The organism is Aliidiomarina sedimenti (assembly GCF_003986955.1).
Classification (GTDB): domain Bacteria; phylum Pseudomonadota; class Gammaproteobacteria; order Enterobacterales; family Alteromonadaceae; genus Aliidiomarina; species Aliidiomarina sedimenti.
Genome location: NZ_PIPN01000005.1, coordinates 228,936 through 286,606 on the forward strand (window position 1 = coordinate 228,936; position 57,671 = coordinate 286,606).

Here is a 57,671-nt window from a genome sequence, read left to right on the forward strand (position 1 = left end):
CATCTTAAACAGGGTCGACTTACCGGCCCCGTTCGGGCCGATGATGCCAACAATAGCGCCCTTCGGCATGCTAAAGGTCAGGTCATCAATCAGCACGCGATCTCCAAACGACTTGCGCAGGTTAGTCACTTCAAGCACTTTGTCGCCCAAACGCGGGCCAGGTGGAATGTAGAGTTCGTTGGTTTCGTTGCGGCGCTGGTAGTCACCACTTTGCAGCTCTTCAAAACGAGACATCCGCGCTTTAGACTTGCTGCCGCGGCCTTTTGGATTCTGCCGAACCCACTCCAGCTCGCGCTTAATGGATTTCTGACGTGCGCTTTCGCTCTTCTCTTCCTGTTGTAAGCGGGTCTCTTTCTGTTCCAGCCAGCTTGAGTAATTGCCTTCCCACGGAATACCATAACCACGGTCAAGCTCAAGGATCCAACCCGCCACGTTATCAAGGAAATAGCGATCGTGGGTAATAGCTACCACGGTACCTTCGTAGTCATGCAGGAAACGCTCAAGCCATGCCACCGATTCAGCATCAAGGTGGTTGGTCGGCTCATCGAGTAACAACATATCTGGCTTATCTAACAACAGACGACAAATAGCGACCCGACGTCGCTCACCACCAGACAGAACTTTTATCTTTGCATCCCATGGCGGCAGACGAAGCGCATCGGCTGCTTTTTCCAGGGCATGGTCCAGGTTATGGCCGTCTTTTGCCTGCAACAAGGCTTCCAGCTGCCCCTGCTCTTTTGACAAGGCATCGAAGTCAGCGCCTTCTTCAGCGTAGGCTGCATAGATCTCATCCAGCCTGCTCAACGCATCTTTAACATCCGCCAAAGCTTCTTCAACGGTTTCGCGAACGGTTTTATTCTCATCCAGTACTGGTTCCTGCGGCAGGTAACCAATCTTGGTTCCGCTCAACGCCCGTGCTTCCCCTTCAAACTCAGTGTCAACGCCGGCCATAATACGTAGCAGGGTCGATTTACCGGAACCGTTCAGACCCAGCACACCAATCTTTGCGCCAGGAAAAAAGCTCAATGAAATGTCTTTTAAAATAGTACGCTTAGGCGGTACCACTTTGCTGACTCGCAGCATGCTGTAAATATATTGCGCCATAATGTGGCTGGTCCTCATCTTGTACCACCCGGTGCCCAGCACTGAGTGGATCCAGTAGCAATGAATTCAATGATTGTAAGCGGCGGATTCTAGCAGATTATCCTCTAATACCGAACACCTTGTACAAGGTCTCAGGCTGCAACACCTGGTCCGGTTTGCCGACGCTGACTACATGCGCCGACGGCTCACGCCCGAGTAAAACCACCTGGTCACAAAACTGGCGGGCCAGGGCTATGTCATGCATCACAGCTATCACCAGTGCCCCCTGCTCTGCCTGAGCTTTTAATAACTGCATCACCGATTGCTGATGGCGAGGGTCAAGCCCGGCAGTTGGCTCATCGACCAATAACACCCGAGGTGTCGCTGCCAGTACCCGGGCCAGCAGCACGCGTTGTTGCTCGCCCGCCGATAACTCTAAAACAGGCCGCTCTGCAATAGACTGACACTGGCACTGTCGCAGCGCCAGCTCGATGGCGTTTTCAGCTTCCTCTGGTGACCAGTCACGCCGGGCATCGGCCCCCAGGGCAACAATATCGCGCACCGGTAATGACCAGAAAGGCCGCGCCTGCTGTTCGAGGTATCCCTGCCAGCGGGCGCGCTCGCGCATTGGCCGCTGCCGATGCAGCGATGCTAATAGCGTCGTGGCGTCAGCTGCTGCGTCATTTGCGTGCTGCAAATGGACCTCACCTGCCAATGGCCTGAGTAAGCCAGCCACAGTTTTCAGTAAGCAGCTTTTACCCGCGCCGTTTTCCCCCATCAGGGCGTACAGAACGCCGCTGTGGAAGTTAATATCGACGTCTTTTAACAGCTCGGCATGGCGCCGATACCCCGTACTAAGGCCGTTACAAACAAGCTTCATAGGCTTCGCCAGCGACGCTGAGTGGTTAATAAGAGCAAAAAGAAAGGGCCGCCAATCAGGCTCATGAGCACCCCAAGTTTGAGTTCGGTGGCCGGGCTTACTACCTGCACCAGTACATCAACCAATAGCAGCATGGCAGCTCCTAACCAGGCTGACCACCACAGCACTCGGCGTGGATCTTCCCCGCCGATAAAACGGACCATATGCGGTACCATTAAGCCGACAAAGCCAACCACACCAGCCACAGCGACCGCCGCCCCGGTTAACAAGGCCACGCCCAGTAATACCAGCGCGCGCTGCTTGGTCAAATGATAACCCATTGATGCTGCCGTGGTTTCACCAAGGGTCAGCGCGCGTAAAAATCGACCACTAATAACAAGTAACAGTGCGCCCGTTAACATAAACGGCAACACCATCCCGACCTGGGCCAGATCACGATGTGCCACCGACCCCATCAGCCAGAAGCTGATTTCCTGCAGCGCAAAAGGGTTGGGGGCAAAGTTGAGCGCCAGCGCGATGCCCCCACCCAGCATCGCAGACACCGCAACCCCGGCCAGAATCAGAGTTGTCACTGCAGGAGAGCGTCCGGCCAGACTAAGTACCAGCAGGAGTGCAACACAGCTGCCAAGCACTGCACTGAGCGGCAATAACGCCGAATGCCAGCTCACCAGACCAAAATAGAGTACTAATACAGCAGCCAGCGCGGCCCCGGATGAGACCCCGACGATACCAGGCTCAGCCAGGGGGTTGCGCAGCAAAGCCTGCATCGCTGCACCGGCCATCGCTAAGGCCGCGCCCACCAGGGACGCCAGCAACACCCGCGGTAAGCGAATATCACGCAAAATATGCCAGTCTAATTGCGCGGTCGCATCGAGCGCTTCGCCGCGCATCGACATCAGCAAAAGTGACAACGAATCGATCGGGACCGGGCCCGTGTTCAATGCCACTGAGACAATCAGCAGGTAGAGCAATGTTGCCAATGGAACAAAATAAACTGCGCGCATCCGTGGTGTGCTGCTCATAGTGCATCAACCTGAGTACGCAATGCTTCGACGACCGCAGGCAGTTGCTGCGCCATACAGCCGAATAACTCAGCGGGTAAGGTTAACTGAGGCTCTGTCAGCAAAGGGGTTAGCGCACCATGCAACAGATTTCTCGACGCCAGGGCAAACCCCTCGCCCTGTACCACCACCAGGTAATCCGGATCCAGCCGCACTATCTGTTCCGGTAGCAATGTCACCAGCCCGGATCCGGGCGCTGCGTTTACCGCCCCAAGCCGGGTAAGCAATTGGTCCCACAAGGTGTCGGCGGCAAAGCTGTAATGGTTGGCTTGCAACAGCAACACCCGTTTACGCTCGGCTTCAGGTAGAAACAGAGGCTGCGCCCATTCCATCGTTACGTCAATGTGCTGAGCATAGCCTGTCGCCTCAGAATAGCGTTGATAAAACTCGACCAGCTGCGACCAACTGTCGGGTTCGGGAAGTGTAGTAACTGTCACCGAATGTCGACGCAATGCGTCTAACAGAAAGGGATTGCTAAACGGATTCGCCAGCACCAGATCAGGCTGCCAGCGCAGAATCCGTTCCAGATTGCCGGCATGCTGATCGGTTCGCAGTACATGCTCAGCGGCGTCCGGCACCGTGTCTTCAAGCAGCTGGTCAAAGCACATATTGAGCGACACAATTCGCTGGCCCGCATGAGCCGTTGCTGTCTGCAGCAGGATAAAGAAAACGCCCAGGCAAAGCCCCGCGCTCCGCGTCTTCAGGCGACTAGAGTTGGGCGAGGAAGTCATCCAGACGTTGCGCCTGTTCGTCACGCTGTTGTTTGCTTAAAGGAAGACGGTTCATTAGCTCAGTCGTACAGTCAATCACATCGACCAGGCCAACCACACTCCAAAGGTCTTTCTCGAGCTGTTGAGCCTTATGCGCAGCGTATAAGTTGATGTACTTAAACTCTTTGGAAATAAACGCAATATCCGGTTTGCCGGTGCGATTGATCTCCATCCGCAGTAACATCAGACTGCCACTGGCGAGGGCATTTTCAATGAAGGCTTTTTCGATTTCTGCCGACTTAAACTGCGACTTATAGCGCCGCTCAACCTGCACCACGCCGCGCCGGTAACGAAGAAACACATACATTTCCAGCAATTGTGGGCGCGAGTTCTGTTCCAGTTTATTCCAGCGCATTTTCAACTGGCTGCCCATTTGCTCTTTATCCAGGAACGGGCGCAGGCTGGCCTGCTCTGGTCCTTGCGCTAAACCCAGCGAAAGCTCTTTCATAGGCTGGCGCAACGGCGTCACACCCAGCATATCAATACCAAATTCGCCCTTGCTTTCCCGGTGCAGATAAATTGGCAGCGTCATCAGGGCGTGGCTATACAAATTGCGCAAGCACAGCTGCAAGCCATGCAGACTTCCCGACTGGCGGGTATTCAGCACTTCATCCTGATTATTCTTAATCATCTCTTTGATGTATTCACGACCATCATGGGTTTCGCTTTTTACATCCGCGCGCAGGTGCAACGTGGTTTTATCTTTAGCCAGATGCATTACCTCATAACGCAAATGGCCTAAATTAAAACCCTGTGCCCGTTTCGCCAGCTGGATCATATCAATTTCAACGTAGTCACCGGCTTTCACGTCCAGCGCTTCCTCAACATCGACCTGCATGCCCATGGTCGAAATATCGCGCGTTGTGCCTAACAGGGTCCGCTCGCCACCACGCACGCGAACGCGGGTACGATAGCCAAAGCGACTTTCCGATCTAAAATTGACAAAGCTGTAGGCAACCCGCTGCAGTTCCAGTGGAACCTTTCTTGAAACGACAAAGCTTTTCAGCCCAACTAGTTCTTCTTTCTTGCAATGGTAATGTTCGTAACGTGCCGGGTCAGGGGTAATGTCATTGAGCAGGCCGACATGGGTGAGGCCATTAATCTGACGCATCACATCCGGCGCTGGCGGGCGCTGCAGATGCTTCTCCCGTTGCAGAATTTCCTGCGGTAAGGTCACCGGTGACCATGCCTTACCCAGGTCGAGACGGGCAAAACTGAAACTGTAGACTTTAAAGCTATTGGTGCGGCTTGCGTAGGCAAGAAAAATTCGTTTTAACTTCTCGTTCTGGTTCAGTTCAAAGTCAGTTGCCGCGTAAAAATACACGTTCCCCTGGCGTAGCATCTGGAAGGTATAAAAAACCGTGTGCGCATAAGTGCCCGGGTGGTCTTTAAGGTGACGTAGAAAATGACTTAGTCGCTTGCCGGTAAACAAGCCCGGCAACTGGTTCTTATTCTCTTCATTTAACCAGTCATCCAGCACTCCTGCATTGTTCTCAGTTTCGAGCGCCATGGCACTGAACATGCGGTTTTCCTGGCGACGGAAATAAAGCGGCACGCCACTCATTCGCGGAAAATAGAACTGCTCATGTCCTTTCGCGACCACTGCACTATAGGTATTGTCGACGTTGACTTTGTAGCGCCGTTTATAGCCGTTAATAAAGCGTACCAAAAACTCGTCAAATTCTTTGGATTCAAAATCGACATCACGAACCAGACGCAGGTAAAGGAAGTCTTTGCGGCTCTCGATCCCGACCACCTGATAGGGCACCACAAAATTAGGGTCGAAGGTAAATTCCTGCGCTAAGCCGGTAAAGCGAACGCCTAAGGTACTGCCTTCGGTGACATCTAACTCGGGGGTGATTTTGATTTGCATACCACTGACTGAAATATTGGTGGTAATGGCTTCAATATCATCGCCTAAGCCGGTTTTTATCATCACCTGAACGGCGAAGTTCATCCGTTCTTCTTTACGGTGATGGTAGGTACCAAAAGTAAAGTAAGGCGCTTCCAGCGCTTTATCAACCGCCACGGTGACTTCTGCAGTGGTTTTTTCACCGGCTGAGGCTTCACCTGGAATTAGCGGGGTTTCCTCCGCGATGGCGCGTCGTTTAGCCGCCGCGAGCGCTCGTGCTCGCTCCCGTTTTGCGATAATGCGGAAATTATTCTCAGCGTTATGGACCTGCTCATAGGTATCTTCGGTGTAGACACCGCGGTAATGGGATAAACCGGATTCAAAGATACTAATTGCGACATCGTCCATATAATGGACGAACCCCTTGTGTTTATAAGGGCGGCAGTGGCCATCAACACGCTTACGCAGATCAATTGCTTTGCGACACGGCCGCGCAAGCCGACGTAATTCGGCCTTCAGCTTGAAGCGCTCAGGGCCTGACAGGTCAGTGGTTAGGGCTGAAAAGATCGAGTCAAACTCCGGTTCGTTGACAACCGGTTTGAGTTGTTCGATTAATTGTTGCTTGGCAACAGTATCCATTTTTGCGCTATCCTGCGTGTCTCTTTTGATTTGTTATCACGGGAAGTATTGTCGCCATTATGAAAAGACTTGCGTGGAATGTCGATACTTTAACGCAGATCTGACACTAATTGCCAATTCGTCGCTAGTTATAAGGTACCTCAACCCGCATGGCCAAGAGTAAACAAAAAACCGCTTACATATGCACCGACTGTGGCGCTGACTATCCCCGCTGGATGGGACAGTGCAGTGAATGCAAAGCCTGGAATACCATTTCCGAAGTCCGCCTGGGGGCCGCTCAGAGCACGCGCACCCCGGCCGGAAGAGCCGGTTTTACAGGTCTGGTCGACGCTAAGGTGCAAACCCTCAGTGAAGTGGACTTGCAGCAGGTCCCACGATTCAGTTCTGGTTTTGCTGAACTGGACCGGGTGTTGGGTGGTGGCGTCGTGCCAGGCTCGGCCATTCTGATTGGTGGGTCCCCCGGTGCCGGTAAAAGCACCTTGTTATTACAGACCATGTGCCTCCTTGGCGAGCGAATGAACGCGTTGTATGTAACCGGCGAGGAATCCTTGCAACAGGTTGCCATGCGCGCCCAGCGCCTGCAATTACCGACCAACAAATTGCGCATGCTGGCAGAAACATCGATTGAAACCATCTGTCAGTTGGCTGATCAGGAAAAACCAGCGGTCATGGTTATCGACTCGATCCAGGTCATGCACCTGAGCGATATCCAGTCGGCGCCCGGCAGTGTCTCGCAGGTGCGCGAAACAGCTGCTTACCTGACCCGTTACGCCAAACAAAATAACGTGGCCATTATTATGGTCGGGCACGTGACCAAAGACGGTTCGCTGGCAGGTCCAAAAGTCCTTGAGCACTGCATTGACTGCTCAATCATCCTCGATGGTGATGGCGACTCGCGTTACCGCACCTTACGCGGCACCAAAAACCGCTTTGGGGCAGTCAACGAACTGGGTGTGTTTGCGATGACCGGCGCTGGGCTGAAAGAAGTCAAAAACCCCTCCGCTATTTTCCTCTCACGGGCCGATGAACATGGTAGCGGCTCCGTGGTCATGGTGATCTGGGAAGGAACGCGACCACTGCTGGTGGAAATTCAGGCGCTGGTGGACCATTCACAGTTGGCCAATCCTCGCCGGGTCGCGGTCGGCACCGAGCAAAATCGGCTGGCCCTGTTACTGGCAGTGCTCCATCGCCATGGTGGCCTCGCCCTGGGTGATCAGGACGTATTCGTGAACGTGGTGGGTGGTGTTCGTGTGGCCGAAACTGGCTCTGATCTGGCGTTATTGCTGGCCATTGTATCCAGTTTTAAGAACAGAGAACTGCCGCGTGATCTGATTGTGTTTGGCGAAGTCGGTCTGGCAGGTGAAATACGCCCGGTTACCAATGGCAGTGAACGTTTAAATGAAGCTGCAAAACACGGCTTTAAACGAGCGATTGTTCCGGTTGCCAACGCGCCTAAACAGCCTCCGGCAGGCATGCAGATCATCACCGTGAAAACGGTGGCTGACGCGTTAGAGCAAATCTGATTCAGCGATGAGGGCAGACCTTTAGCAATTGAGGTTAAACAGCCGGCGTGAGTTCTGCCATAGCGCCTCGCGCAAGACCTCAGGGGGCTCAGAGCGAAGGCTGCACAATGCATCAAATACCCGGGTGATATAAGCCGGTTCGTTGCGCTGCCCTTGTTTGCCACAGGTCGGCATATCCGGACTGTCCGTTTCCAGCAGTAAAGCATGTAATGGCAACGCGCCGATAGCCGCACGGGTCTTGCGGGCGCGGGTATAGGTAATGACGCCGCCGACCCCAAGCGAGAAGCCCTGCTCAACCCACGCCTCAGCCTGTTGCTGGCTGCCACTGAATGCGTGTACCACCCCTCGGGTAAGACCGCTGTCACGTACCATTTTTAAAATTTCATCAAGGGTTTTGCGGTGATGCAAAATAACTGGCAAGTCAAACTCCACGGCTATTTGCAGTTGCGCCTGCAATAACTGCCGTTGTTTATCCATTGCCTCACAGGTGGCATCCAGACCTATCTCACCGACTGCCACCGCCCCCCCTTTACCAAGCTCGATGCTAAGCTGCTCAAGGTCTGACTGCTGGTGTTCTGCAATAAAGTAAGGGTGCAAACCAAAGGCGTTGTGCCAGTTCTGATAGTGTCTCGCGAAATTGCGTTGTTGAGCCCAGCTAGCTTTGCTAACGCCGGGCACCACCAGATGCGTCACCCCAACCTGATGCGCGCGCATCAGCATCTCCGCGCGGTCATCATCAAATTCAGTGAAGTTTAAATGGCAATGGGTGTCTATTAGTGCAGCCATGGGACTACTCTACAGGCGGAACCTGACGGGGACGTCGTTTTAGCAGCGCGGCGGCAAACAGCATACCGGCAACCACAGCGAGGAAAAGCATGAAGCCGGTCTTTTGCTGATAGTCGCGCTGATAAATGCGTGAGTCAGACATGATCCGATTGTAGTCAAAGGTAATGCGCATAAAGCCAATTGCATCGCCTTCTTCTTCAATTGGTTGCACCATGGGCACCGCCCACATTGGGGCTGGCAGGCTGTTGAGAAAAGTCTGCACGGGCAGGTCGTGACCCGCCCGGATCAATGATTGACCCTGCGCATCCTGGATCGACACTTCAAGAATAGCCTCCTGACGCCGCAAATGTTCAGCCAAGCCCTGCAGCGCATCCACATTGTCGTCCGAAATCCAGACCCGGGCTTCATGCGAAGCCTGAGCAAGAATCACTCGCGCCAATTGTTCGGTATGCAGGATACGCACATCCTCGCCGCGTTGCTCAGCTCCAAACCAGGTTAGCGCAATCCAAAGGATAAGCGCTAAGGCGACCAGCAGCTGCAGAATGCGTCGATATAGATGTTCACCGGTCACAAACCAGTGCTTGGTCCAATCAATCAAGGTCTCTTTCATGCTGGTCATACTATAATAAAGCGTGCCGACACGCTAGCTTTTGACAGATTGATAGCTGGTTTACCCCGCCACCCCGTAAGTAGTTCATTTAGCGTCGTTATTCTTTGCTAAAATTGGTACTTAGCGCTTTAATAAAGCGACCGTTCCCTGAGAGCCAAGACACAACAAAAATAAGGATTCGTCGTGAGTACTCAAGCAGCAGGCCGCCCCCGGCCAGCCCCCATATTGGCCGAACGCGGCATGGCTGTGTTCGATATGGACTCCACCTTAATTGACATGGAATGCATTGATGCAATCGCGGCGGCAGCAGGCTGCGGTGAAAAGGTAGCGGCTATTACTGAACGCGCGATGCGCGGTGAAATTGATTTTGTGGCAAGTTTAACTGAACGCGTGGCCGCGCTTAAAGGAGTCCACCTTGAAGTCCTCGATACCATTCGCGACGAGCTGCCGGTGATGCCGGGGGTAGCGGAGTTATTAACGACACTACGTGAACGACGCTGGCGCACGGTGCTGGTGTCCGGTGGCTTTACCTGGTTTGCGGATGAACTGGCGCGACGCTTTAATTTTGACGTGGTGGTCAGCAACTACCTGGAGATTGATGACAACGACTGCCTCACGGGTACGCTCGGTGGCCGGATCGTCGATGCAGAGGTAAAAGCGGACACCCTGGTACAATTGACGAATCAATATGGCTTACCGCGTTCGCAGGTGCTTGCGGTCGGCGACGGCGCGAACGACCTGCCCATGTTACAGGCCGCCGGTTTTGGCATCGCGTTTATGGCCAAACCAATACTGCGCGACGTTGCCGATTACTGCCTCGACGAGAAAGATCTGTCGCGCATCCTCACCCTCTTACGTTAGCCTGCACGGCCACTCAGAGAACATATCGCGCGCAGCAGATCAGTGCTCGCGCGTATGCTCAAATTCAATATCCGGATAGCGTTCCTGAGTTAAGCTCAGGTTGGCCATGGTGGGTGCGATATAGGTCAGATTGTCGCCCCCATCCAACGCCAGGTTATGCTCGGCTTTGCGACGGAACTCATCAAGCTTCTTCGAATCGTTCGAATACACCCAGCGTGCGGTCGCTACCTGAATATTCTCGTAAATGGCATCGACGTTGTATTCAGATTTAAGGCGATGTACCACAACGTCAAACTGCAGTACCCCGACCGCACCAACAATCAAGTCGTTGCTGATTAACGGACGAAAAACCTGCACTGCGCCTTCTTCTGACAACTGCACCAGCCCTTTTAATAACTGCTTCTGTTTGAGTGGATCTTTTAACCGGATACGACGGAAAAGTTCCGGCGCGAAGTTTGGAATGCCAGCAAATTTAAAGTCATCGCCAGCAGTGAAGGTATCGCCAATCTGGATCGTGCCGTGGTTATGCAAACCGATAATATCACCGGGAAAAGCTTCGTCCACGTGGGCCCGGTCACCGGCGAGAAAGGTCAGCGCATCCGCAATACGTACATCTTTACCAAGACGTACGTGCTTCATTTTCATGCCCTTTTCGTATTTGCCCGAGACAATGCGCATGAACGCAACGCGGTCACGGTGTTTCGGGTCCATATTGGCCTGGATTTTAAACACGAACCCGGAAAAATCGGGCGAATCCGCAGACACCGTCTGTGCTTTATCCGTTTCCCGGCCCAGCGGGGTCGGCGCCCAATCAACCAGGCCATCCAGCATATGGTCGACACCAAAGTTGCCCAACGCGGTACCGAAAAACACCGGGGTTAACTCACCTGCCATGAACATTTCCTGATCGAACTCATTCGAGGCACCGCGAACCAGATCAATCTGTTCACGCAACTCTTCGGCCCACACTCCAATGCGCTTATCCAGCTCAGGATTATCCAGCCCTTTAATGATATCGACTTCCTGAATACGATGACCCTGGCCGCTCTTATAGAAAATGGTTTCGTCGCGGATCAGGTGGTAAACGCCTTTAAAGTTTTTCCCTGACCCAATCGGCCAGGTAATCGGCGCACACATGATTTTCAGAACATTCTCTACTTCATCCAGCAGTTCAAACGGGTCGCGTGTATCCCGATCCACCTTGTTCATAAAGGTCAGAATCGGCGTGTCGCGCAGCCGTGTAACGTCCATCAGTTTGATGGTTCTGGTCTCTACACCTTTAGCACTGTCAATTACCATCAGGCAGGAATCGACCGCAGTGAGTGTACGGTAGGTATCTTCAGAGAAATCTTCATGGCCCGGCGTGTCTAACAAGTTGACCAGCTCGTCATGATAGGGAAACTGCATCACCGAGGTGGTCACTGAGATACCCCGTTCCTTCTCCATCTCCATCCAGTCTGACTTGGCGTGTTGTCCCGATTTTTTACCTTTAACGGTACCCGCCTTTTGCAGCTTCTGGCCATGCAAAAGTACTTTCTCGGTGATCGTGGTTTTACCCGCATCAGGGTGCGAAATAATCGCAAAAGTACGCCGTTTAGCTACTTCAGCAGCCACTTCCTTCGCCAACTCAGACATGCACTCACTCTATTTACTAGTTACCCAATTATAGGCACGAATTCTACACCATCCCGCCGCTTCATGAAACGAGCACGGGGCCTGAATATTGAATCCCTGCGCTACATCGAAGCCGCGCCCGCCACATTTGGTCAGAATCGTCTGAACCGCTATGCCACCGGCCAACACAAGCGGACCTGCAAGCCCGGGTTGGCCGCCTCGATGACTAGCTGTCCATTGGAACCTGCACAAATCTGCTCGACAATAGCCAGTCCTAGTCCACTTCCCTGCTGAGTGTGGTTTGCCCGCCAGAAACGTTCTGTTGCCTGAGCCATATCCCGAGCCTTCATCCCTGGCCCATAATCCCGCACTACCAGGCAATGGCAATCTCCACACTCGATAGCACGCACTTCAACCGGGCTTGAAACCTGCTCATTAACAGCGTAACTGAGCGCATTGTCGATAAGGTTACGCAGTGCCATTGCGGCGGTTGCACTATCTAATGGAAAGCGCAGACTCAGGTCTCCAGCAATTTCCAGCCGGGATAGATCGTCAATATCAGCGATTGCCAACTCGATAACCTCTCCGGCACTGCTCGATGTCTGGTTAAAAGCCATTTCATCGGCATCCAACCGCGCCAACACTAGCAGCTGGTCGATGACTTGCTGCATACGTTCGACGGCTGCATTGGCTTCTAGTAAAACCTCGTTGCGTTCAGCCTGCGGTAAGCGGGTCGCCAATTGCAGGTTGGTTTTTATGGCGGTCAGCGGCGTGCGTAACTCATGCGCAGCATCAGCTGTAAAACGCTGCTCACGCCGGACTAAGGTCGCAACCCGTTCCAGCAATTGATTAAGACTGCTTAGTACAGGTTCGATTTCTTGCGGCAGCGCTAATTGAATCGGTTCTAACGCCTCCGGACGTCGCTGCTTAAGAGCCTGCCCCATACTAAGCAGGGGTTTCAGGCCCCGTTTGATGCCCCACCAAGTCGCCAGCAACATACCTATCAGAGCAATCAGTACGGGCCCTGCCACTACAATTAAAACACCCTGGTACAAAGCATCCCGCTCACTCATACGATCCGCTGTGGTAATCACCATACCGCGATGCTCAAGGGTAAAAAGGCGCCATTGCGTGCCTTCAAAGTTGCGCTGCGAAAATCCACTTTGCGGAGTATCCAGTAAGCTGGCCATATCATCGGCAGTTCGTAATACCAATTCGCCGGATTGCCAGCGCACCTGACAGGCCACCCCATCCAAGGGTGAAGTTAAGTAGTTGGTGGTCAGCTGACTATCGTTCAGCGCCCCTTCCGGCAATTGGTCCAAAACCCCCGCTACCACCCGGGCTGTCGCTGCAAGCCTCTGATCCAGCGTGTGTCTCATTTGGGTCTGCAAATCGAGTAGCAACCACACTGAGACCACTGACCACACCAGCACGAACGAGCCAAGCAGACTAATTAGCAACCGACCTTGAATACTTAATGGGCGTCTTTTCATCATGTGTTGTACCTTTTGCTGCTGCGCCCTACTCTGCTTTGCCAAGTCGAAAACCAAGCCCGCGAATCGTTTCTATGACGTTTTTGCCAAGCTTTTTGCGCAAGTGATAAATGTGGACATTCAGCGCATTCGAGTCCGGTTCCTCGCCGTACCCATAAAGACTGTCATTTAATTGATCAGCGCTAAGTACCCGACGCCCGGCGTACAAGAACTTCTCCATCAGTAATAACTCACGTCGCGGCAAGCAAACCACTTCTCCATGGTAACGCAACTCGCGCAAGCCTGGTTCAAACTCCAATGCCCCATGCCGGATCATCGGCGATGCGCGCCCCGAACTGCGCCGTAATAGCGCATGAATGCGGGCAATTAGCTCGTCTAGTTCAAACGGCTTGGTGACATAGTCATCGGCACCGGCCTGCAGACCGGCAACGCGATCTGCTAACGCATCCCGTGCGGTTAGTATTATCACTGGGATCTGCTGCTGCTCGGCTCGCCACTGAGCTAACAGGGTCATGCCATTGCCGTCACGCAGGCCAAGATCGAGTACCACTAAATCACTGGAAAAGTGTTGTAACGCCGCCCGCGCCTGTGCCAGCCCGGTAACCTGGTCAACAGCAAAGTCATGCAGTTCGAGGCCCCGGCGTATGGCGTTTGCCACCTGTTGGTCGTCTTCTACTAATAAAATATGCATGGTCGTATGGTACCCGGGTCAGATGAGCTAAACATTAATGTTCAATTCATATTGGTTTGGCATGCTCCCCGGCATCAATAACCGAGCCGATAAGGTCACTATGCGTTTCCGCTTCCTGCACATCATTATCCTGGTGCTCTCGCTACTCGCCACTCAAAGTGCTTACTCCAGCAGCTTTAATCCTTCTACAGGACTGAGTTTCGGGCAAAGTCGCACCTCCGAAGGCAACGGTCAGGACTTTCTTTCCCCACAACAGGCCTTTCAATACCAGCTGGAGCACACTGACGATGGTGATGTTCTGATCCACTGGCAAATCGAGCCGGGCTACTACCTGTACCGGAAGCGTCTGAACACCGGCGACGCTGAATCTGAATTGCCCGATGGTACCACCATTGAAGATGAATTCTTTGGTCTATCAGAAGTGTACAAAGACGATTTTAGCATGCTGGTGCGCAGCGGCGGCTCGCCCTTCACACTTACCTGGCAAGGTTGTGCTGAAGCTGGTCTGTGTTACCCACCGGTGAGCGACGCGATTGAGTCCGATCCAGCGGCTTCAGCACTGGACCGTGACACCCCATCTGTCGCGGCTGATTTAAGTATTAGTCAACGCCTGGCCTCCTCGCCGCTTGGTTGGACTCTCGCTGGTTTTTTCCTGATGGGATTATTACTTACCTTTACTCCGTGTGTGCTGCCTATGATCCCGATTATTAGCAGTATTGTGGTAGGCAGTGGTGTTAGAGGTAAAAAAGCCTTACTGCTTTCGCTTGCTTATGTGGTGCCAATGGCTCTTACCTACGCGTTGCTGGGTATTGTTGCGGCGAGCGCTGGAGCTAGTATACAGGTGCTGATGCAGTCGCCCTGGGTCCTGGGTAGCTTTGCCATTTTCTTTGTGTTGTTCGCCCTTGCGATGTTTGGCGCCTTTGAGATGCAGCTACCGAACTCGTTGCGACAGCGCCTGGATGCCTTAAACCAGAAACAGAACGGAGGTCATCTGCGCGGTGCGGCTATACTTGGCGTGCTATCAGCTATCCTTGTCGGGCCCTGTATGACAGCTCCATTAGCAGGCGCCCTGCTCTATATTGGTCAAAGTGGCGACATCATCAGTGGAGGCCTGGCACTATTCAGTTTAGGCATGGGAATGGGCGTCCCATTAGTGATTGTCGGTACCTTAGGTGGGCAACTTTTACCTAAACCCGGAACCTGGATGAACAGGGTCAAAGCCCTGTTTGGCTTTATTTTGCTTGGCACTGCCATTTGGTTTTTGCAGCGAGTTCTGCCTGTCTACGCCGGGCAAATTCTGTGGGCGTCGCTGGCGCTTGGGTTCACCATGAGTATCTACCTGTCGACACGCAGCAACTGGGTAAAAACAATCAGCAGTGTTCTGAGCGTTTGGGCTGTGCTGGCGATGGCCGTGGTATTTTTTAATTCCTATGCTGAATATGCTTTTTTCGACCGATCCGCAACCTCGGCCTCAACGACATCCACTCAGTCAGCCGCTGTCGGCCAGCAAAGCTTTCAGCCGCTGGAAAGCGTGCAACAACTAAATGAATATATCAGTCAGGCCAAAGAGGAAGAGCGTTACATTTTTATCGACTTCTACGCCGACTGGTGTGTCTCCTGTATTGCCATGGAACGCAACGTCTTTAGCCGAGCCGACGTTCAGCAAACGCTGAGCCCCATGGTCCGATTAAAGCCTGACGTCACAGCGAACAATGCAGAGGATCGCGAACTGATGCGGCACCTGTCTGTAATGGGACCACCGACCATGATTATTATTGATCCCGATGGAGTTGAACGCCGTAATCATCGAATCATTGGCGAGGTGAATGCGACCGAGCTAATGCAAACCCTTGATTCACTGACCGAACCGCTGCTAAGCGAGCAACGGCTTTGAATCTGGAATCCAATAAGGCTGCTATCTATGCAGCGACTAGCACGTTAGAATGGCGCCAGATACTGGATACATTCTATCAGGGCCACGAGCGACTCAACGTTATGGACAATTCAGCTTTACTCGCATACCAGCCTATTTATGACCGTCAGTTGGACATTGTTGGCGGTGAACTATTGTATCGCAATGACAACGGACTGAGCGTACTCGATGTTGGTGAAGAATATGCCACCAGTGAACTTATTTTTCAGTTGTGCACCGGCATCACTGAGCAGTTTGAAGGCTTTAATCACCCGCTGTATATTAACGTCTCGAAAGACTTTGTACTGTCTGATGCGTTTTTACCGCTGGAGCCTTCTCGCGTCATTGTTGAGCTGGTCGAGCGTATTGAGCCCACCCCTGAACTGATTGAGGCCATCGCGCGATGGCATAAGAAGGGATTCCGCTTTGCGCTGGATGATTTCGAGCTTTCTCCGGCCTGGCAGCCGCTGTTTAAATATTGCGACGTAGTCAAGATTGATATCGAGCAGACTTCGCCAGAGCAGTTGCAGAAAATCCGCAATGCACTCAGTCATAAGCCGATGAAATGGCTGGCTGAACGGGTAGAAACGCATGCTCAGTTAGAATACTACCAAGAGTTAGGCTTCGATTATTTTCAGGGCTACTTTTTGAGTCGGCCGGTCACAATCACCGGCCAGAAAATTAACCCGGCAGGGGTCAATCTGGGGCAAATCATTCAACTGCTTTACAGTGCAGAAGTCGATATCCAGAAGCTTACTGAAGCCGTTTCACGCGAACCAACCATGTCGCTGAAGCTACTGAAAATTGCCAATAGTCCGTTTTACCGCGGTCAGTCAGAAATATCGTCACTGCAACAAGCACTGATGCGTATTGGTTTAGAACAGCTGAAGCGTTGGGTGGTGTTGATTGCCTCCCTCGAAGGCGGTTCAACCGCCTCAGTCCATCATGTACTGACGCGTGCTATGGCCTGTGCGGAACTTGCACGTAATAACCAGGCCTTACAAGGCAAGGCGGAACAGGCATTTCTTGCCGCCCTGTTGTCTGGCGTGGATATTTTGATCGGCGTGGACAAAGAGGCGTTTATTAGTCAACTGACGGTCAGCGACGAGATCCAGCAAGCCGCACTTAAACAACGTGGCGTGTTAGGTGGCCTGGTGAGTATGGTTATTAATGTCGAGCACGCTGCTCATGGCCATGGCGGCAAAGTAAACCCGCGTGTGTTGAGCATCTATAACGAGCAAAACTTGCGCACCCGTGAGTTACTCAATACGCTCGCCTGAATAAGGTCAATGACTCAATTACTTAACTTCAACCTATGATATATCAGCAAAGGAGCCCTAAATGGCTGTAAACCATCCCCGAATTATACTAACACTGGCTGCCAGCCTGCTAATCAGTGCCTGTGGTGCAAATGCCAGTGATGAGCTGCCTCCACCAATACAGAACGTCGCCAATCAGGGTGTCGAGATCAAAGGCAGCTTCGAAGGACCAGATGGGATGACCGGCTATGTCGGAGAATTTCAGGGCCAGGGTCTGGCAATTTACGCCACCGCTGACGGTCAGAATGCCTTTGTTGGCACCTGGATAGACAGTGACGGCCGCGATATGGGCGCGGCTCATATACGCCGCCTGATCGACGAGCCTCGTTACGCTGATGCCTGGGTCGAGTTAGAGCAGGCAAACTGGATTCAGGAAGGCAGTGACGATGCGGAGCATACCCTGTATACCTTTACCGACCCATTCTGTCCCTACTGCCGACAGATGCATGAAAGCATGAAGCCCTATATAGAGTCTGGTCAGGTTCAGTTACGCCATATTATGGTAGGCATCATTCGCGAAGCGAGCCCCTCGATTGCGGCAACTATTCTGGGTTCCGATGATCCTGCAGCAGCACTTAGCGAACATATGTCGACCTTTGATGATGGCGGGATCCTGATGCAAGGCAGTGCGCTTCGTCAAGGTAACCCGATTCTGCAGCAGAACCACTCACTCATGCGCAGCCTGAACCTAAGCTCAACACCAGCCACCTTCTTTAAAGATCAAAATGATGTAGTTCAGATGGTACAGGGTGCACCGAACGAGCAGGCTATCGAGGCCATGCTCCACCAGCGCTAAATTTGGTCAGACCAATTCAACGTTCAAGCCCCGCGCTTGAATGTTGAATTTATCCGTCTTTACAGAGTCTAGGCTAGCGAGCTAGATTAATTGGATAGTCGATAAAGGAAGCTGAGTATGGATATAGATATTCTTGGTTGTAGTGGTGGGATCAGTGGAAACGTTCGCAATATGGGCACCACCTGTCTGCGCCTCGGCGAGCATTTACTCATCGACGCTGGCTCAGGCTTAAGTAAACTGACGCTTGATGAGCAGCGTAAAATTGAAGATGTCCTGCTAACCCATTCACATATGGACCATATCAGTGATCTACCCGGCTTTCTGGCCAACCTTTTCGACCACACTGACAAGCCTGTGCGTGTCCACGCATTACCGGAAACCATTGAGATACTGAAAGACTGCGTTTTCAATTATCAGGTCTGGCCGGACTTTACTCAGTTGCCGACCCCGCAAGCCCCGATTCTTGAGTTTGTCGCCATTCAGCCCTGGCGTAGTTTTAAGCTTCAAGGGTATGAAATCACTCCGTTCTTCGTCGAACATTCGGTTCCCACCGTGGGCTTCAGTATTAAAGACAGCAAGAGCCATTTCGTTTTCAGTGCCGATACCACGGTCAGCGAAACACTAATCGACGAGCTAAACCGGCTTGGTCACATTGATACCCTGATGATCGAGTGTGCCTTTCCTGACAACAAGCTTGATATTGCACGCCAGTCAAAACACATGACGCCAGCTCTGGTGCTGGAAACCCTGGACGGGCTGGCTGAACAACCGAAAAAAATCTGGATCACCCATCTCAAGCCGGCCTACGACAAACAGATCCGCCACGATATTCGTCACAACCCGGACTGTCATCACTGGCGGGTACTTCCTTAGTCGGTTTACTGAGTTAGTCGCCTCAAGCATCAACCGGACAATTAAAAAAGCCACCTCAGGTTTCTGCCCTGAAGTGGCTTTTTTCAGTCTTATAGCAATCAGCTAACGATTAAAAGTCGTCCTCGTCATGCAGATACAGGCTCTCTGAACCAGACTCCAGTGCTCCCACCAGACCGTCAATACGAGGCAATAACTTAGCAAAGTAAAAACGTGCTGTCTTAACCTTGGCTGTATAGAAGGAATCAGTGCTGTCACTCGCTTCCGCCACTAACGCCATGCGCAGCCACAGATAGGCGTAAGCCACGTAACCAACTAACTGCAAGTATTCCACGGCCAGGCTATTGATGATGTTTTCATCAGTAGGTACCTGTTTCAGAATACCTTCAGTAACACTCACCAGAGCCTCAGTCGCTGCACGCAGTTGCGCCGCTTCTTTGCTCCAGTTGTCGCCCGCCTCGTTTAAGGTCTTTTCGATATCCGCGAGCAAAGGTTTCAGCAGCTCGCCGCGTGAACCTGCCACTTTACGTCCCAGCAAATCAAGCGCCTGGATCCCGTTCGTACCTTCGTAAATTTGCGCAATACGACAGTCACGTACCCACTGCTCCTGACCCCATTCACGCACATACCCATGGCCACCGAGGATCTGCTGACCATGAATGGTCGCTTCTAATCCGGTATCCGTCATAAAGGCTTTGGCCACAGGAGTCAGCAACGCAACCAGCTTATCCGCTGCTTCACGCTCTTCGGCATGTGGTGCATATTTGGCCCGATCTAACTGTTGCCCGACATAGCTTGAGAACGCCCGACCACCTTCAATGAAAGCTTTCATCGTCAATAGCATACGGCGGATATCGCCATGTACAAGCAAGGTATCAGCACTGGCTGAGGTGTCCTGGGTCGCCTTCGCCCCACGGCCCTGACGGCGGTCTTTGGCATAGTCGAGTGCGGTGCCATAGGAACGCGCTGCTGCGCCAAGTCCCTGAATACCGACACCCAGCCGCTCATAGTTCATCATCGTGAACATCGCAGCCAGACCTCGGTTGGGTTCACCGACCAGCCAGCCTTTAGCGCCGTCAAAGTTCATCACACAGGTTGCTGAACCGTGGATACCCATTTTATGTTCCACTGAACCCGCAGCGACTGCATTGCGCTCACCCAGTGAACCATCCTCATTGACCAGGAACTTAGGCACGATAAAGAGTGAAATACCTTTAGAGCCAGCTGGTGCATCCGGCAACTTAGCCAGCACCAGGTGAATGATATTGTCAGTTAAGTCGTGCTCACCACCGGTGATAAAGATCTTTGTTCCGCTCAGGGCAAAGCTGCCATCAGCCTGAGGCTCCGCTTTGGTCCGAATAATACCCAAATCGGTTCCGGCGTGAGGTTCGGTCAGGCACATGGTCCCCGTCCATTCACCTGCCGCCATGCGCGGAATATAGGTTTGCTTAATCTCGTCACTGGCATGGGAATCGAGTGCAATAATGGCACCCGCGGTCAGCCCTGAATAAAGCGAAAAGGAAATATCCGCCGCACACATCATTTCTTCATACTGTGCGGAAATAACTTTCGGCAGACCCATGCCGCCCAGCTCAGGGTTTGCCGTCACCCCAACCCAGCCACCTTCGGCCAACTGTCTGAACGCTTCTTTGTAGCCGTCTGGGGTGGTGACCGTAGCATCACGGTAGCTGACACCCTGTTCATCGGCATTGCGTGCATTGGGTGCTATCAGCCCTTCGGTGACCTTAGCGGCCTCTTCGAGAATGGCGGTTGCCGTGTCGGCGTCCATCATCTCCTGCAATTCAGGCATAACAGCCCAATCGTCTGCTACCCCAAATACTTCGTGCAGTACGAAATTCATATCCTGTAACGATGCTTTATAGTCGCTCACAACTACCTCCTGACCAGCTGACACCCCTTACCGACTGATCAGCAAGGCGTTAGGAAAACACTAGTTTCAAACGTGTGTTTGATTCAGGCGTATCATTACAAAGCTATTCGCTGCTTGCAACTTCAAAATGCTGCGATTAAGGTGCTTGCTTAGGATCGACCCGTTGCGAAATATTGACACTTGGAGAATTTGTCTTGGAAATCTACCTGGTCGGCGGCGCTGTCCGCGATGAGTTGCTTGGCCTTGATGTGCACGAACGAGACTATGTGGTGGTTGGTGCGACCCCCGACGAGATGCTGACGCAGGGCTTTACTCAGGTAGGCAAAGACTTCCCCGTCTTCCTCCATCCTGATTCAAAGGAAGAATACGCACTGGCTCGCACTGAGCGTAAATCAGGCAAAGGCTATACCGGGTTTGATTGCTATGCAGCGCCTGATGTCACGCTTGAGGATGACCTGCAACGTCGCGATCTGACCATCAACGCCATTGCCAAAGCTGCCGACGGCACGCTGATTGACCCTTATCAGGGGCAACTCGATATCCAGCGCCGCACCTTACGCCATGTCTCGGCCGCTTTTAGCGAAGATCCATTGCGTATTCTGCGGCTAGCAAGGTTTGCCGCCCGTTTCGAACCACTGGGGTTCAGTATTGCTGACGAAACCTGGCAACTGATGCTCAATATGGTGGAGGCGGAGGAACTGGGCCACCTGGCTAAAGAGCGTATTTGGCAGGAATTGAATCGCAGCCTGCTGGGCCCGTCCCCGGATGTGTTCTGCCGTATTCTGGATGATCTCAATGCCTGGCCTCAGCTGCTTGGTGTTAATCACTGGCAGCCGGTGAGCTGGACGTCACTCCAGGTTCTGCGCCATTCGTTGCAAAGCGAACCGGACTACACATTGAACATTGCCTACACTATTTTTGCTCAGGCCGTACTCCACGAAGCGGTGATAAGCGACGACCGGGAGCTTGCCGCAACCCTGCGTGTTCCTAATGAATGTGCTGAACTAAGCGCACTGGCGACCTTGCTAAAGCAAGAACTGGAGCCGACCAGTCTCAGTACAGACTGTGCAAATGCAGTAACCAAAGTCATTCAGCGAGCCGACCCCATTCGGCGCCCCGAACGCTGGCAGGATCTGTTAACGACACTGGCTCTGCTCGATTGGGGTAGCGCAGACGTCAGGCAGCGACTTAGCGAGGCCGCTGTTGCCTATCAGACAGTTAACCCACAAACCCTGATGGAGTTGGGTTTACAGGGGGCTGATCTGGGGCAGGCACTTAAGGAAAAACGCCATGAAGCGGTGTGCCGGGCTCTGCAATAAAGACATTGGCCAGGGGGTGCAGCAAACCGGAATTCAGCTCCGCTGACTCCAGTCAAAATGAACAGGCCACAAAACCTGAGCGCTGGAGTCGCGCAATGACTGCCATAAACTGAGGTAACTAAGCTGGTTTACCGGGTGGCGGTAGTGGGGCACCAGCTCTGCCAGAGGTAACAACACAAAACTATTAAAAAGAATTTCCCCACGCGGTAGTTCCGGCTGCTCACTGCCCTTAGCGGGTTGCACGCAGTCATCATACAGCAGCAAGTCGAGATCCAGCGTCCGTGCGGTGTATTTTTCCGCGTTCAGCGCCCGCCCGTGCTCAACCTCTATATCCTTGAAGAGCTGCTGCAATTGACTGATAGCGAGGTCAGTACGCGCCTGCACAACCAGGTTGAGGAAGTTATCGCCATCAAAACCAACCGCTTCACTTTCGTACACCGAAGACAATCGTAAAGAAGAAAAATACTGATTCAGGCGACGGACGCCAGCACGGATATTCCGCTGCGGGTCAATATTACTGCCGAGCCCAATAAATATCTCAGTCACGCGTTCCCCGTTCTATCTGCACCGCAACCGACACTGCATTTTTAAGTGCTGTCGGTTTGCTTACTTTAAGCCGCAGCCAGGTCACTGCAAAGGTGGACATCACCATGGATGCCGCTTCTTCGGCGACACGTTCAATCAGTTCATAGGGTTTGCGCTGCACCAGGGCGGTGAGTTCGTTACTCACAGCTTCATAGTCGAGTGCATCCTGGATGTCATCGCTGAGCCCCGGGCGTCGATTGTCCCAGGCCATTTCAATATCCAGCAACAGCGGCTGACGAACTTTCTTTTCCCAATCGTAAATACCTATCGTGGCATCTATTCGTAAACCTTCAATCAGCACCCGGTCGGTCATCGTTGTCGTCTCTATGTTGTTCTATTTGCCATCACTGGCAATGAAAATTACAAAATCAGGTAAAGACAGCTGGTCGGATAGCATTTTTCTAACAAACCTTTTATTCTTAGCCCCTTAAAACTGAGCCTCTTAAAAAACGAGCAGCCCGAAACCGCCAAATACTACCCTAACTGAAAGGCAAAACCCAAATGTCCGCGCTTGCACTCCTTATGATTCTTTCAGCCTATCTACTAGGTTCAATCAGTAGCGCGGTTATTATCTGTCGGCTTTTCGAACTCGACGACCCTCGTTTACGCGGGTCTGGCAACCCCGGCACGACCAATGTCTACCGTCTTGGCGGCTGGACACCGGCGCTGCTGACATTGCTGATGGACGTTTTGAAAGGCATGCTACCCGTTTGGCTGGCTTATTATTTCGGTCTGGATCCGTTTATTTTAGCCTGGGTCGCTATTGCTGCCTGTCTCGGCCACATCTACCCATTGTATTTCGATTTCAAAGGCGGCAAAGCGGTTGCAACAGCGCTTGGCGCGATGTTTCCAATTGCCTGGGAAATGGCGCTGCTACTTATCGCAACCTGGCTGTTAATGTTTGGCATGACCCGGGTCTCGTCATTGGCCGCTTTAATAACCGTTAGCCTGGCGCCAGTCTATGCTTTCATTATTAAACCACAATACACGGTACCGGCGATTATGCTGGCAGCGCTGATTATCTGGCGCCATCGCCATAATATCGTCCGGCTTTGCCGCGGTGAAGAAGTTGGCTTCAGGAAGCGTTAACGGCAGGTAAGTCCTGCAACGGCCAGCGCGGCCGGGTGACTACAGCAAGATCTTCAGACTGCCCCGCCTGCAGACGCTGAGCGCCAGCAAACGCAATCATCGCGCCATTGTCAGTGCAGAATTCTGCGCGCGGATAAAATACCTCGCCACCAAGTTGGGTGGTTAAATCCGCCAGTTGTCGGCGCAACTCAAGATTGGCACTGACCCCACCAGCTACTACCAAACGTTTCAAACCTGATTGCTGCAACGCCCGTTTGCATTTAATAGCTAAGGTATCGACCACGGCCTGCTGGAATGCCAGCGCGATGTCCGCCCTGCTCTGCTCAGTGCCATCACTTTTTTTAATCGCATTGGCGGCAGCAGTTTTCAGTCCGCTGAACGAAAAGTCCAGACCCGGGCGATCTGTCATCGGACGAGGAAAGACAAACTCCGGGTTAACCTGGCCCTGTTCAGCCAGTTTAGCCAGCCGCGGCCCGCCCGGATAATCCAGCCCCATTAGTTTAGCCGTTTTATCGAACGCTTCGCCTGCAGCATCGTCGATAGACTCACCCAATAGCTGATACTGGCCAATGCCATCCACACGAACCAGCATGGTATGCCCACCAGACACCAGCAATGCGACAAAGGGGAAGGCTGGCTGGTCTACTTCCAGCATCGGGGCAAGCAAGTGCCCTTCCATATGGTGAACCGCTAACGCCGGCACTCCCCAACCGTAAGCCAGACTTCGTCCAATGCAGGCACCAACCATTAATGCCCCAACCAGCCCTGGGCCAGCCGTATACGCAACTCCATCAATGTCCTGCGCCTGCAGACCCGCTTTTGCCAGCGCCCGTTTAATTAACGGCAAGGTCTTGCGAACATGGTCACGCGAGGCCAGTTCCGGTACCACGCCACCATAGTCGGCATGCAGCTTAACCTGACTGTACAGTTGGTGCGCCAACAGGCCCCGCTCGGTGTCGTACACCGCAATTCCGGTTTCATCACAGGATGTTTCAATACCCAGCACTCGCATTCGCGGCTACCTCTGTATGGTTGGATCAGCGCAGGCTGTCATTTGCGCTCTTTCAATAGGCCGCTAGTTTACCGTTTAGCGCCGCCCACTGCCAGAGTATCCAGCGATGTCACGGTCGAGCATCTGCTGAACCAGTGCCTCAGCCACTTCACCGCGCTGCTGCAAACTGATTAGCGCCTGGGGCATGGTTTGCATACCGCTCGCCGCCCCAGTCTGCATAGCGGAAGCGATCTGACCGATGCGGTCCTCGCGGATCAAGTTTCTGATCGCAGGGGTTACCCGCATAATCTCATAGGCCGCCACCCGCCCACCGTCGACCCGTTTCACTAGCAACTGGGAAATAACCGCACGCAGCGATTCGGATAACATGGTCCGCACCATGCCCTTTTCATCCCCCGGAAACACGTCCACAATGCGGTCGATGGTCTTCGGCGCCGACGTCGTATGCAAGGTTGCGAATACCAAATGGCCAGTCTCTGCAGCCGTCAGCGCCAGGCGTATGGTCTCCAGATCGCGCAGCTCACCGACCAGAATGACGTCGGGGTCTTCACGTAATGCGGCCCGCAACGCCACAGCGAAGCTGCTGGTATCACGGTGAACTTCGCGCTGATTAACCAGGCTGAGCTTATTCTGGTGCACCAACTCAACCGGGTCTTCAATGGTCAGAATATGCTGTGGGTAGTGGGCGTTGATATAATCAATCATCGCTGCCAGCGTCGTCGACTTGCCCGAGCCAGTAGGGCCTGTCACCAGCACCAAACCGCGTTGCAGTTGCGCTATCTCCTTTAGCACAGCCGGCGCCTGCAACTGATCAAGACTTTTAACGCCCCCCGGGATGGCTCGCAAGACGGCCGCTGGGCCCCGTTGCTGACAGAACGCATTGACCCGAAAGCGTGCTCCGTTTGCTAACTCATAAGCGAAATCGAGCTCCTGGTCGCGCTTATACTGGGCACGCTGCGCGGCGGTCATTAACTGAGTAAAGGCTAACTCCAGATCGTTGCGCTCAAGCCCCTCGCCGCCTGCGCTGAGCATGTCGCCATCGACCCGCAACATCGCCTTCGCGCCGACCGACAAGTGCAGATCTGAGGCGCCCTTTGTCAGCGTCTGCGCCAGTAATCGATGAATATCCATATTCGTCGTCTCTTGGTTGTTGAAGTGGTTGTTGGTTACGCCTGTATGGGTGGAGTCTTCGGCGCAGTAAAGGGCATTCAGAGCCTACATTGCGGTTCAAAAATGAGCCTGAGAAATCGCCGCGTTAATGTTATTATCCTAGTGGAAAGCAATTGATTCGCTAGAGGAAAACCGATGACAATGGCTGATTCAGAGGCGATTGCCACAGCGTTAGCAGAGCAGCAGCGACGAGTTCAGACGGCTTGTGAACAGGCCTGCAGAGCGCCGCAGTCAGTGCGTATTCTGGCGGTGAGTAAAACCAAACCAGCCTCGGCAGTTCGTGCCGCCTATCAGGCGGGGCAGCGGGACTTTGGCGAAAACTATGTCCAGGAAGGGGTCGATAAAATAGCTGAACTTGCTGACTTATCGGATATCGTCTGGCATTTCATCGGTCCGCTGCAGTCCAATAAAACCAAGCTGGTAGCTGACAATTTTGCCTGGATGCAAAGCCTCGACCGTCTCAAAATTGCACGCCGGTTAAACGACCAGCGCAGCGATGGCCAAGCACCCTTGCAGGTTCTGATTCAGGTTAATATCGATAATGAAGCAAGCAAAGCCGGGATTGCCATCGACGACATCGCCGATTTTGCCGCTCAGCTAGCACAGCTTCCCCGGCTCCGGCTGCGGGGTCTGATGGCTATTCCTGCAGCCGATGCCAGCAACGCACAACAACAGCAAAGCTTCAACGCTCTGGCCAACGCATTCAAACAGTTACAAACCCACTATCCTCAGGTCGATACGCTATCATTAGGCATGAGCAATGATCTTGAGCCAGCTATTGAGCACGGCTCAACAATGGTTCGTATTGGCACTTCTATTTTCGGTAAACGACAAGCATAAGGATTTTTCATGGCTAACACCCGTACTATTGCATTTATTGGCGCAGGTAACATGCCACAAAGTATCATTGGCGGTATGGTCCGCGGCGGCTATCCGGCCAGCTCTATTTTCGCCAGCAACCCGAGCCGTCCAAAGCTCGACATCCTGGAAGAAAAACACGGTATTCAGACCTCCCAGGATAATATTGAGGTTGCCAGTAAAGCGGACGTCATCGTGTTGTCAGTTAAACCTCAGTTGATGGCTGATGTTTGCGCTCACTTACGCGAGAACTTGCCCAATCTGGCAGAGAAACTGGTGATTACTATTGCGGCTGGTATTCGTATCGAAAAGTACCATCAATATTTGGGCGACGATGTTCGTATGATCCGGGTGATGCCAAATACGCCGTCCCTGGTCGGTGAAGGCGTGTCCGGATTAGCAGCCGACAGCCAGGTCACTGAGAGTGACAAAGACTTCGTCACCGAAGTCTTCGACTACGTCGGCAAAACCATCTGGGTTTCAGACGAAGATGGTATTGACGTGCTGGGCGCGGTCGCCGGCAGCGGTCCTGCGTATTTCTTTGAATTTATGGCAGGCTTGCAACAGGTGGCCGAAGAACTTGGTTTCTCTACCGAGGATGCCCGGGCAATGGTTCAGCAGACCGCATTGGGCGCAGCCTCAATGGCCAGCCAAAGTGAACTGTCACTCGTCGACCTGCGCAAGCAAGTGACCAGTAAAGGCGGTTCCACGGCCAAAGGTGTTGAAGTCTATCAGAACGCGAAGCTCGATAAAATTTCAGCAGATGCAGTCAAAGCGGCCGTTGCACGCAACCAGGAAATGGCCAAACTGTTTTAACAAAGTGGTACAGGTGCGCCGTGCAACCCTAACCAGATATTTAATTCACTACAGGGCTTTACCATGAACGAAGGCTTACTTTTTTTAATTCAGACGCTATTCACGCTATATATTATGGCGGTTACCATGCGCATCTGGCTGCAACTAGCGCGCGCCGATTACTTCAATCCATTGAGTCAGTTTGTGGTTAAAATCACCGACCCAATTCTGCGCCCGCTGCATCGGCTGATCCCCTCTCCGGGGCGCCTTGATTTAGCGGCTTTACTGCTGGCCCTGGTATTGAGCATGATAGCTATCTATATCCGCGCCAGCATGATGGGCGTAAATGCCGACATCATGGTGTTAATTGTGGCAGGCGTGCAGTTCTTTATCGGAACCGTGCTCCAGCTGATGTTCTGGATTATCTTTATTCGCGCCATTTTGAGCTGGTTCAGTAGCGGCAGTAATCCGCTGGAACTTGTCATGCACCAGTTGACTGAACCCGTACTGCGCCCTGTGCGTCGGATTATCCCCCCGATTGGCGGGCTCGATCTGTCGGTGATCGTGGTGCTGCTGGTGATCCAGTTTCTCCGTATCTGGATCGGTTTCTGATCAGGACTCGAGTGAGAGCCGTTAACGTCAAAACAGGAGTAACACAGCGATGAAACAGATTTGGCTAGGCTGTTTAGTTGTATTGAGCTTATTCAGCACCTCGCTGTATGGGCAACAGGGTGAAGATGATGGGCAGACCTACCAGCGACTGGGTGACTGGGAGGTGCATTACAGCGCCTTCCCCAGCACCTTTTTGCTGCCTGAAATCGCCACCCGTTATCAGCTGACACGGAGTAACTCGCAGGGGGTTGTGAACATTTCGGTGTTAGATGCAACGTCTGAGGAGCGACAGGCGCAGCGTGTTCAGGTGACCGGTTATACGCTAAACGAGCCTGGCCAGCGTCGCAATCTGACCTTTAGTCGCCATGCCGATGGTGACGCCATCTATTACATTGCCCAGGTTCCTCACGGTCGCGAAGACACCTTACGTTTCTTTGTTACCATCCGTAGCGGCACCGATGAGCAAACACTCACCTTTAACCACACTTTCTATCGTCAGTAACGGCGCGCATACCGTGCAGTAAACGCGCAGTTAACGTGTAGTTAACGTGCAGTGAACGCGCATCGGAAACCACAAGCATTGAATGAAGCCCACTAACTCGTGGGCTTCACACCCACTTTCAGAATATCGCCATTCTCAGCCACATCACGTACGGTCAGCACCAGGTTGCCCAGGATCACGTTATCCCCTACTACCACACGGCGGCGGAAACGTTTGCGGATCACATCATCAATGCTCTGCTGTAAATCTTCCGGTGTATCACTGGGTAACGCGTAGAACACCGTTAAGTCCTGCAATTTAACGTCGGCATTTAGCACAAAGTCACCAAAGAAGCTTGATTTGGTGACCCCTTTCGCAGTGCCACTGGATGCAAGCACATCGGAAATCTTACGCAGGTCGGTTTGTTTCGCCATCACCAGAACAGTATCCCCGGCACTGATAAGCGGGTTTGACAGGCGTCGGATCCAGCTGTCGTCACGGATCAGGCCAACAAATTCAACCGGCACTGAAATGCTAATTTCATCCCAGTGGTGATCACAGGCCGGAGTGTCGTCTTCAATTTTAAACGCGGCTACTTCGAGCACGTCATTGCCCGGCACCATATCCAGGGGCATCCGATAATTAGGTTCGGGCTCCGGCGGAACCTCGAGCTTGAGCCAGCGTGCCACCGGCAAAATACTCCAGCCCTGAACCATCAGCGATACCAGCACCACGAAGAAGGCAATTTCAAAATACAGTTGCTGGTTTTCCAGCCCGGCCATCCAGGGGAACAACGCCAGTACAATGGGTACCGCGCCGCGTAAGCCGACCCAGCTGATAAACACCTGGTCGCGCCAGGGAAAGCGGAACGGCAGCAAGCTAACGAACACCGCCAGCGGACGGGCGACCAGAATTAGCACCGCGGCCAATACCAATGCAGGAATGCCAACTTCGAAGATTGACGATGGAGTCATCAGGATCCCAAGCATCAGGAACATCACAATCTGACTCAGCCAGGCCAGTCCGTCATGCACGCGCAGAATATGCATCACCTGAGGCAGGCGCGCGTTACCGATCAGATAGCCCATCAAATACACTGCGAGGAAACCACTGCCGCCAAGTTTCGCGGTAATGGCGTAGACCATAATTGCACCGCCGACTGCCAGCAACGGAAAAAACGCGAAGCTTAACGGCAGTTTACGACAGGCATACACAAACAGACGACCACTGAGATACCCCACTAATGCGCCGACAACCGCTTGCTGTATGACATGCACCACCACCATAGGGCCCAGTTTGGTATCTGGCGCGGCCAATACGGAAACCAGGGTCACCGTTAGAATAACCGCCATGGGGTCGTTACTACCGGATTCAATTTCGAGGGTCGATGCAACCCGCTCTTTAATCCGCAGACCCTGCGACTGGAAAATTGAGAACACCGCGGCGGCGTCTGTAGAACTTAAAATAGCACCCAGCAAAAGCCCTTCGGTCCAGCTGAGATTGAACAGAAAGGCCGCAGCCAACCCAGTAATAACGCAGGTGATGATAACGCCGACCGAAGCAAGGGTTGCCGCAGGAGCGAGCGCGACACGGAAGCGTTCTGGGTGGGTGCGCATTCCCCCGTCGAACAGAATAATGACTAAGGCGATGGAACCAATCAGTAGCGCAATATCCGGGTTATCAAACTCGATGCCTAAAATACCCTGTTCGCCAGCGAGCATGCCAATGACCAGGAACACCAACAACAGCGGTGCCCCGGACCGGGCCGAAACGATACTCGCCAGAATGCTGACAACCAGCATGGCCCCGGCGGCAAAGATAATAAGATTAACAACATCCATGAACAGGTAATCACCCTAGTTAAAATTTCTGCGGAACTTAATTTGCGCCTTAAAGCATTTTACGTCTAATAACTCATTTTGATATAGCATATTAGCATAATACGCCATAGCTTCCATTTTCGCCGCTGCGCTTTCAGGGTATACTGACCACATTTCAGTGTAGCCAATGGGTGAGCCAGCCATATGACAGCAACTAAATCCATCGTACTTGCCACCAGCAATAAAGGAAAGGTGAAAGAGCTTGATGCCTTGCTGGCCCCTATGGGGTGGCAGGTCCGGCCGCAAAGCGAGTGGAACTTCAGTGATGTTGAAGAAACCGGTTTAACCTTCGTCGAAAATGCCATTCTCAAAGCACGCCACGCTTGTGAACAGACAGGGCTTCCGGCTTTAGCGGATGACTCCGGCCTGGCCGTTGATGCGTTAGGCGGAGCGCCGGGTATTTATTCAGCACGTTTTGCCGGTGTCGGGGCCAGTGACACGGACAACGTCAGCAAATTACTTGAGCAACTGGACGGCGTTGCGTTGCACGCCCGTACCGCTCGTTTCATCTGTGCACTGGTTTTTATGCAGCATGCAAACGACCCGACCCCTATTATCTGTCAGGGTGAATGGGAAGGACGAATTCTGGATACCCCTGCCGGGGACGGCGGTTTCGGCTATGACCCGGTATTTTTTGTCGCGGAAAAAGGCTGCAGTGCGGCCGAACTGAGCCCTGAAGACAAGCGTATGCTCAGTCACCGCGGCAAAGCACTGGCGCAATTGCGCCGTTTATTGTAACCAGGACCTTATGCTTAAACTGCCTCCGCTTAGCCTTTATATCCACATCCCCTGGTGTGTGCAGAAATGCCCGTACTGTGATTTCAATTCACACGCCCAACCAGAGGTGATCCCCGAACAAGCCTATATCAATTGCCTGCTTGATGATCTGCGCGCGGACTTGAAATGGGTTCAGGGCCGACCGTTGCAAAGTATCTTTGTTGGCGGCGGCACGCCTAGCCTGTTCAGTGCAGATGGCATAGCGCGCTTACTGCATGAGGTTGAGGGGTTAATTCCGTTCGCCGACGATATAGAAATCACCCTTGAAGCAAACCCGGGCACCTTTGAAGCTGAGCGTTTTGCCGGTTTCAGCAAAGGCGGTGTTAACCGGCTCTCGATTGGTGTGCAGAGCCTGATCGAACAGCATCTAAAACGCTTAGGCAGAATTCATGACCCGGCTCAGGCACGTGCCGCCGCAGAACTGGCGGGTGAACTACGTCAGCAAGGTCTGCTCAGTAGTTTTAATCTTGACCTGATGCATGGTCTGCCTGATCAAACCGAAGCCGAGGCAATCAGCGATCTGGACGGCATTATTGCCCTCCAGCCCCCACACATTTCCTGGTATCAGCTGACCATCGAACCCAATACCCTGTTCGCCAGCCAGCCACCCACACTGCCCGATGACGATACCCTGTGGGATATATACGAACAGGGCCATCAACGGCTTGCAGCCGCCGGCTACGAGCAGTACGAAGTGAGTGCGTACGGAAAAACCGGCCACCGCGGCCAGCATAATCTGAATTACTGGCGCTTCGGTGACTATCTTGGAATCGGCTGCGGGGCCCACGGCAAGGTGACCTTACCCGCAGAAAACCGCATTTTGCGCACTGAAAAGGTCAAACACCCACGCGGCTACCTTGATTTAAGCCGACCGTATTTATATCGCAGTTGGGATGTGGCAAAAAAAGAGCGCGTGTTCGAGTTCTTTATGAATCAGTTACGTTTACTCGAACCGGCGTTGAAAAGCAGCTTTGTCGACTACACAGGTTTGTCACTGGAAGACGCTGATCAGGTTCTTAAAAAATCGATTCAACAGGGTTTACTGACCAATAAAAGCGACCACTGGCAAACAACGCCGCGTGGCCGCCTCTATCTGAACAGCATATTAACCGAACTGGTCGAGGTTTAGCTCTTTTTGAACTGCAAGTCCCAAACGCCGTGGCCTAAACGCTGTCCACGCTGTTCAAATTTGGTCAACGGGCGTGAATCCGGCCGCGGAACATAATCACCGTTCGCTGACAGGTTGTCCCAGCCTTGCTCGCCCTGCATCACTTCAAGCATGTGCTCGGCATAGTTTTCCCAGTCAGTGGCCAGATGCAGAATACCGCCATGTTGCAGCTTTGCATGCATTAACTGAACGAACTCAGGCCGGATCAAGCGACGCTTATGATGGCGTTTCTTGTGCCAGGGATCGGGGAAGAAGACCTGAATTTTAGCCAGACTTTCGTCTGCCACGCAGTCCTGCAGAATCTCCACCGCGTCATGCTGAAATATGCGCAGGTTTTCCACACCCTGGGCTTCAGCTTCCATCAGGCAGGCGCCTACTCCCGGCCCGTGTACTTCAATACCAATGTAGTTACTGTCCGGGTCGGCCTTGGCCATTTCCACCAACGAATGACCCATACCAAAGCCGATCTCCAGTACCAGCGGTGCGGGGCGACCGAACGCCTTGTCGAAGTCGATGCCGTCAGCCTGGTGCTGTAAACCTTTGCCTGGCCATTGACGTTCCAGCGCGGCGGCCTGGCCCTTGGTCAGGCGCCCTTCCCGCTTTACAAAGCTACGAATACGGTGGGTAAATTTCTCAGTTTGCTCGTTCATGGCGGTTTTTAAACCTGTTACACTGTTCAAAAGCTCGTCATTATGCGGTTTAGCACGGGAAAAACAAGTCAAGATGCCTCTTACCCCTTTTCAGGTTCACCATATTCGTCAGCAAGTCATCAACTGGCAGGCTGAGCACGGTCGCCATGACTTACCCTGGCAACAGGACGTAACGCCGTACCGGGTGCATGTCAGCGAGATCATGTTGCAACAGACCCAGGTGACTACGGTTATTCCATATTTTCAGCGCTGGATGGCAGACTTCCCAACTTTATCTGCGCTAGCCAACGCCAGTGAAGACGAGGTTATGGCCCACTGGCAGGGCCTCGGCTACTACTCGCGGGCACGAAACTTACGCAAAGCGGCACAACACCTGATCGAGCAACATGCTGGACACTACCCTGATGACCTTAAGTCATTAAACGATATTCCCGGGGTTGGCCGCTATACCGCGGGTGCCATCCGCTCCTTTGCATTTAGCAACTACGGACCCATAGTCGATGGCAATGTAAAACGGCTCTATGCACGGTTGTTCGCTATTTATGGTGAGCCCAATAGTAGTGCAGTTAATAAAACGATGTGGCAACACGCAGAACTGCTCACTCCGGAGAACCAGAGTGAGCGCTATAGTCAGGGGGTGCTTGACCTTGGTGCAACACTCTGCAAAAAGAGTAACCCTGAATGCCAGCGCTGTCCGTTGCAGGAAACCTGTTTTGCATTCCAACAAAATAAAATTGGTGAACTGCCGTCGGCGAAGAAGCGCAAAACCAAACCAGTCAAAGACGCGCATTTCGCCTGGCTTATTAATGACACCGTGTCAGCTACTGAATTAATGCTGGAAAAACGGCAGAGCCCTGGAATTTGGGGCGGACTATGGTGTATCCCTCAACTACCGGAGCAACCCTGCACTGCACGTCTGGTGGGTGAGTTCACTCACGAGTTCAGTCATTACCGCTTACAGGCCAAAGTCTGGGCACACCAACTCAACTCGGTAGCAGAAGCCGCCAACGCGCAGCGGTTGTACCCGCTGGACCAACTGGACAGCGTTGGGCTACCTACACCGATTCGTAATTTCATCAATGATATGAAAGCATTAAACAAAGATGATACAAACTAACTATAACCTTGGTTGGCTTCCCTTGCTTTTTTTCACCACAAGCCTCATACCTAGGTTAACTAACTAAAAATACGTATAAGTAGTGGAGACGCCATTTTGACCCGAACGGTATTTTGCCAGTATCTGCAACGCGATGCTGAAGGTCTGGATTTTCAAATGTATCCAGGTGAGCTTGGACAACGAATTTACCAGCATATATCAAAAGAGGCCTGGGCCGCCTGGCAGCACAAGCAAACTATGTTAATTAATGAAAAACGCCTGAATATGATGGATGCGGACGCCAGGGCCTACCTGAGCAAAGAAATGGAAGCTTTTTTATTTGAAGGCAAAGACATCGAGATCGATGGCTATACGCCTCCGGAAGCGAAGTAAAGCTGGGCATAACTTCGTCAAATTTACGTTAAATTCGTCGAAAAATTATTGACAAGCAATGACTTCCGTGGATGCCGAGCTGGTCAGGTAAGGTCAGCTGTGGTACCATGCGGTCACCTTAAACCAACAGGGAGTCTCTATGAAAATCCCAAGCTGGCGAAGAGCAGTAATCAAAGTCGGTAGTGCTCTTATTGCGCCAGATGGCAACGGCTGTAGTTCAAAATACCTTTTAGCAATCGCTCGTTTTATTATTGAAGCGCGTGAACGCGGGCAAGAAGTTGTATTGGTATCCTCTGGCTCAGTCGCCGCAGGCCGACACCACTTCAATATTGATCAAAAACCCATTCCCGTCATTGTAAAGAAAGCCATGGCTGCCGTCGGGCAGAACCATGTAATGGAAAGCTGGTCGCGCCTTTTTGATTTTCCATGCGCCCAGGTTCTGATGACCCATGACGACCTGCGTGAACGCGAACGTTATGTCAGTGTTCGCAACACCATTAATACGCTCCTGGAACACGGCATTTTGCCGATTGCCAACGAAAACGATGCGCTGGGAACCGATGACCTGAAGGTCGGTGATAACGACAATTTGGCAGCCATGGTGGCTACCGTAGTTGATGCCGATGCCTACTTTATCTGTTCCGATATCAACGGCGTATACGATAAAGACCCGAACAAGCATAAAGATGCAACTTTGATCCCGGTGATCGAAGAAATTGATGAAAGTATCTATGCCCTGGCTGGCGGTTCTGCCAGTGCAGTGGGCACCGGCGGCATGCGAACTAAAATCGAAGCCGCTGAGAAGGCCACTACCCACGGTATAGATACTTACATTGTGAACGGGCGCAAAGGGAGTACCTTTGAAACCTTATTACGCAATGAAAACCCTGGAACCTTGTTGAAAGCAAAAGAAAATCCATTGTCCAACAAGAAGCACTGGTTGCGCCATACCCTGGTTGCTCAGGGCGAGTTGTTAATCAACTCAGCGGCAGTAGAAAACCTTCGTGTAGAAGGTGGTTGTCTACTAAGCTCAGATATCGTTGATATTCAGGGCAACTTTGATCGCGGTGATGCAGTGCTGGTGCGTAGCGCCGAAAGTACGGACACCATCGCGAAAGGTATATGCCGCTACAGTGCGCACGAGCTGATGCATATTAAAGGCCAAACCGACTCGGAAATTGCCGAGCAATACGGTTACAGCCCAATCAGCGAAGTGATTCACCGTGACGACCTAATGTTAATGGAGAAGCATTCATGAGTAACGTTTCAGCAGAACAAATTGCGCAACGTGCAGCGAAAGCAGCACGCGCCGTGGCTAACCTGACCACTGATGAAAAGAACCAGGTATTGCAGCGTATGGCTGATGCCATCCGCGCTGACAAGGATCTAATCCTTGCCGAAAATAAAAAGGACCTGGAGGCTGGTCACGAAAAAGGACTCGATGAGTCAATGATGGACCGCCTTGAGCTAAACGATGAACGCATCGAAGGCATGGCTACCGCACTCGAAGAGCTTATCGCCCTGCCCGATCCGGTAGGTGAAAGTTACTTACTGGAAGAGCGTCCAAACGGTATGCGCATCGACAAAATGCGTATTCCACTGGGTGTCATCTGCATGATCTATGAAGCCCGTCCAAATGTAACGGCTGACGCCGGTGCGTTATGCTTTAAATCCGGCAACGCGGTCATTCTGCGTTGTGGTCGTGAAGCACTGGGCAGCTCAAAGGTTATCGCTGCAGCCATGCATAAAGCATTGCGTGATTCTGGCTTACCGGAAGACGTGATTACCGTGGTGCCGACCCCGGATCGTCAGCTAATGGCCGATCTACTGCAGCAAAGCGACTACATTGATCTGGTTATTCCGCGTGGCGGCGAAGGCCTGATTCATTATGTCAGCGATAACTCCAAGATTCCGGTCATTCAGCACTATAAAGGGGTCTGCCACTTATACGTCGATAAAGATGCGGATCTGGATAAAGCTCTGGCGTTACTGCTTAACGGCAAAACCCAGCGCACTGGTGTCTGCAATGCTCTTGAAGGCCTGCTGGTCCATTCGGCAGTGGCTGACAAGTTCTTCCCAATGGCAGCCAAAGCTCTGGCAGAGAAGAACGTAAAAGTGCATGCCTGCAACAACTCAATCAAGTACTTTGATGGTGCAGAAGCGATTGCTGACAGCGACTTTGGTGAAGAGTATCTGGCATTAGAAATCGCAGTGCGTGAAGTGCGCGACTTTGACCATGCCATTGAGCATATTCAGGAATTCTCCAGCGGCCATACCGACGTTATCTGTACCGAAAATGAAGCCACAGCAAAACGCTTTATTCAGATCGTCGACTCCGCCGTGACTATGTGGAATACCTCGTCACGCTTCTCAGATGGCGGTCAGTTAGGTTTAGGTGCAGAGATCGGTATTTCGACCTCAAAACTCCATGCCTACGGCCCTATGGGTCTGCAGTCACTAACCACCGAAAAATTCGTGGTTACTGGCACCGGGCAAATTCGCGAGTAAGTGTTTTGCCTATTAACTAGGCATTCGCGCCATGTAACTGGTTGCAAGCCTTGACAGAGGGCGTAAAAAAACGTTTAATACGCCCTCGTTTTTAGCCCCTAAAGGCTTGAAACCTGGCATGCCCGGATAGCTCAGTCGGTAGAGCAGAGGATTGAAAATCCTCGTGTCGGTGGTTCGATTCCGCCTCCGGGCACCATTATTTAAGGAAGCCTGTCCATTTGGACAGGCTTTTTCGTTTGTGTCCTCGGCGTCATCTTCGATTATGAAATGCATCCATGCATTTCACCCCCACTCTTTGCTTTGCCCCCTTACAACTGGTTACAATTTTTTCACAACTTTCTCTCCCTGCTCAACGCCAAGTAAGGCATAGTTCCCGTTGGTTAAAAATTCGGCTTCGCCCTAACACAACAGCAAAACCATAATTTAAACAAAGGGACTCACTCATGCTCAGCATTCGCAATTTATCAAAAACCTATGGCAATCAAGTCAAGGCACTGGACAATGTCAGCCTGGATATTCCAGCTGGTATGTTCGGCCTTTTAGGCCCGAACGGCGCAGGTAAGTCATCACTGATGCGTACCATCGCCACATTACAGGGCGCTGACAGCGGCGAGATTGTATTTGATGGTATCAATGTGGCTGAGCAACCCCAGCAAATTCGTGCCACCCTGGGCTACCTGCCACAGGACTTTAACGTCTATCCGAGAATCAGCGCCTATCAGTTGCTGGATCATATTGCGGTATTAAAAGGGGTGACAAACAATAAAGAACGCAAAGCGCTGGTCGACCGCTTGCTGGAACAAACCAACCTTCATCAGGTACGCAAAAAAGCAGTCGCTACTTTTTCTGGTGGCATGCGCCAGCGCTTTGGGATAGCGCAGGCACTGATTGGTGACCCTAAGTTAATTATTGTTGATGAGCCTACGGCGGGCCTCGACCCCGAAGAGCGTAATCGTTTTCATAACCTGCTGGCTGATATTGGCCAGCATAAAGTCGTGATCCTCTCGACCCATATTGTTGAGGACGTCGCTGACCTTTGTCCGCGCATGGCGGTATTGGCTGAGGGTCGAATTCAGTTAGAAGGCGAACCGCAGGTTTTAACCAACGAGTTAAACGGACAAATCTGGCGCACCACGGTAGATAAGCAAGACATGGCAACCACCATGGAGAACTTCCCGGTCATCTCCAGTCGTCTTCAGGGCGGGCGTAGTGTGCTTCACGTGCTGGCCAGTGAGAGTCCCGGTGCAGGCTTCGAAGCTGTGGCCCCAGATCTCGAAGACGTTTATTTTGCTACCTTGCATCGTGTACGTCAGCAAAACTCAAACACTCAGAGCAACGCTGCTTAACCGCGCACTAACCGATACGGAGATACAGCTATGTGGTTAAAACTCGTTGCTTCTGAATGGAGCTACTTAAGACGCCTGCCGTCATTTTATATCGTCAGCGCGTTATTCTTTCTGCTCGCCTTCCTGGCGATGACTATCGATAATGTACAAATTGCCGTCGGCGGGCCGAATATCCTGCAAAACGGGCCATGGTTCCTGGCCATCGCCATGGTGGTATTCAGCCTGTTTGGCATGTTTGTGGTGGCAAACTTTGTTGGTAACACCGCCACGCGTGATGTCAGCTGCCGTATGGACGGTATTATTCTGGCCACCCCAGTGCCTCGTGGCGCCTATTTATGGGGCCGGCTGACTGGGGCATATCTGATCACCATGCTGGTGTTCTGTGCCATTCCTCTGGGGTTGCTGCTAGGCAGTTTAATGCCGTGGGTCGACGCGGAGCGCTTCGGTCCAACCGTTATCGCCTATTACGTGTGGCCGGTTGTCGTTCTGGTCGCCCCTAGCCTGCTCTTTTGCGCGGTTTTATTTTACGCATTGGCGATGTTTAGTCGTTCAATGATGGGAATGTATCTCGGCGTAGTCGCCTTTTTCGTGCTCTATTTGATATCCGGTGGACTACTCAGTGAGCCCGAGCACCGGACTATTGCTGCCTTGGTTGATCCTTTTGCCAGCTCGGCTTACATGGAGCTGACCCGTTACTGGACTGCGATTGAGCGCAATACCGAGATTGTTAGCTTCGACGGCGTCTTACTCTACAACCGCCTGCTTTGGCTCGGCCTGGCTGCACTCATCATTGGCGTCTGCCAGTTTACCCTTGATCCCCGCCGGCCACTTACTGGCCGCAGCGCACGCAAACGGCAAAAACAGCTACAACAAAATACCGTCTCTGCAGCTTCATTCAGTAGTATCTCTGCAGCGGTCCAACTGGATCTCCCGCAGGTGCAGCAGCAGCGCGGTTTTACCAGCTGGTGGCCACAACTGGTGCGACAGACTCGCTTTGAAGTCAGTCAAATCGCCAAAAGTGCACCTTTTATCATTTTGCTGTTGATCACTATGATCATGCTGGGGGCTGCATTACTGTTGGAAGCCAACACAGCCTATGGCACCGCGAGCTGGCCGTTTACCCGACTGATGGTGGATGAGGTGATGAATGCAACCTCACTGCTCGCTCTGGTTGTGGTGACTTACTACAGTGCTGAAAGTGTCTGGCGCGAGCGCCAGAGTGGGATGGGCGATATTGTCGATGCCACTCCGGCCCATAGTTCGGTGTTTTTCCTCTCCAAACTCGCCGGTCTTTTGGTGGTGCTGGTAGGTTTGTGTCTTGCAGCCGTAGTGGTCACTGTGTTGTATCAGCTGAGTAAAGGCATGGCCTATCTCGAGTTGGGGCAGTATGCGTTGCGTTTAGGTCTGTGGTACGTGTTACCAATGCTGATGACCGCAGTGCTGGCTATTTTTGTCCAGGTACTGAGCCCGAACAAGTTTGCCGGTATAGGCATTATGGTGGTGTTCATCATTGTGCAGATGACCCTGAGTTCAATCGGCTTAGAGCACAATATGTATTCCTTCTCCGCATCACCGGGACACATGTACAGTGATATTAATGGCTATGGCCATTACCTTACGCCGCAACTTTGGTACATGCTCTACTGGGGTGGGTTAACACTGGTGCTTGCCGTCCTCGCCTACACCTTATGGCGACGCGGGTCCGAGGCCAGCCTGAAAGACCGCAGCCAACGACTGTTAAGTAAACTGGGCTGGTCTGGTGGCGCTATGGTCAGTGCTGGCTTGCTGGCGTTCGTTATTGCAGGCACAGTGATTGTGCATAACACCCGGGTTCTCAACGAGTTCACCCCATCGAAACAGCGCATGGATCTAAGCGCTGAATACGAAAAGGAGCTTCGCCCTTACCATGACATGGCAGTGCCTTCGATCACTGCGGTGGAGCTTGAAGTAGAACTCTATCCACAGCAGCGAAGCGCGGTTGCAGTTGGTGAATACAGTCTGCAGAACCAGACTGAGGAGCCCATCGAACGTCTCTTAGTGCAACTTCCACAGCATGGTTCGCGTGCCAGCAACGCTGAAATACAGGTTGACGGGGCTCAGGTCGGCAATCTGGATCCACGGTTTAACAGTCAGTGGGTGGAGTTCGACACACCATTTGCCCCTGGCGACCAAACCCGGATGAGTTTCAGAGTCGAACGCACTAACCAGGGCTTTGTCGACAGTGGCAATGACCTTAGCCTGCTGCACAACGGCACCTTTATTAATAACTACCAGCTGCTCCCAGCTTTGGGCTATCAGGCCAGTGCCGAATTGCAGGACCGCCACGAACGACGAAAACGGGATCTGCCTGCCCGTCATCCGCTCCCCGATCTGGACGATGAAGCGCAAAACAGAATCAATGCCTTTACCGGACATACCCATTACATTGATTTCAATGTGCTGGTCTCTACAGATCTAGGTCAGACTGCGATTGCACCCGGGTACTTAACCGAGCAATGGGAGGATGGTGAACGGGCGTATTTCCGCTATGCGATGGACGCGCCAATCCTCAACTTCTTTAACCTGATGTCTGCGGATCTGGAGATCACTGAGGACGAGCATAACGGCGTTGCCATTAGCGTGTATCACCATGCCCGTCATGACATGAATGTGCCCCGTATGATTGATGGGGTGAAGGACTCACTGGATTATTTTAACGCCAATTTCAGTCCTTATCAGCATCGTCAGTTGCGGATCATTGAGTTCCCGTATCGTAGTTTTGCTCAGGCGTTCCCCAACACGGTGCCGTTTTCGGAAAATATGGGCTTCGCCCTCGATCTGCGGGACGAAGAAAGTATTGATTTCGCCTATTACGTGACCGCCCACGAAGTTGCCCACCAATGGTTTGCCCACCAAATCACCCCGGGGAACGTGCAAGGCGGTCAGGTATTAAGTGAAACCTTATCTCAGTACGGCGCCTTAATGGTGATGGAACGTACCTATGGTAAAGAGGCGATGCGTCGCTTCCTCAAACGTGAGCTTGACCGTTACCTGTCAGCACGAAGCTTTGATGTGATCGGAGAGTCGCCTCTGTATCAGGTAGAAAGCCAGGCTTACATTTATTACCAGAAAGGTTCGTTGGTCATGTATGCACTACGCGACTACCTTGGTGAAGACGCAGTCAATACCGCGCTGCGTAACCTGATTGATGAGTTCCAGTATGAGCACCAGCCATATCCGAATACGCGGGATTTGATCCGTTTGCTACGTGAACAGGCTACGGACGAACAACAGGTGCTGATCACCGATATGTTTGAGCGCATCGTGCTCTTTGAGCTGCAAACCACGGACGCTGAACTGACCGAACTCGACAATGGTCGCTGGCAACTTAGCCTGACTATTGATGCACAAAAACTGGAAGCGGACTCCATGGGGCAGGAAGAGGCGGTAGATTTCACTCAGAGCTTCGACATTGGAGCACTGCGCACGCACCCGGATCAAATCAGCAACGCGGATGACGTTCTGTATTTACAGAAGCACCAAATCTCTCGCGGTGAAAACCAGATCCTGATAGAGCTCGACGAGCGCCCAGCGTTTGCCGGAATCGATCCCTTCGTCAAGTTGATTAGCCGCGACGTCAGCCAGAACGTGCGCGCGGTGCGTTAACAACGTACTTATACAGACCAATTGATCGAGCCGAAGACTGGTTAAAAACACCCTCATCACCAAATAGTGATGAGGGTGTTTTTTTATGCTCACGGCGTCATCGACAACAACGTCGTTAGCGTGTGAGGCCAATATGCTTAAGCTCGACACCTTCAACATCACTGTGTTTAGCGAGAATATCAGCGATACGTAAGTTTAGCTGGTAATGACGCTTGAGGCGCATGACCATTTTATCGCCTTTAAAACACTCGATTAGCGCATTGGTTTTATTGGCACTTAAAGCAAAAAACGTCACCTTGTCAAAATCGGCCAGCACTTTACCAGTGTCAGCGTTTATGACGTGTCGGCTATCCAGGTCCAACTGAATAACTTTAGGCTCACGGTTAAAGTAATAATACTGCTGGACGATTGCCACCAGTCCGGCCAGAATTGCGGCTAAACCAATCCAGCCGAAGCCCTCAAGAGTACCGGTTTCACGGTAGTCAGAAAGAATAAAAAAAGCCAGGGCGGCAACGACGATAATTGTCATCCCCATGCCCCGCATCAGTTGTTGTTTACTTTTAGTCAGGGTGATCATCAGTGCACAGACTCCTGCAAATAAGCTGAAATTGCAGCCATTCTATCGAATTCCCGCTATTGCCGCGACGTTTACGCACTTAAACAGTGACAGGCTTGCCTTTATTATTATTGAGGCTATGATGGCCTCTCTACGCGAGGATTCTATGTTTAAGTACGATTATTCCATTTTGAGTACCGCCCTCACCTTCCCAAATTAAGCCGGATGCAGCCTTGCATCCGGCGTCCTTCGGCGCTTGCCGTTTATGAACTTTTACCTTGATTAAAACTGTTAGTTCGGTTGGAGAAATACCGTGCTTGCTCGTATGTTCAGGTATTGCAAAACCTCAATTTGCCCCCGTCACCCTATGTTCAGCGAAACCAGTCAGCAGGTGTTGCTTGACCCCGTTGCGTTGGCCAGTTTGCTGAACCGGCTGGAACAAAGCAATTCGTCCAACGCCCGCCTTGAACGCAGGGCCGGAGTTGGAAGCTACCTTACCCTGACCCGATTAGACTGGGTTGAACAACTTGAAATTCAGCTCGTGGAGCCGAGCCTGAGTCAACCTTCGCAGGGACGTATCTCATTTTTATCACCACTGGGTTCTGCACTCATCGGTTTACGCCCCGGTCATACCGCCACCATAGACTGTGCAGAAGGTAAGTCGCGCTGGATGATTACCGACGTTGCTCAGCGCCGGGGAGACAGTTAGTCGGTTTCAGCTCATTCGAGTAAGGAGGGTGCCGCCTTGAAGTCATTAGATTGACATCAATGGGGTTATTGTCGAACAGCGACGTATGGGGCCTTCGGGCCCCTTTTTATAATTTAATCAGAAACCTAGCGATAGAAAGTTAAGGTGGTGCGGGCGACAAAACTGAGATTATGGTCTAGATTTAGAGCTGACCAATAACAAGGAGATTTCAGATGAAAAAATCACTGATATATGGCACGACTTTTTTCTTCGGCTCATTAGTTTTTAATACCGCCTTCACCGCGCCCGCTCATGCGGACATCGTCAGTACTCAGGAAATCGTCACTGAACAGCGTGCGGGAATCAATAAAACCCAACTGACCGAGCAACTGGAGCGTGCTGATATCCAGGAGCAATTGGTACGCTACGGGGTTGACCCACAAGAAGCCCTGGCCCGTATTGATTCCATGACCGACGCAGAGATTATGGAATTAACTGCTGACATGGAAGAGCTGCCAGCAGGTGCAAGTGCAGTAACCGTTATTCTTCTACTCTTTATTATTTGGATTCTTATTCGCTAATGTTTTGCAACTTTGCTGTTAGAGCCCCGATGCGCCTGCTGGTGCTTTTCGGGGCTTTATTATTAAGTGCATGCGCCGCCGGGCCGCTGCAGTATGACGAACTGGTTGAAAGCAATCAGTACACCACTGCGGTCGAACTTCTCGATACCCCCTTTCATCCGCAAGAGGCGTATCAGTGCGGCCCTGCCGCCTTAGCTACCATATTGCAGGTCAGCGGTGTCGACGACGCAACGCCGGAGCGTCTGGCGGATCAGGTCTACCTGCCAGAGCGTCAGGGAAGCCTGCAAATGGAGTTGTTAGGTGCGACCCGCCGTGCCAGCCGTGTTCCTTATGTTATGGCTCCCACCCTGGACGCATTAATGACCGAAGTTTATGCGGGTAACCCGGTTCTGGTATTACAAAACCTGGGTTTGCCTCGCTGGCCGATGTGGCATTACGCTGTGGTTATTGGCTACGACCCTGAGGACCAGCAAGTCGTCTTGCGCTCCGGTACTACCGAACGTGAGATCATGTCGTTGCGGCGCTTCGAACGAACCTGGAAAATGGCCGATTACTGGGCACTGGTGGTGACTGAACCAGGAGTATTGCCCGAAAGTGCCGAGCCATTGCGTTATTTCGAAGCGGTTGCGCCACTCGAACAACAGCAACGCTGGGACATCGCTATCGAAGCGTATCAGGCAGCGGCTGAAGCCTGGCCTGGCGAAGCCACCAGCTTTATCGGCTTAGGCAACATTGCCTACCAGCAACAACGCTATGGCGATGCTGAGTTTAACTACTACCAGGCCATCGAGATCAATCCTGAGCAAGCCGCCACCTACTTCAACCTCGCGTGGGCGTTAGTCCGCCAAAACAAATTCAATGCTGCTCGCTCCGCCGCGAACGAAGCCGCTCAGCTGGCTGCCGACGACGAACGCATGCAGCAAGCGCCCGCGCTTATCGAACAAGCGATAGAGGACAGTCAAGGCTAACCCTGCACAGCCTGACTGGCGATGGCAGGCTGTGATTAGCAACTTTTCATATATCAAATAGCAATTCGGTTTTTAGGATTTAGCCGCGAAGCCCCTATACTCGGTCCAGATTCATAACCTGGACGACGCATTATGCAACAGACCGCTTTACCCGTACTCGATCTTCGTGATTTATACGCGGGTGGTGAGCAAAAGCAGGCCTTTTTATCCGAGCTTGCTGAAGCTGCCCGCACCGTTGGCTTTTTCTATGTCAAAGGTCATCAGCTTTGTTGCCTGCAGGACGAGGTTATGTCGTTAGGCAAACAATTTTTTGCTCTGCCCGACGCTGAAAAGCTGAGTGTAGAGATGAAAAACAGCGCCCATTTTCGCGGCTATACCCGTCTGCAGGGCGAGTTAACTCAGGGCAAACCAGATTTACGTGAACAATTCGATATCATGGGCGAGGATCAGGCGGTTAAGGTCGCAGATAACGAACCGCAATGGTGGAAACTGATCGGTCCCAACCAGTGGCCCCAGGCGTTACCTGAGATGGAGCAAACCCTTCTCGGTTATCAGCAGGCCCTGTCTGACGTCAGCACTGCGCTGTTACGCGCATTCGCCGAAGTGTTAGAGCAGCCAGCAACCACCTTTGACGAGGGTATTACCCCGCCCTACACCCACATGAAGCTGATTCGCTACCCCGGTAGTGCCGCTCCTGGTGAGCGTCAGGGGGTTGGTGCGCATAAAGACCCGGGCTACCTGACCATCGTCACTCAGGACCAGCAGTCAGGCCTTGAAGTACTGAAAGACGACGAAGGCTGGGTCAGCGTACCGCCGCTTGAAGGTGCTGTCGTGATCAATATCGGTGAACTGCTCGAGCTGGCTTCAGATGGCTATCTGCGTGCGACGTACCATAGAGTACAAAGCCCGGCCGCCGATCAGGTTCGTTATTCCTGCGCCTTCTTTATGGCGGCTAAACTGGATAGCGAAGTGCCATTGCTAGACCTGCCGGAGCACCTTAAAAAAGATGCCCTGGGTCCTTCCGCCGATCCACAAAACCCGCTGTTCTATCAGGTTGGCGACAACGTTCTCAAAGGCCGCCTGCGCTCGCATCCGGATGTGGCTCAGGCCCATTACCATGGTTTTGACCGCGCCTGCTAACAGGCAACTCCCGGGCCGCCGTGCAATCTAGTCTACACTCTAGCTATGATCAGCTAGCGGATGACGAGCATGGATTTAAAAAGCGGCCTGCCTTTTTGGGCGATAAAGAATGGTTTGATGCATCAGTACCCAACGTTGCAGGAGAATCTGAAGACCCAGATTGTCATTATGGGTGGAGGGATTACCGGCGCGCTGCTGGCTGACCATTTTAGCGAACAAGGGTATCAGGTAGCAGTGGCGGACCGGCGTGAGATTGGCTGGGGTAGCAGTGCGGCGAGCACCGCCTTGCTGCAATATGAAATTGACGTCCATATGTGTGATCTGGCAAAGGACTTCGGTGAACATTCAGCCTATCTTGCTTACCAGGGCTGTGCCGATGCAATTACCACATTACGGCGCCGAACCCGCTCGTTCTCTGATCTCGACTTTGCAATGCAGGATAGTCTCTATTTCGCCAGCCGGGACAAGGACGTTGAAGGCATGCTCGAGGAATATCAGCTACGCCGCAAGCACGGCTTCGATGCCAAATGGTTAGAGCACGATGAGCTCCAGCGCGCTTTTGGCATAGATGCGCCAGCGGCTATTCTGACCCCACTGGCCGCCCGTATCGACCCATACAGAACTGCGCATAAATTGCATCAGCGAGTTCTTAAACGCGGCGGAAAGGTTTATGAGCGTACTGAAATCGCGACCTTCAATGCTGATGCGTCGGGAGTAAGTATTCTGACCAAAGGCGGGCACCGTATCGATGCGGACCACCTGATCATTGCGTCGGGGTATGAGTCTCAACAATACCTTACGGAAAAAATAGCAGACAACCGAAGCAGCTATGCCTTTGTAACCGACCCTATATCGAAAGCTGCGCTGGGGCCGCTGGCGGACACCATGGTCTGGGAATCTGCCCGTCCTTACCTTTATATGCGTGCGACCGGCGATGGCCGTCTGGTTATTGGTGGTGAAGATGATGATATTGATATTCCGGCGCGGCGGGACACTAAGGTTGCCAAGAAAGCGAAGAAACTCGCTGATAAACTACAGGCCTTGTTCCCCCGCCTTGAATTCAGTGAGGCTTTTGCCTGGGCCGGAACCTTTGCGGAAACTAAAGACGGTTTACCTTTCTTCGGCCCCCATCCAAGTCTGGGCCCAAGAATTCACTTCGCCATGGCATACGGAGGCAACGGCATCAGCTATAGCGTGATTGGCTGCGACGTACTGCAAGCCTGGATCGAGCAATCAGAACACGATCTGAAAGAGCTCTTCTCGTTTGACCGCAGGGGGTAGACTCTTAATCAAAAGCTCCGGCGATAGTGTCTATCACCGGAGCTTTACATATTCCTCAATCAGTCACGGACTCTAACCACTAAACCGTGTTTGCGCCGCCTTTCGGGCCGAGCAATAGCCACAGAATGAAGCCAATGAATGGGATCAGGATTAAAATCACAATCCAAAGTACTTTGGTGCCTGTTGATGCGCCGCTTTGGACCGTTTTCACGACGGCGTAAATTACTAAGATAAGAAGTATCAGGCCTAAAAATCCACTAAACTCTGGCATCTTGTCACCCTTATATTTAAGAAATAAAGTTTACCTTCAGTTCACATCAATAAGCCTAGTACAAAATGAAAAAACCCCACAAAAAATTGCAGGGTTTTTACTAACGAAACAATTGCTTAATAGCGCGCTGACTGGTCCTCATCCGGTAGCGAATGACGAATGAACTCGCGCAAATCTTGGTTCGACAACTGCAAATCTTCGCTGCGCAGATACATCATGTGACCACTGCGGTAGCCTTCGAAAAACAGGCGGTCGCGCATCTTGCCACTTGGGTCAAGTTGCCACATGCTGTATTTCGCATCGAAGTAATTGGTTGCACCGTCATAGTAGCCAGACTGCACCAGTACATTCATGAACGGGTTCTGCGCCATTGCCTGACGCAACTGACGACCTGTGTTGTTATCACTGCGATCCCAGGGATGCACCGGACCGAACATGTTGTATTTAATGTCTGTGTGCAGGCCAAGCTCCTCACGCAGATAATAATTAATCGCCGGGGTAAACGAGTGCAACCAAGATGTCAGTTCAGAGTTAAAATCCGGACGTTCACCGACATCGTTCATATCAATGCCGGTATAACGCGAGTCAAGACGGCCAATGGTCAGGCCTTCATCGCGGAGCAGTTCTTTCCAGAAAAATGCAGTGTCAATATCCAGATTACTTTGCAGCACTAGCTGCTCAGATAAGCCTGAGTAACGCGCCACCTGGCGTGCCACTTCTTCACGTTCACTCTCGTCTAACCAGGCGCCTCGCGCCAGTGCAGGCAAATAGGTATCAATCGCGAAGTCTTCCACTTCCGGCAACAGATCGTACAGATCGCCGGACTGGAGATCCTCGTCCAGTTGCTCATGATACCAGGCCGCCGCTGCGAAATACGGCAGGCGGTTGGCGGCTTTGACCGGTCCGTTGCGTTCCATACCCATGTCGGTGGGTGAAACCAGCACAACACCATTGATATACATCCATTGCTGGTTTTGCAGTGCATGGGCAAGACCCGCTACACGAGTGGTGCCGTAGCTTTCGCCAATCAGGAACTTAGGCGAGCGCCAGCGCTCATAACGGGTGACGAAGGTGTTCATCCATTCTGCCAGGTACTCAACATCAGAATTCACCCCGAAGAACATCTCCCGTTGCTGCTCGCGAGACGGCATTTCGCCATCAGGCCCTGGCAAGACACGGCTGTAACCCGTATTGACCGGATTCACAAAGACAATATCGGTGCTATCCAGCACCGAATGGGGGTTATCTTTCACACCATAAGGCTGGATAGGGAAGCCTTCATCATCGACGCGCAGTGACTTCGGTCCGGTGTATGCAATATGCATCCAGACCGATGCCGAACCCGGCCCGCCATTAAAGGAAAACATTAATGGCCGGCGCTCCTGATTGCTCACGCCCTGACGTTCGTAATAGGTATACTGCAGCGTTGCTATCGGGTGGCCTTCTTCATCCCAAACTGGCAAAAACCCGGCGTACGCTTTGTAGTCAACCCGTTCACCGTTGATCTCTGCGCGATGGTCAGTGACGACGACCGACTCTGCTTCCAGCGTACGGCGATGGTCGTCTTTGTCGTGAGCCAGGGCACTGAACGCGCTAAGCTGAAGTAGCATCAGCCCGGCAATAGCGCGGCAAAATAATAGTTTCATGCTTCTATCTCGTGTTGCAAAAAGAGGTACCCATTAAACGGGTCTTTACGGCAAAGCTCAACCCTGACTCGACGCGAACGAGATAAATGGCTGGCTTTTCGAGGGAGACCGCCCCCGCATAGAGCAATCAGTCGAACGAGGCGACCTCGTCAGCCGTTAAATGGCGATATTCTCCCGGCGCAAGATCGGGGTCGAGGACCAGGCTTCCGACGGATTCACGATGCAGGCCCACCACCTTATTTCCCACCGCAGCGAACATCCGCTTAACCTGATGGTAACGCCCTTCATGCAGAGTCAGGCGGAACTGGTTTGCATCAATCGCTTCAAGTTGCGCCGCCAGGGTTGGGGTTTCTTCCCCACGCAGCATGACGCCGTTGGCGAACTGAGTCCGTACCCGCTCAAAATCATCTCCGGTCAGAGGGTCTGCCAGCGTCGCCAGATAGGTTTTAGCGCAGTTCTTTTTGGGCGATGTAATCCGGTGCGACCATTTGCCGTCATCGGTGAGCAACAATAGTCCGGTGGTATCGACATCTAAACGGCCAACACAGTGAATGGCATCCGGTTTAGGTTCGTCAAGCAACATAAAAACAGAAGGATGAACCGGATCTTCAGTGGACGACACCGTCCCTTCTGGCTTATGCAGCATTAAATAGCGCAACCCAATGATCTGCAGGGGCTGACCGAGCCAGCTAACCGAGTCCTTCTCGGTTACCGCGGTGGCCGCCTTCTTACACATAACCCCATCGATAAATACTTCTTCGGCGCGAATAGCCCGACCCGCTTCTTTGCGGCTTAAACCAGTCGAAGCTGAAACAAATTTTTCCAGGCGCATAGTGTTATTAAACCTCTTGTGACGCTACTGCGTATAGGTGTCTTACTAACGTAAGTACTCAGGTGAGCACTACAGAAGCTGTCGGGTGATATTGAATGGCATTATTTTACGCGTTAACGGACCTAAACACGACCCGATATAGGGAAATCCGGCTGATTCTTGGGGATCAACTGAATGTCAGTCATAGCTGGTTTCATCAGCAGCGCGACGACACCCTCTATGTGATGATGGAAATCCGTCAGGAAACTGACTACGTGCGCCATCATAAACAAAAGCTGCTGGCCTTTTTTGCTGCCATGCGCGCATTTGCCAATGCGCTGAGTAACCGTCACGAAATACTGTATCTGGCTTTGGACAGCCGACAAAACACTCACAGCCTTACTGACAACCTGACCATGATTATTGAGCATATCAAGGCTGAGTCATTTAGCTATCAGGCGCCTGACGAATGGCGGCTGGATGAACTTCTGCTCCGTTTCAAACCACCACAGGTCAGTGTGCACATGGTCGATAGCGAGCACTTTCTTACCTCGCGCGACGCGCTGCAGCAGCATTTTGACAACGACAATGCACTGCTGATGGAAACCTTCTATCGACGGGTACGCCGCCAGTACGGCTACCTGATGGACGGTGACAAACCAGTTGGCGGCAAGTGGAACTATGACCATGAAAATCGCAACAAACTGCCCGCAAAGCAGGACATCCCGACCCCGCTCACCTTCGCTAATGATGTCACCGGGTTACTGCAACTGATCGATGATGCCGGCATTGAAACCATGGGCAACGCTTCAAAAGAGCTCCTCTGGCCCGTCACCCGGCAGCAGTCACGTCAGCTACTCGACTTTTTCATCCGCCACTGTTTGCCCGATTTCGGGCGCTATCAGGACGCTTTAAGCGAGCGCGGCTGGAGCCTGTACCACGCCCGTTTGTCCTTTAGCATGAATAGCAAGATGCTCAGCCCCCGCGAAGTGGTAGAACGGGCCATCGAAGCCTATCAACACAGTGACGGTGCTATCACACTGGCTCAGATTGAAGGCTTCGTGCGCCAGATTATCGGCTGGCGTGAATATGTTCGCGCTATTTACTGGGCTAAAATGCCTGATTACGCCGCCCACAACAAACTTCAGCATCAGCGCAAGCTGCCGGATTTTTACTGGCACGGGCGAACCAAAATGGCCTGTATGCAACACGCAGTTGAACAGTCACTCGAGTACGCCTACGCGCATCATATCCAGCGTCTGATGGTCACCGGCAACTTTGCGCTGCTGGCGGGTGTCCACCCGGATCAGGTGGATGCCTGGTATTTAGGTATCTACATCGATGCCATTGAATGGGTCGAGTTGCCCAATACACGAGGGATGAGTCAGTTCGCGGATGGTGGTTTACTGGCTACAAAGCCTTATGTGTCGAGTGGGAATTACCTCAATAAAATGGGGCATTACTGCAAAAGCTGCCACTACAACGTCAATCAGCGCAGCGGCGAAGATGCCTGCCCCTTTAACCTGCTGTACTGGCATTTTATTGAGCGACATAAAGACAGGCTGCGCCATAACCATCGAATGAGGATGATTTACCGCCAATGGGAACAACGCGATGCCAGTGAGCGAGAGGTTATACTAAAGCAAGCCGAACGCTACCTGGCTGACCTCGACAACCTTTGAACAAGCCCCTATTGGCTTGTATTTCCCTGGTTCACAGGCCATATTAAGACCACTTAAAACAACAAGCTTTCAGGATCCTCTATGCGTTTTTCCACACTGCTGTTAACCGTTGCCACCTTAGGCGTACTCAGTGCCTGTACCGTCGCTAAAACACCAGTCTCGGAGCCCGTTAAAAACCTCGATGCCGGGCGTTATATGGGTACCTGGTATGAAATCGCACGCATGCCTAACCGGTTCCAGAAGGACTTGCAGCGCGTTACCGCTGAATATCGGTTAAACGAAGACGGCACCTTTGAAGTAACCAATCGGGGTTACAACAGCGAACAAGGAGAATGGAGCTCCGTGATAGGTAAAGCAGAACCAATCGACGACATGCCGGCTTCGTTTGCGGTCACCTTTCAGTGGCCCTTCAGCGGCGGCTATTACATTGCGGAACTGGGCGATGACTATGAGTATGCGGTCATTGTTGGTGACAGCACCGACTATTTTTGGCTGCTTGCACGTGAACCGCGCCTGCCGCGCTGGCTAATTGACCAAACGCTGGCCCGCGCGCACGAATGGGGTTATGACATCGACCAAATCATTGAGACTGAGCATTAAGCCAGTCTCTAATCGCGGCCTGAATATCAGGTAAGGGCATCGCCATAACCGGGTGCAAATAAGCTGTTTGCGTAAATTCAATCATCGTAAACTCTCGCCCCTGCGCCCTCACCTCGTATTCCAGCTCAGCAAAACGACTTAAGGTGTCATGCGTGGAGCCCAGTACCAGAGAGTCATCCGGCAAGTGCTCGACCGCATAGCCCCAGGTCAATGCAGCCGGGTCCACCTGGCTGTTTTTAACCAGTTTTTGCAGGCCATCGGCATAGCTCTGCGGGGGGATCACCCGCGCAAAGACTGAACTCCGTCGGTGCATAGCAATCAGGCGTTGTGCCGATGCGTCGAAATCAAGTAATGGTGCCAGTACCATAGCGCCAGCAGGTTGATGAATGCGGCTAAACTCCGCAACCGCCAGCGACCCCAATGAAAATCCTAACAGATACACCTCCCGGTCAGTGTAGCGCTCAGCAATAATAGCGGCTAAGTCGCGTGCGCCCTGGACGCCGAAATTAAACGGGTCTTGCTCAGTCGGGCTAGCGACGACCAAAGGCTGAACGCCCTGAGAGCGCATAAACAGCGCCATCATTCCCATATGGTCGGCGCGCATACCATAACCAGGAAAAATAACGAGCAAGGGTGCGGATGGCGTTAACCCGGAGAACTCAAACGTTTCGTCCAGCTCCAGTTTAGCCTCGTTCATATAAATATCGGCGCGCAGCTTAAGTTCAGTTAAGGGCTCGCCATTTTCGATCTGTTTTAGCTCCCCCCAGTCTGTTACCCGCACACAAACGTCATCGTCCAGACATAAGCGACGCTCGGTTTGACCAAAATCAGTAATAACTGCGCCCCTCATGCCAGTATGCGTGGCCATTTGACGCTCTATTAAGCTGCTGCAGGCGGTCAGCCAACACAAACAGATTACAATCAGACATCCCTGTTGCTTCATCAGCCCTTCCTCTGTAAGTGCACCTGCCAGTCAGGCAGGTTCATTATTTGTCAGCAGACACAAAAAAGCCACCCGAAGGTGGCTCTTAGCGTTAAACCAGGGCTTGGGCCTTAGTTTAGACTTTCATCATACCTGACGGCTGCTGACGAATGCGCGCACGTTGTAGTTTAGCAACGATAGCGGCTGGTAAGCCTTTAGGCAGCTCAACAAAGCTGTGCTCACCGTGCAACTTAATGTTACCAATCATGCGGCTGTCCATATTGCCTTCGTTCGCAATCGCACCAACGATATCGCCTGGACGAGCACCGTGGTCTTTACCAACGTTTAAGCGATAGGTATCGAACTCAATGTTCATATCACGGCCTTTACCAGGACGAGCTGCTGCACCGGCTGCGCGAGGGCTTTTGCTACCGCGCTCACCGCCACGCTCGAAGCGTTCGTTGCGGCCTTTGCTCTGACGCGGGTTACGGTCATTGCGGTCACCACGCGTATCACGCGCTTCACGACGAGGTTTAGGGTCGTCTTTAACGAACAATGGACGCGTCTGCTGTTGTTCGAACAACAAGGCCGCAGCCAGGTCCTTCATGTCAACGCCGCCGTCATTGGCCATTTGTTCAACCAGTTCACGCATAGTGTCCAGGTCCTGATTAGCAACCACGTCAGCTAAACGCTTCTGACAGGCTTCTAAACGGTACGCGGTCATTTCGCGCGCTGTTGGCACTTCCATCATTTCGATGGTGCCTTTGGTTTCGCGCTCATAACGACGTAAAAGGTGCATTTCACGTGGACGGGCAAACAAGATAGCCTCGCCAGAGCGGCCTGCACGACCGGTACGACCGATACGGTGAACATACGACTCTGCGTCGTTCGGCAGGTCATAGTTAATAACATGGCTTACACCCGGGACATCAAGACCACGGGCAACCACATCGGTTGCTACCAGAACGCGCACGGTACCTGCTTTCAACTGAGACACAGTGGCCTCGCGTTGCGCCTGGTTCATGTCACCGTTCAGGCCAGCAGCCTTAAAGCCTTTGCTTTGCAGGTGATCCGACAGGGTAATAGTATCCTGACGGGTACGCACAAAGATCAGCGCCAGATTGTAATCGGTGGTTTCAAGAATACGCTCAAGCGCAGTGTTCTTGTTCAGTACCGTCACTTTCCAGGCTTTCTGGGTAATATTCGCTTTGTGTTCCTGGGTTTTCTCGATCGCGACATGGACCGAATCGGTCAGGAATTTTTGCGCAATTTTACGAATTTGCTGTGGCATGGTGGCTGAGAACAATGCACGCTGTGCATCTTTCGGCACGCTTTCCATGATGAACTCGATGTCTTCAACGAAGCCCATGTTGAGCATTTCGTCGGCTTCATCGAGCACGCTCATTTTCAGCTTGCTCAGGTCCAGAGTGCCTTTATTGATGTGGTCCATCAAACGGCCCGGGGTACCCACAACAACCTGTGCGCCACCTTTAAGAAGTTTAATTTGCGGACCATAGGCTGCGCCACCGTAAACGGTTGCAACAGTTAAGCCACGCATAAATTTGCCCATTTGCTCGATTGATTCAGCAACCTGAATCGCCAGCTCACGAGTCGGTGCGACAACCAGAAGCTGTGCGCCACGAACTGTGGTGTCGATATTGGCAAGTGCAGGCAAACCAAAAGCTGCCGTTTTACCGGTACCAGTTTGCGCTTCACCTAACACGTCACGCCCTTCAAGCAATGGACCAATGGCACGTTGCTGGATAGGCGTTGGCGTATCATAACCTAGCTCGGTAATACCGCGCAGGATCGGTTCAGGTAACTCAAGAGCAGAGAAAGTAGTAAATTCAGACATATATTTTTTTCACACTATTCAACGCTACAACAAACGACAACCCTGTTGCAGACTCACGATATGTAGGGGCATCGCCCGGCACTTATGGTTGGAGCTTGGAACGCGGAATAGTATTTCGCGGCAAGCCAACTGGATAGGCGTAGTCACCCCATGACAATTCAAGGATAACCGGCACTTCACAGCAGGCATTTACCTTGAGGAGGCGTAACTATACTTGGATTACGGCAACATGCAATAGCAACGCGCAAATAGTGAACAATTTTAACAATTGGCGGGCCTTTTCGACCTCAAACGGCTAGTTTATCGCCAATCCGCCATCTGCAGATAAAGTTTAGCGGCGAAGCCTTTACTGTTCTTTAGTTCAATAAAGTGACCCTGCTCATCTTCTTTCAGCTCGCTTCCGCGCTTATCGCTCCATTGCTGGTCGGCAAAAATATAGCGCATTCGCCAGCCGCCCGGCTGCAAGGTAATCTTCAGCGTTATGGTTTGACGGAATAAATGCTCCGCGGGTGCCCGTCGCGATAACACTGAGCCTCCGTTGAGACGGAAATCCGTGCCTTCAACATTCAGCTCCAGGTTCATGACCATGGTAGTACCCACTTCAATTCGTTTCGAATCAAGAAAGACACTGGCTAACACCGGGTATCGCGGCCGCTTAAGCCCTGCCTTGTGTGGATTTAATAATTCATCAAAACTACGAAAGACGGCTGAATGGTGGTCAATTCGCCGGCTCGATAACGGCACCGGGTCGTCCCCTCTTGGGGTCAGGGTGCATTCAAACAAGTACGATCCGCGTATCGTCGCTCCGTCGTCGTAGGCACGTTGCAACGGTGGCGATAAGGGTAACACAGCGGGCTGCATGGTAATTCGAAGACGGTAATCACCAAACAAAAACCGCACCAGATTATCGTAGCCTATTTTCGAGTTCACCATTCCATAAGGGCCACTGTGACTGGTATAGGTATGCACCCGTGGCGCGTCTTCAATATACGCATTGTCCATGGTCACCAGACCATCACTGGCTTTATCGATAACCAGCCGGGTCAGGTTGTAGTCATGGGGGTTAGTACCAACTAAACAGAAGAAGCGTTCATTAGGAAAGGCACCATTCAGCGAATTTACCCGTCCATTGCGTGGTTTCAATTTAAGATACCCTGCCATTTCGGCGCGGTTAAAATTATGCGCATCCCACAGTGAAAAAAATCGGGGTACATTCAGCCCCATCACCTCGATGCCGTTATGTGGGGTGCCATAGGTGAACACCTTATCGACCAGCCGCCGACTTTGCTCAGGGTCTGCCTCCTCGTTCTGCAACAGACAGCGGCATATCAGTCCACCCATCGAGTGCGCAACCAGATAGACCTTAAATTCAGCACGCGCCTGGGTATCGTCACCACAGGTAAAGTCGCGCACTCTTGCAATTAGCTTTGATAAACGGACTGCCGCCGCTTCAATAGAGGGTCGCTGACTGCGCCCCATAGCATCTGAGTCAGTCGATCCATTCCCTTGTTCATGCTCCTCTTCATAGTAACGATGAATAATGATCGAACGTCTCGGCAGGCGCTTGTCCGCGTCAGGAAAATCGACTGGCCCGCCCGGCTCCGCCAGGTTAATACCGTCGGCGTAAGAGTCCTGATAACCATACTCTTTCATCAACCGGATCAACGGTGATTCGAAAATATAGTGACGAAACGAGCGGTCATATTGCTGCCGGGCCCGCGTCGAACCAAGGTTAAACCCCATATAAGGCGTATGCACCGTTGCTTCCATGGCGTTTTCAGTCATCGCGTAACCGCGTACGTAGATAATTGGATGAAAGGGATCGGTTGGTTCCGGGGCTGTTTTATTTACCGAAGGTTTGAGTCCGGGCATATGGCACCTGATGCACTACAAGTAGTCAATAAATAACCAGTATAGACAGTTTCCCCCCGCTGTTGGCATACTTAAGGTCCCACTTGGGTTAACTGAGAGAAAAGGTATGAAACTACACGGCAGCTTTACCTCCCCGTTCGTGCGCCACTGCCGCATAGCCCTGTTGCAACAGGGCATGGATTTTGAGTTTATTGAAACTGATTACGCGCAGAGTGCAGAGGGATCACCTGCCATGCGGGTTCCTTATCTGCAAGATGGTGATCTGGTGCTGCATGACTCGTCAAGCATCTTAAAACACATCCGCCAGCGTAATGAGCAGGGGTTCTGCCAAAGTATTGAAGAGTTCGACCTTTACCTCTTGGTCACCACGGCGTTGGATAGCACTATTAACCTGTTCCTGTTGGAAAAAAGCGGCGTCGATATTGCCACCAATAGCTACACCCAGCGCCAGGCACAACGCATTCAGCAGTGTCTGCAGGCACTGAATAGCAAAGCGGAACAAGGGCTGGAATGGAATGATGCAGGAATACGACTCGCCTGCTTTATTGACTGGGCGCTATACCGCCAGCGACTGGACTTATCCAGTTTCCCGGCGCTGCTTCGCTGGCTCGAAGACGCCAGACAAAGCCGCGAGTTCGAAGTCACTACCCCACCCGCCGCGTAGATAACCGTCAACAATTGTTCAGCAGATTAGCCTTAAGTCTAACATCCTGCTATCTGGTTAAAGGGTATGCTGAGGTTTAGCATAAACATTCAGCAACCC

General features: G+C 52.3%; 52 protein-coding genes and 1 tRNA gene (1 of these 53 only partly in view). 29 read left to right on the forward strand and 24 right to left on the reverse strand.

Annotation, left to right across the window (positions count from 1 at the left end):
• From ettA to CWE12_RS11800, 5 genes are all read right to left on the reverse strand, one after another.
• Positions 1 to 1,104: the 5' portion of an energy-dependent translational throttle protein EttA gene (gene ettA, locus CWE12_RS11780; RefSeq protein WP_126789900.1), read on the reverse strand. 561 nt of this gene lie to the left of the window's left edge; only the first 1,104 of its 1,665 coding nucleotides appear in the window; the start codon lies at positions 1,102 to 1,104; its stop codon lies off the left edge, out of view.
• Positions 1,105 to 1,201: 97 nt separating this feature from the next.
• Positions 1,202 to 1,963, reverse strand: a complete 762-nt coding sequence (locus CWE12_RS11785; protein WP_126789901.1) for an ABC transporter ATP-binding protein — start codon at positions 1,961 to 1,963, stop codon at positions 1,202 to 1,204.
• Complete coding sequence (locus tag CWE12_RS11790) at positions 1,960 to 2,985, reverse strand: FecCD family ABC transporter permease (protein ID WP_198675748.1); 1,026 nt, start codon at positions 2,983 to 2,985, stop codon at positions 1,960 to 1,962. The genes CWE12_RS11785 and CWE12_RS11790 overlap by 4 nt, the downstream gene beginning before the upstream one ends.
• A complete protein-coding gene (locus tag CWE12_RS11795; protein ID WP_126789902.1) occupies positions 2,982 to 3,755 on the reverse strand; it encodes an ABC transporter substrate-binding protein in 774 nt (257 codons plus the stop codon). The genes CWE12_RS11790 and CWE12_RS11795 overlap by 4 nt, the downstream gene beginning before the upstream one ends.
• Positions 3,733 to 6,285 carry a PilZ domain-containing protein gene (locus tag CWE12_RS11800; RefSeq protein ID WP_126789903.1) on the reverse strand — a complete coding sequence of 851 codons (2,553 nt, stop codon included), beginning with the start codon at positions 6,283 to 6,285 and terminating at the stop codon, positions 3,733 to 3,735. The genes CWE12_RS11795 and CWE12_RS11800 overlap by 23 nt, the downstream gene beginning before the upstream one ends.
• A gap of 149 nt (positions 6,286 to 6,434) precedes the next feature.
• On the opposite strand from CWE12_RS11800, the gene radA reads away from it, so the two are divergent.
• On the forward strand, positions 6,435 to 7,808 hold the full coding sequence (gene radA / locus CWE12_RS11805; protein WP_126789904.1) for a DNA repair protein RadA: 1,374 nt from the start codon (positions 6,435 to 6,437) through the stop codon (positions 7,806 to 7,808).
• A 21-nt stretch (positions 7,809 to 7,829) separates the two neighbouring features.
• Here radA and CWE12_RS11810 read toward each other — a convergent pair whose 3' ends face one another.
• Positions 7,830 to 8,594, reverse strand: a complete 765-nt coding sequence (locus CWE12_RS11810; RefSeq protein ID WP_126789905.1) for a TatD family hydrolase — start codon at positions 8,592 to 8,594, stop codon at positions 7,830 to 7,832.
• Between the two features lie 4 nt (positions 8,595 to 8,598).
• On the reverse strand, positions 8,599 to 9,204 hold the full coding sequence (locus CWE12_RS11815) for an AhpA/YtjB family protein (protein ID WP_157981972.1): 606 nt from the start codon (positions 9,202 to 9,204) through the stop codon (positions 8,599 to 8,601).
• Between the two features lie 183 nt (positions 9,205 to 9,387).
• Here CWE12_RS11815 and serB point away from each other — a divergent pair, with 183 nt between their 5' ends.
• Positions 9,388 to 10,065 carry a phosphoserine phosphatase SerB gene (gene serB, locus CWE12_RS11820; RefSeq protein ID WP_241984202.1) on the forward strand — a complete coding sequence of 226 codons (678 nt, stop codon included), beginning with the start codon at positions 9,388 to 9,390 and terminating at the stop codon, positions 10,063 to 10,065.
• 39 nt (positions 10,066 to 10,104) lie between these two features.
• On the opposite strand, the gene prfC is transcribed toward serB, so the two are convergent.
• The 3 genes from prfC to CWE12_RS11835 form a co-directional block, all read right to left on the reverse strand.
• Positions 10,105 to 11,700, reverse strand: a complete 1,596-nt coding sequence (gene prfC, locus CWE12_RS11825) for a peptide chain release factor 3 (RefSeq protein ID WP_126789907.1) — start codon at positions 11,698 to 11,700, stop codon at positions 10,105 to 10,107.
• 149 nt (positions 11,701 to 11,849) lie between these two features.
• Entirely contained in the window at positions 11,850 to 13,175 is a 1,326-nt protein-coding gene (locus CWE12_RS11830) for an ATP-binding protein (protein WP_126789908.1), read from the reverse strand.
• A 25-nt stretch (positions 13,176 to 13,200) separates the two neighbouring features.
• On the reverse strand, positions 13,201 to 13,863 hold the full coding sequence (locus CWE12_RS11835; protein WP_126789909.1) for a response regulator transcription factor: 663 nt from the start codon (positions 13,861 to 13,863) through the stop codon (positions 13,201 to 13,203).
• A 37-nt stretch (positions 13,864 to 13,900) separates the two neighbouring features.
• On the opposite strand from CWE12_RS11835, the gene dsbD reads away from it, so the two are divergent.
• From dsbD to CWE12_RS11855, 4 genes are all read left to right on the forward strand, one after another.
• Positions 13,901 to 15,757 (forward strand): protein-disulfide reductase DsbD, encoded by a 1,857-nt coding sequence (gene dsbD / locus CWE12_RS11840; RefSeq protein WP_126789910.1) that lies wholly within the window; start codon positions 13,901 to 13,903, stop codon positions 15,755 to 15,757.
• On the forward strand, positions 15,754 to 17,055 hold the full coding sequence (locus CWE12_RS11845; protein WP_126789911.1) for an EAL and HDOD domain-containing protein: 1,302 nt from the start codon (positions 15,754 to 15,756) through the stop codon (positions 17,053 to 17,055). Before dsbD ends, CWE12_RS11845 begins: the two co-directional genes overlap by 4 nt.
• A gap of 61 nt (positions 17,056 to 17,116) precedes the next feature.
• On the forward strand, positions 17,117 to 17,890 hold the full coding sequence (dsbG, locus tag CWE12_RS11850) for a thiol:disulfide interchange protein DsbG (protein WP_126789912.1): 774 nt from the start codon (positions 17,117 to 17,119) through the stop codon (positions 17,888 to 17,890).
• A gap of 117 nt (positions 17,891 to 18,007) precedes the next feature.
• Positions 18,008 to 18,763: a 3',5'-cyclic-nucleotide phosphodiesterase gene (locus CWE12_RS11855; RefSeq protein WP_126789913.1), complete on the forward strand. Its 756-nt coding sequence runs from the start codon at positions 18,008 to 18,010 to the stop codon at positions 18,761 to 18,763.
• A gap of 109 nt (positions 18,764 to 18,872) precedes the next feature.
• Here CWE12_RS11855 and CWE12_RS11860 read toward each other — a convergent pair whose 3' ends face one another.
• Positions 18,873 to 20,651 (reverse strand): acyl-CoA dehydrogenase C-terminal domain-containing protein, encoded by a 1,779-nt coding sequence (locus CWE12_RS11860; protein WP_126789914.1) that lies wholly within the window; start codon positions 20,649 to 20,651, stop codon positions 18,873 to 18,875.
• A 194-nt stretch (positions 20,652 to 20,845) separates the two neighbouring features.
• Between CWE12_RS11860 and CWE12_RS11865 the strand changes: the two genes are divergently transcribed.
• On the forward strand, positions 20,846 to 21,970 hold the full coding sequence (locus tag CWE12_RS11865) for a tRNA nucleotidyltransferase/poly(A) polymerase-related protein (protein WP_126789915.1): 1,125 nt from the start codon (positions 20,846 to 20,848) through the stop codon (positions 21,968 to 21,970).
• 33 nt (positions 21,971 to 22,003) lie between these two features.
• Here CWE12_RS11865 and folK read toward each other — a convergent pair whose 3' ends face one another.
• On the reverse strand, positions 22,004 to 22,516 hold the full coding sequence (gene folK, locus CWE12_RS11870; RefSeq protein WP_126789916.1) for a 2-amino-4-hydroxy-6-hydroxymethyldihydropteridine diphosphokinase: 513 nt from the start codon (positions 22,514 to 22,516) through the stop codon (positions 22,004 to 22,006).
• Positions 22,509 to 22,868: a dihydroneopterin aldolase gene (gene folB, locus CWE12_RS11875; protein ID WP_126789917.1), complete on the reverse strand. Its 360-nt coding sequence runs from the start codon at positions 22,866 to 22,868 to the stop codon at positions 22,509 to 22,511. The genes folK and folB overlap by 8 nt, the downstream gene beginning before the upstream one ends.
• A 188-nt stretch (positions 22,869 to 23,056) precedes the next feature.
• Here folB and plsY point away from each other — a divergent pair, with 188 nt between their 5' ends.
• Complete coding sequence (gene plsY, locus CWE12_RS11880; RefSeq protein ID WP_126789918.1) at positions 23,057 to 23,644, forward strand: glycerol-3-phosphate 1-O-acyltransferase PlsY; 588 nt, start codon at positions 23,057 to 23,059, stop codon at positions 23,642 to 23,644.
• Here plsY and tsaD read toward each other — a convergent pair.
• The gene (gene tsaD, locus CWE12_RS11885; protein WP_126789919.1) at positions 23,631 to 24,656 is read right to left on the reverse strand and encodes a tRNA (adenosine(37)-N6)-threonylcarbamoyltransferase complex transferase subunit TsaD; all 1,026 of its coding nucleotides are present in this window, start codon (positions 24,654 to 24,656) and stop codon (positions 23,631 to 23,633) included. The two genes, plsY and tsaD, sit on opposite strands and share 14 nt — an antisense overlap.
• A gap of 75 nt (positions 24,657 to 24,731) precedes the next feature.
• A complete protein-coding gene (locus CWE12_RS11890; RefSeq protein ID WP_126789920.1) occupies positions 24,732 to 25,787 on the reverse strand; it encodes a type IV pilus twitching motility protein PilT in 1,056 nt (351 codons plus the stop codon).
• A gap of 174 nt (positions 25,788 to 25,961) precedes the next feature.
• Here CWE12_RS11890 and CWE12_RS11895 point away from each other — a divergent pair, with 174 nt between their 5' ends.
• The 4 genes from CWE12_RS11895 to CWE12_RS11910 all read left to right on the forward strand — a co-directional run bounded on the left by CWE12_RS11895 (position 25,962) and on the right by CWE12_RS11910 (position 28,593).
• Positions 25,962 to 26,666, forward strand: a complete 705-nt coding sequence (locus tag CWE12_RS11895) for a YggS family pyridoxal phosphate-dependent enzyme (RefSeq protein ID WP_420836641.1) — start codon at positions 25,962 to 25,964, stop codon at positions 26,664 to 26,666.
• A gap of 9 nt (positions 26,667 to 26,675) precedes the next feature.
• Positions 26,676 to 27,500 (forward strand): pyrroline-5-carboxylate reductase, encoded by an 825-nt coding sequence (gene proC / locus CWE12_RS11900; RefSeq protein ID WP_126789922.1) that lies wholly within the window; start codon positions 26,676 to 26,678, stop codon positions 27,498 to 27,500.
• 63 nt (positions 27,501 to 27,563) lie between these two features.
• Positions 27,564 to 28,091, forward strand: a complete 528-nt coding sequence (locus CWE12_RS11905; RefSeq protein WP_126789923.1) for a YggT family protein — start codon at positions 27,564 to 27,566, stop codon at positions 28,089 to 28,091.
• A 49-nt stretch (positions 28,092 to 28,140) separates the two neighbouring features.
• Positions 28,141 to 28,593, forward strand: a complete 453-nt coding sequence (locus CWE12_RS11910; RefSeq protein WP_126789924.1) for a DUF4426 domain-containing protein — start codon at positions 28,141 to 28,143, stop codon at positions 28,591 to 28,593.
• A gap of 92 nt (positions 28,594 to 28,685) precedes the next feature.
• Here CWE12_RS11910 and CWE12_RS11915 read toward each other — a convergent pair whose 3' ends face one another.
• Positions 28,686 to 30,413 (reverse strand): potassium/proton antiporter, encoded by a 1,728-nt coding sequence (locus tag CWE12_RS11915; RefSeq protein WP_126789925.1) that lies wholly within the window; start codon positions 30,411 to 30,413, stop codon positions 28,686 to 28,688.
• A 183-nt stretch (positions 30,414 to 30,596) separates the two neighbouring features.
• On the opposite strand from CWE12_RS11915, the gene rdgB reads away from it, so the two are divergent.
• Positions 30,597 to 31,190: an RdgB/HAM1 family non-canonical purine NTP pyrophosphatase gene (gene rdgB / locus CWE12_RS11920; protein ID WP_126789926.1), complete on the forward strand. Its 594-nt coding sequence runs from the start codon at positions 30,597 to 30,599 to the stop codon at positions 31,188 to 31,190.
• A gap of 10 nt (positions 31,191 to 31,200) precedes the next feature.
• Positions 31,201 to 32,358, forward strand: coding sequence for a radical SAM family heme chaperone HemW (gene hemW, locus CWE12_RS11925; RefSeq protein ID WP_126789927.1), 1,158 nt, complete (start codon positions 31,201 to 31,203; stop codon positions 32,356 to 32,358).
• Here hemW and trmB read toward each other — a convergent pair.
• Entirely contained in the window at positions 32,355 to 33,047 is a 693-nt protein-coding gene (trmB, locus tag CWE12_RS11930) for a tRNA (guanosine(46)-N7)-methyltransferase TrmB (RefSeq protein WP_126789928.1), read from the reverse strand. The genes hemW and trmB overlap by 4 nt on opposite strands.
• 73 nt (positions 33,048 to 33,120) lie before the next feature.
• Here trmB and mutY point away from each other — a divergent pair, with 73 nt between their 5' ends.
• The 7 genes from mutY to CWE12_RS11965 all read left to right on the forward strand — a co-directional run bounded on the left by mutY (position 33,121) and on the right by CWE12_RS11965 (position 42,035).
• Entirely contained in the window at positions 33,121 to 34,164 is a 1,044-nt protein-coding gene (gene mutY, locus CWE12_RS11935) for an A/G-specific adenine glycosylase (RefSeq protein ID WP_198675749.1), read from the forward strand.
• 96 nt (positions 34,165 to 34,260) lie between these two features.
• Positions 34,261 to 34,536, forward strand: coding sequence for an oxidative damage protection protein (locus CWE12_RS11940; protein ID WP_126789930.1), 276 nt, complete (start codon positions 34,261 to 34,263; stop codon positions 34,534 to 34,536).
• A gap of 139 nt (positions 34,537 to 34,675) precedes the next feature.
• Complete coding sequence (gene proB / locus CWE12_RS11945) at positions 34,676 to 35,794, forward strand: glutamate 5-kinase (protein WP_126789931.1); 1,119 nt, start codon at positions 34,676 to 34,678, stop codon at positions 35,792 to 35,794.
• Positions 35,791 to 37,044 (forward strand): glutamate-5-semialdehyde dehydrogenase, encoded by a 1,254-nt coding sequence (locus CWE12_RS11950; RefSeq protein ID WP_126789932.1) that lies wholly within the window; start codon positions 35,791 to 35,793, stop codon positions 37,042 to 37,044. The genes proB and CWE12_RS11950 overlap by 4 nt, the downstream gene beginning before the upstream one ends.
• Positions 37,045 to 37,164: 120 nt before the next feature.
• Positions 37,165 to 37,240, forward strand: a tRNA-Phe gene (locus tag CWE12_RS11955).
• A gap of 247 nt (positions 37,241 to 37,487) precedes the next feature.
• Entirely contained in the window at positions 37,488 to 38,390 is a 903-nt protein-coding gene (locus CWE12_RS11960) for an ABC transporter ATP-binding protein (protein ID WP_126789933.1), read from the forward strand.
• A 30-nt stretch (positions 38,391 to 38,420) separates the two neighbouring features.
• The gene (locus tag CWE12_RS11965) at positions 38,421 to 42,035 is read left to right on the forward strand and encodes a M1 family aminopeptidase (protein WP_126789934.1); all 3,615 of its coding nucleotides are present in this window, start codon (positions 38,421 to 38,423) and stop codon (positions 42,033 to 42,035) included.
• A gap of 115 nt (positions 42,036 to 42,150) precedes the next feature.
• Here the strand turns inward: CWE12_RS11965 and CWE12_RS11970 are convergent, their stop codons facing one another.
• A complete protein-coding gene (locus CWE12_RS11970) occupies positions 42,151 to 42,612 on the reverse strand; it encodes a hypothetical protein (RefSeq protein ID WP_126789935.1) in 462 nt (153 codons plus the stop codon).
• Between the two features lie 346 nt (positions 42,613 to 42,958).
• Here CWE12_RS11970 and CWE12_RS11975 point away from each other — a divergent pair, with 346 nt between their 5' ends.
• From CWE12_RS11975 to CWE12_RS11995, 5 genes are all read left to right on the forward strand, one after another.
• Entirely contained in the window at positions 42,959 to 43,300 is a 342-nt protein-coding gene (locus CWE12_RS11975; RefSeq protein WP_157981973.1) for a GreA/GreB family elongation factor, read from the forward strand.
• Positions 43,301 to 43,512: 212 nt separating this feature from the next.
• The gene (locus CWE12_RS11980; RefSeq protein ID WP_126789937.1) at positions 43,513 to 43,860 is read left to right on the forward strand and encodes a PA2779 family protein; all 348 of its coding nucleotides are present in this window, start codon (positions 43,513 to 43,515) and stop codon (positions 43,858 to 43,860) included.
• Between the two features lie 29 nt (positions 43,861 to 43,889).
• Positions 43,890 to 44,828, forward strand: coding sequence for a PA2778 family cysteine peptidase (locus CWE12_RS11985; RefSeq protein ID WP_157981974.1), 939 nt, complete (start codon positions 43,890 to 43,892; stop codon positions 44,826 to 44,828).
• A gap of 132 nt (positions 44,829 to 44,960) precedes the next feature.
• Entirely contained in the window at positions 44,961 to 45,968 is a 1,008-nt protein-coding gene (locus CWE12_RS11990) for an isopenicillin N synthase family dioxygenase (protein ID WP_126789939.1), read from the forward strand.
• A gap of 69 nt (positions 45,969 to 46,037) precedes the next feature.
• Positions 46,038 to 47,249 carry an NAD(P)/FAD-dependent oxidoreductase gene (locus CWE12_RS11995; RefSeq protein WP_126789940.1) on the forward strand — a complete coding sequence of 404 codons (1,212 nt, stop codon included), beginning with the start codon at positions 46,038 to 46,040 and terminating at the stop codon, positions 47,247 to 47,249.
• Between the two features lie 79 nt (positions 47,250 to 47,328).
• On the opposite strand, the gene CWE12_RS12000 is transcribed toward CWE12_RS11995, so the two are convergent.
• The 3 genes from CWE12_RS12000 to rsuA form a co-directional block, all read right to left on the reverse strand.
• On the reverse strand, positions 47,329 to 47,520 hold the full coding sequence (locus CWE12_RS12000) for a PLD nuclease N-terminal domain-containing protein (protein WP_126789941.1): 192 nt from the start codon (positions 47,518 to 47,520) through the stop codon (positions 47,329 to 47,331).
• A gap of 116 nt (positions 47,521 to 47,636) precedes the next feature.
• Entirely contained in the window at positions 47,637 to 49,166 is a 1,530-nt protein-coding gene (locus CWE12_RS12005; RefSeq protein WP_126789942.1) for a S10 family peptidase, read from the reverse strand.
• 127 nt (positions 49,167 to 49,293) lie between these two features.
• Complete coding sequence (gene rsuA / locus CWE12_RS12010) at positions 49,294 to 49,998, reverse strand: 16S rRNA pseudouridine(516) synthase RsuA (RefSeq protein ID WP_126789943.1); 705 nt, start codon at positions 49,996 to 49,998, stop codon at positions 49,294 to 49,296.
• 95 nt (positions 49,999 to 50,093) lie between these two features.
• Between rsuA and CWE12_RS12015 the strand changes: the two genes are divergently transcribed.
• Both CWE12_RS12015 and CWE12_RS12020 read left to right on the forward strand, forming a co-directional pair.
• Complete coding sequence (locus CWE12_RS12015; protein WP_126789944.1) at positions 50,094 to 51,659, forward strand: cryptochrome/photolyase family protein; 1,566 nt, start codon at positions 50,094 to 50,096, stop codon at positions 51,657 to 51,659.
• A gap of 81 nt (positions 51,660 to 51,740) precedes the next feature.
• The gene (locus CWE12_RS12020; RefSeq protein ID WP_126789945.1) at positions 51,741 to 52,259 is read left to right on the forward strand and encodes a lipocalin family protein; all 519 of its coding nucleotides are present in this window, start codon (positions 51,741 to 51,743) and stop codon (positions 52,257 to 52,259) included.
• Here the strand turns inward: CWE12_RS12020 and CWE12_RS12025 are convergent.
• From CWE12_RS12025 to CWE12_RS12035, 3 genes are all read right to left on the reverse strand, one after another.
• A complete protein-coding gene (locus CWE12_RS12025; RefSeq protein WP_126789946.1) occupies positions 52,240 to 53,202 on the reverse strand; it encodes an alpha/beta hydrolase in 963 nt (320 codons plus the stop codon). The genes CWE12_RS12020 and CWE12_RS12025 overlap by 20 nt on opposite strands.
• A 115-nt stretch (positions 53,203 to 53,317) precedes the next feature.
• Positions 53,318 to 55,036 (reverse strand): DEAD/DEAH box helicase, encoded by a 1,719-nt coding sequence (locus tag CWE12_RS12030; protein WP_126789947.1) that lies wholly within the window; start codon positions 55,034 to 55,036, stop codon positions 53,318 to 53,320.
• Positions 55,037 to 55,336: 300 nt separating this feature from the next.
• Positions 55,337 to 56,908 (reverse strand): lipase family alpha/beta hydrolase, encoded by a 1,572-nt coding sequence (locus tag CWE12_RS12035; RefSeq protein WP_126789948.1) that lies wholly within the window; start codon positions 56,906 to 56,908, stop codon positions 55,337 to 55,339.
• A gap of 106 nt (positions 56,909 to 57,014) precedes the next feature.
• Here CWE12_RS12035 and CWE12_RS12040 point away from each other — a divergent pair, with 106 nt between their 5' ends.
• Positions 57,015 to 57,572 carry a glutathione S-transferase family protein gene (locus CWE12_RS12040; protein ID WP_126789949.1) on the forward strand — a complete coding sequence of 186 codons (558 nt, stop codon included), beginning with the start codon at positions 57,015 to 57,017 and terminating at the stop codon, positions 57,570 to 57,572.
• Positions 57,573 to 57,671: the final 99 nt, after the last annotated feature.

What these genes read in the sequence shown, in the direction of transcription:
- CWE12_RS11785 (WP_126789901.1), bottom strand. Translation starts at nt 1,963, where the DNA reads ATGAAGCTTGTTTGTAACGGCCTTAGTACGGGGTATCGGCGCCATGCC.
- CWE12_RS11790 (WP_198675748.1), bottom strand. Translation starts at nt 2,985, where the DNA reads ATGAGCAGCACACCACGGATGCGCGCAGTTTATTTTGTTCCATTGGCA.
- CWE12_RS11795 (WP_126789902.1), bottom strand. Translation starts at nt 3,755, where the DNA reads ATGACTTCCTCGCCCAACTCTAGTCGCCTGAAGACGCGGAGCGCGGGG.
- CWE12_RS11800 (WP_126789903.1), bottom strand. Translation starts at nt 6,285, where the DNA reads ATGGATACTGTTGCCAAGCAACAATTAATCGAACAACTCAAACCGGTT.
- radA (WP_126789904.1), top strand. Translation starts at nt 6,435, where the DNA reads ATGGCCAAGAGTAAACAAAAAACCGCTTACATATGCACCGACTGTGGC.
- CWE12_RS11810 (WP_126789905.1), bottom strand. Translation starts at nt 8,594, where the DNA reads ATGGCTGCACTAATAGACACCCATTGCCATTTAAACTTCACTGAATTT.
- CWE12_RS11815 (WP_157981972.1), bottom strand. Translation starts at nt 9,204, where the DNA reads ATGAAAGAGACCTTGATTGATTGGACCAAGCACTGGTTTGTGACCGGT.
- prfC (WP_126789907.1), bottom strand. Translation starts at nt 11,700, where the DNA reads ATGTCTGAGTTGGCGAAGGAAGTGGCTGCTGAAGTAGCTAAACGGCGT.
- CWE12_RS11830 (WP_126789908.1), bottom strand. Translation starts at nt 13,175, where the DNA reads ATGATGAAAAGACGCCCATTAAGTATTCAAGGTCGGTTGCTAATTAGT.
- CWE12_RS11835 (WP_126789909.1), bottom strand. Translation starts at nt 13,863, where the DNA reads ATGCATATTTTATTAGTAGAAGACGACCAACAGGTGGCAAACGCCATA.
- dsbD (WP_126789910.1), top strand. Translation starts at nt 13,901, where the DNA reads ATGTTCAATTCATATTGGTTTGGCATGCTCCCCGGCATCAATAACCGA.
- dsbG (WP_126789912.1), top strand. Translation starts at nt 17,117, where the DNA reads ATGGCTGTAAACCATCCCCGAATTATACTAACACTGGCTGCCAGCCTG.
- CWE12_RS11855 (WP_126789913.1), top strand. Translation starts at nt 18,008, where the DNA reads ATGGATATAGATATTCTTGGTTGTAGTGGTGGGATCAGTGGAAACGTT.
- folB (WP_126789917.1), bottom strand. Translation starts at nt 22,868, where the DNA reads ATGACCGACCGGGTGCTGATTGAAGGTTTACGAATAGATGCCACGATA.
- plsY (WP_126789918.1), top strand. Translation starts at nt 23,057, where the DNA reads ATGTCCGCGCTTGCACTCCTTATGATTCTTTCAGCCTATCTACTAGGT.
- tsaD (WP_126789919.1), bottom strand. Translation starts at nt 24,656, where the DNA reads ATGCGAGTGCTGGGTATTGAAACATCCTGTGATGAAACCGGAATTGCG.
- CWE12_RS11890 (WP_126789920.1), bottom strand. Translation starts at nt 25,787, where the DNA reads ATGGATATTCATCGATTACTGGCGCAGACGCTGACAAAGGGCGCCTCA.
- CWE12_RS11895 (WP_420836641.1), top strand. Translation starts at nt 25,962, where the DNA reads ATGACAATGGCTGATTCAGAGGCGATTGCCACAGCGTTAGCAGAGCAG.
- proC (WP_126789922.1), top strand. Translation starts at nt 26,676, where the DNA reads ATGGCTAACACCCGTACTATTGCATTTATTGGCGCAGGTAACATGCCA.
- CWE12_RS11905 (WP_126789923.1), top strand. Translation starts at nt 27,564, where the DNA reads ATGAACGAAGGCTTACTTTTTTTAATTCAGACGCTATTCACGCTATAT.
- CWE12_RS11910 (WP_126789924.1), top strand. Translation starts at nt 28,141, where the DNA reads ATGAAACAGATTTGGCTAGGCTGTTTAGTTGTATTGAGCTTATTCAGC.
- CWE12_RS11915 (WP_126789925.1), bottom strand. Translation starts at nt 30,413, where the DNA reads ATGGATGTTGTTAATCTTATTATCTTTGCCGCCGGGGCCATGCTGGTT.
- rdgB (WP_126789926.1), top strand. Translation starts at nt 30,597, where the DNA reads ATGACAGCAACTAAATCCATCGTACTTGCCACCAGCAATAAAGGAAAG.
- hemW (WP_126789927.1), top strand. Translation starts at nt 31,201, where the DNA reads ATGCTTAAACTGCCTCCGCTTAGCCTTTATATCCACATCCCCTGGTGT.
- trmB (WP_126789928.1), bottom strand. Translation starts at nt 33,047, where the DNA reads ATGAACGAGCAAACTGAGAAATTTACCCACCGTATTCGTAGCTTTGTA.
- mutY (WP_198675749.1), top strand. Translation starts at nt 33,121, where the DNA reads ATGCCTCTTACCCCTTTTCAGGTTCACCATATTCGTCAGCAAGTCATC.
- proB (WP_126789931.1), top strand. Translation starts at nt 34,676, where the DNA reads ATGAAAATCCCAAGCTGGCGAAGAGCAGTAATCAAAGTCGGTAGTGCT.
- CWE12_RS11950 (WP_126789932.1), top strand. Translation starts at nt 35,791, where the DNA reads ATGAGTAACGTTTCAGCAGAACAAATTGCGCAACGTGCAGCGAAAGCA.
- CWE12_RS11960 (WP_126789933.1), top strand. Translation starts at nt 37,488, where the DNA reads ATGCTCAGCATTCGCAATTTATCAAAAACCTATGGCAATCAAGTCAAG.
- CWE12_RS11965 (WP_126789934.1), top strand. Translation starts at nt 38,421, where the DNA reads ATGTGGTTAAAACTCGTTGCTTCTGAATGGAGCTACTTAAGACGCCTG.
- CWE12_RS11970 (WP_126789935.1), bottom strand. Translation starts at nt 42,612, where the DNA reads ATGATCACCCTGACTAAAAGTAAACAACAACTGATGCGGGGCATGGGG.
- CWE12_RS11975 (WP_157981973.1), top strand. Translation starts at nt 42,959, where the DNA reads ATGTTCAGCGAAACCAGTCAGCAGGTGTTGCTTGACCCCGTTGCGTTG.
- CWE12_RS11980 (WP_126789937.1), top strand. Translation starts at nt 43,513, where the DNA reads ATGAAAAAATCACTGATATATGGCACGACTTTTTTCTTCGGCTCATTA.
- CWE12_RS11985 (WP_157981974.1), top strand. Translation starts at nt 43,890, where the DNA reads ATGCGCCTGCTGGTGCTTTTCGGGGCTTTATTATTAAGTGCATGCGCC.
- CWE12_RS11990 (WP_126789939.1), top strand. Translation starts at nt 44,961, where the DNA reads ATGCAACAGACCGCTTTACCCGTACTCGATCTTCGTGATTTATACGCG.
- CWE12_RS11995 (WP_126789940.1), top strand. Translation starts at nt 46,038, where the DNA reads ATGGATTTAAAAAGCGGCCTGCCTTTTTGGGCGATAAAGAATGGTTTG.
- CWE12_RS12000 (WP_126789941.1), bottom strand. Translation starts at nt 47,520, where the DNA reads ATGCCAGAGTTTAGTGGATTTTTAGGCCTGATACTTCTTATCTTAGTA.
- CWE12_RS12005 (WP_126789942.1), bottom strand. Translation starts at nt 49,166, where the DNA reads ATGAAACTATTATTTTGCCGCGCTATTGCCGGGCTGATGCTACTTCAG.
- rsuA (WP_126789943.1), bottom strand. Translation starts at nt 49,998, where the DNA reads ATGCGCCTGGAAAAATTTGTTTCAGCTTCGACTGGTTTAAGCCGCAAA.
- CWE12_RS12015 (WP_126789944.1), top strand. Translation starts at nt 50,094, where the DNA reads ATGGCATTATTTTACGCGTTAACGGACCTAAACACGACCCGATATAGG.
- CWE12_RS12020 (WP_126789945.1), top strand. Translation starts at nt 51,741, where the DNA reads ATGCGTTTTTCCACACTGCTGTTAACCGTTGCCACCTTAGGCGTACTC.
- CWE12_RS12025 (WP_126789946.1), bottom strand. Translation starts at nt 53,202, where the DNA reads ATGAAGCAACAGGGATGTCTGATTGTAATCTGTTTGTGTTGGCTGACC.
- CWE12_RS12030 (WP_126789947.1), bottom strand. Translation starts at nt 55,036, where the DNA reads ATGTCTGAATTTACTACTTTCTCTGCTCTTGAGTTACCTGAACCGATC.
- CWE12_RS12035 (WP_126789948.1), bottom strand. Translation starts at nt 56,908, where the DNA reads ATGCCCGGACTCAAACCTTCGGTAAATAAAACAGCCCCGGAACCAACC.
- CWE12_RS12040 (WP_126789949.1), top strand. Translation starts at nt 57,015, where the DNA reads ATGAAACTACACGGCAGCTTTACCTCCCCGTTCGTGCGCCACTGCCGC.